Source organism: Megamonas hypermegale, from assembly GCF_900187035.1.
Taxonomy (GTDB): Bacteria; Bacillota; Negativicutes; order Selenomonadales; family Selenomonadaceae; genus Megamonas; species Megamonas hypermegale.
In genome coordinates this window covers 865,070-922,740 of record NZ_LT906446.1, presented here as the reverse complement: position 1 = coordinate 922,740, position 57,671 = coordinate 865,070, and the positions used below count along the sequence as shown (strand labels likewise).

At 35.6% G+C, this 57,671-nt stretch carries 51 protein-coding genes and 1 pseudogene (2 of these 52 running past the window's edge); 30 read left to right on the top strand and 22 right to left on the bottom strand.

Annotated features, from left to right (window positions below; translation table 11 throughout):
- Nucleotides 1-976, bottom strand: partial view of a type I glutamate--ammonia ligase gene (locus tag CKV65_RS04315; RefSeq protein ID WP_027890732.1) — the 5' portion only. The gene continues 911 nt to the left of window position 1, outside the view; only the first 976 of its 1,887 coding nucleotides appear in the window; its start codon is at nucleotides 974-976; the stop codon falls past the left edge of the window.
- Between the two features lie 301 nt (nucleotides 977-1,277).
- A complete protein-coding gene (locus CKV65_RS04310) occupies nucleotides 1,278-2,363 on the bottom strand; it encodes an iron-containing alcohol dehydrogenase family protein (protein ID WP_027890731.1) in 1,086 nt (361 codons plus the stop codon).
- A gap of 243 nt (nucleotides 2,364-2,606) precedes the next feature.
- Between CKV65_RS04310 and CKV65_RS04305 the strand changes: the two genes are divergently transcribed.
- Nucleotides 2,607-3,410: a 2-thiouracil desulfurase family protein gene (locus CKV65_RS04305; protein WP_036254959.1), complete on the top strand. Its 804-nt coding sequence runs from the start codon at nucleotides 2,607-2,609 to the stop codon at nucleotides 3,408-3,410.
- Nucleotides 3,411-3,564: 154 nt separating this feature from the next.
- Here CKV65_RS04305 and CKV65_RS04300 read toward each other — a convergent pair whose 3' ends face one another.
- From CKV65_RS04300 to CKV65_RS04280, 5 genes are all read right to left on the bottom strand, one after another.
- Nucleotides 3,565-5,184 carry a nucleoside kinase gene (locus CKV65_RS04300; RefSeq protein ID WP_027890730.1) on the bottom strand — a complete coding sequence of 540 codons (1,620 nt, stop codon included), beginning with the start codon at nucleotides 5,182-5,184 and terminating at the stop codon, nucleotides 3,565-3,567.
- 121 nt (nucleotides 5,185-5,305) lie between these two features.
- Nucleotides 5,306-6,307 carry an inorganic phosphate transporter gene (locus CKV65_RS04295; protein WP_027890729.1) on the bottom strand — a complete coding sequence of 334 codons (1,002 nt, stop codon included), beginning with the start codon at nucleotides 6,305-6,307 and terminating at the stop codon, nucleotides 5,306-5,308.
- Complete coding sequence (locus CKV65_RS04290) at nucleotides 6,300-6,929, bottom strand: DUF47 domain-containing protein (RefSeq protein WP_027890728.1); 630 nt, start codon at nucleotides 6,927-6,929, stop codon at nucleotides 6,300-6,302. Before CKV65_RS04290 ends, CKV65_RS04295 begins: the two co-directional genes overlap by 8 nt.
- 545 nt (nucleotides 6,930-7,474) lie before the next feature.
- Nucleotides 7,475-8,965, bottom strand: a complete 1,491-nt coding sequence (thrC, locus tag CKV65_RS04285; RefSeq protein ID WP_027890727.1) for a threonine synthase — start codon at nucleotides 8,963-8,965, stop codon at nucleotides 7,475-7,477.
- A gap of 141 nt (nucleotides 8,966-9,106) precedes the next feature.
- A complete protein-coding gene (locus CKV65_RS04280) occupies nucleotides 9,107-10,333 on the bottom strand; it encodes an aspartate kinase (protein WP_027890726.1) in 1,227 nt (408 codons plus the stop codon).
- Between the two features lie 324 nt (nucleotides 10,334-10,657).
- On the opposite strand from CKV65_RS04280, the gene purE reads away from it, so the two are divergent.
- From purE to purD, 7 genes are all read left to right on the top strand, one after another.
- Nucleotides 10,658-11,149 carry a 5-(carboxyamino)imidazole ribonucleotide mutase gene (purE, locus tag CKV65_RS04275; RefSeq protein ID WP_027890725.1) on the top strand — a complete coding sequence of 164 codons (492 nt, stop codon included), beginning with the start codon at nucleotides 10,658-10,660 and terminating at the stop codon, nucleotides 11,147-11,149.
- A 61-nt stretch (nucleotides 11,150-11,210) separates the two neighbouring features.
- A complete protein-coding gene (gene purC, locus CKV65_RS04270) occupies nucleotides 11,211-11,924 on the top strand; it encodes a phosphoribosylaminoimidazolesuccinocarboxamide synthase (RefSeq protein WP_027890724.1) in 714 nt (237 codons plus the stop codon).
- A gap of 60 nt (nucleotides 11,925-11,984) precedes the next feature.
- A complete protein-coding gene (gene purF / locus CKV65_RS04265) occupies nucleotides 11,985-13,418 on the top strand; it encodes an amidophosphoribosyltransferase (RefSeq protein ID WP_027890723.1) in 1,434 nt (477 codons plus the stop codon).
- A gap of 34 nt (nucleotides 13,419-13,452) precedes the next feature.
- Complete coding sequence (gene purM / locus CKV65_RS04260) at nucleotides 13,453-14,520, top strand: phosphoribosylformylglycinamidine cyclo-ligase (RefSeq protein ID WP_027890722.1); 1,068 nt, start codon at nucleotides 13,453-13,455, stop codon at nucleotides 14,518-14,520.
- Nucleotides 14,513-15,124: a phosphoribosylglycinamide formyltransferase gene (gene purN, locus CKV65_RS04255; protein ID WP_027890721.1), complete on the top strand. Its 612-nt coding sequence runs from the start codon at nucleotides 14,513-14,515 to the stop codon at nucleotides 15,122-15,124. Before purM ends, purN begins: the two co-directional genes overlap by 8 nt.
- Nucleotides 15,125-15,148: 24 nt before the next feature.
- A complete protein-coding gene (locus CKV65_RS04250) occupies nucleotides 15,149-15,742 on the top strand; it encodes a hypothetical protein (protein ID WP_027890720.1) in 594 nt (197 codons plus the stop codon).
- A gap of 85 nt (nucleotides 15,743-15,827) precedes the next feature.
- Nucleotides 15,828-17,099 carry a phosphoribosylamine--glycine ligase gene (purD, locus tag CKV65_RS04245; protein WP_027890719.1) on the top strand — a complete coding sequence of 424 codons (1,272 nt, stop codon included), beginning with the start codon at nucleotides 15,828-15,830 and terminating at the stop codon, nucleotides 17,097-17,099.
- Between the two features lie 81 nt (nucleotides 17,100-17,180).
- On the opposite strand, the gene CKV65_RS04240 is transcribed toward purD, so the two are convergent.
- Complete coding sequence (locus CKV65_RS04240) at nucleotides 17,181-20,024, bottom strand: DEAD/DEAH box helicase (RefSeq protein ID WP_095197685.1); 2,844 nt, start codon at nucleotides 20,022-20,024, stop codon at nucleotides 17,181-17,183.
- A 213-nt stretch (nucleotides 20,025-20,237) separates the two neighbouring features.
- Between CKV65_RS04240 and CKV65_RS04235 the strand changes: the two genes are divergently transcribed.
- A complete protein-coding gene (locus CKV65_RS04235) occupies nucleotides 20,238-20,462 on the top strand; it encodes a FeoA family protein (protein WP_027890717.1) in 225 nt (74 codons plus the stop codon).
- A 24-nt stretch (nucleotides 20,463-20,486) separates the two neighbouring features.
- Nucleotides 20,487-22,382, top strand: a complete 1,896-nt coding sequence (gene feoB, locus CKV65_RS04230) for a ferrous iron transport protein B (RefSeq protein WP_027890716.1) — start codon at nucleotides 20,487-20,489, stop codon at nucleotides 22,380-22,382.
- A gap of 73 nt (nucleotides 22,383-22,455) precedes the next feature.
- On the opposite strand, the gene CKV65_RS10855 is transcribed toward feoB, so the two are convergent.
- Nucleotides 22,456-22,704: a hypothetical protein gene (locus tag CKV65_RS10855; protein WP_155909600.1), complete on the bottom strand. Its 249-nt coding sequence runs from the start codon at nucleotides 22,702-22,704 to the stop codon at nucleotides 22,456-22,458.
- A gap of 56 nt (nucleotides 22,705-22,760) precedes the next feature.
- Between CKV65_RS10855 and CKV65_RS04220 the strand changes: the two genes are divergently transcribed.
- The 4 genes from CKV65_RS04220 to CKV65_RS04205 all read left to right on the top strand — a co-directional run bounded on the left by CKV65_RS04220 (nucleotide 22,761) and on the right by CKV65_RS04205 (nucleotide 26,295).
- The gene (locus CKV65_RS04220) at nucleotides 22,761-22,967 is read left to right on the top strand and encodes a hypothetical protein (RefSeq protein ID WP_027890714.1); all 207 of its coding nucleotides are present in this window, start codon (nucleotides 22,761-22,763) and stop codon (nucleotides 22,965-22,967) included.
- Between the two features lie 77 nt (nucleotides 22,968-23,044).
- A complete protein-coding gene (locus CKV65_RS04215; RefSeq protein WP_081654878.1) occupies nucleotides 23,045-23,524 on the top strand; it encodes an HMA2 domain-containing protein in 480 nt (159 codons plus the stop codon).
- 12 nt (nucleotides 23,525-23,536) lie between these two features.
- Nucleotides 23,537-24,172, top strand: coding sequence for an HMA2 domain-containing protein (locus tag CKV65_RS04210; protein ID WP_051177650.1), 636 nt, complete (start codon nucleotides 23,537-23,539; stop codon nucleotides 24,170-24,172).
- Nucleotides 24,172-26,295 (top strand): heavy metal translocating P-type ATPase, encoded by a 2,124-nt coding sequence (locus CKV65_RS04205; protein ID WP_027890712.1) that lies wholly within the window; start codon nucleotides 24,172-24,174, stop codon nucleotides 26,293-26,295. Before CKV65_RS04210 ends, CKV65_RS04205 begins: the two co-directional genes overlap by 1 nt.
- Nucleotides 26,296-26,355: 60 nt before the next feature.
- Here the strand turns inward: CKV65_RS04205 and gpmA are convergent, their stop codons facing one another.
- Nucleotides 26,356-27,120 (bottom strand): 2,3-diphosphoglycerate-dependent phosphoglycerate mutase, encoded by a 765-nt coding sequence (gene gpmA / locus CKV65_RS04200; protein ID WP_331715173.1) that lies wholly within the window; start codon nucleotides 27,118-27,120, stop codon nucleotides 26,356-26,358.
- A gap of 771 nt (nucleotides 27,121-27,891) precedes the next feature.
- Here gpmA and CKV65_RS04195 point away from each other — a divergent pair.
- Nucleotides 27,892-28,620 (top strand): Bax inhibitor-1/YccA family protein, encoded by a 729-nt coding sequence (locus tag CKV65_RS04195; RefSeq protein WP_027890710.1) that lies wholly within the window; start codon nucleotides 27,892-27,894, stop codon nucleotides 28,618-28,620.
- Between the two features lie 156 nt (nucleotides 28,621-28,776).
- Here the strand turns inward: CKV65_RS04195 and CKV65_RS04190 are convergent, their stop codons facing one another.
- The 5 genes from CKV65_RS04190 to CKV65_RS04170 form a co-directional block, all read right to left on the bottom strand.
- Nucleotides 28,777-29,793: a Na/Pi cotransporter family protein gene (locus CKV65_RS04190; protein WP_027890709.1), complete on the bottom strand. Its 1,017-nt coding sequence runs from the start codon at nucleotides 29,791-29,793 to the stop codon at nucleotides 28,777-28,779.
- Nucleotides 29,794-30,051: 258 nt separating this feature from the next.
- Nucleotides 30,052-30,543 (bottom strand): HD domain-containing protein, encoded by a 492-nt coding sequence (locus CKV65_RS04185; protein WP_027890708.1) that lies wholly within the window; start codon nucleotides 30,541-30,543, stop codon nucleotides 30,052-30,054.
- 21 nt (nucleotides 30,544-30,564) lie between these two features.
- Nucleotides 30,565-31,854, bottom strand: a complete 1,290-nt coding sequence (locus tag CKV65_RS04180; RefSeq protein WP_027890707.1) for an aspartate aminotransferase family protein — start codon at nucleotides 31,852-31,854, stop codon at nucleotides 30,565-30,567.
- Nucleotides 31,855-31,990: 136 nt separating this feature from the next.
- Nucleotides 31,991-33,919, bottom strand: a complete 1,929-nt coding sequence (locus tag CKV65_RS04175; protein WP_027890706.1) for a peptidase U32 family protein — start codon at nucleotides 33,917-33,919, stop codon at nucleotides 31,991-31,993.
- An 85-nt stretch (nucleotides 33,920-34,004) separates the two neighbouring features.
- Nucleotides 34,005-34,334, bottom strand: coding sequence for a DUF5713 family protein (locus CKV65_RS04170; protein WP_027890705.1), 330 nt, complete (start codon nucleotides 34,332-34,334; stop codon nucleotides 34,005-34,007).
- Nucleotides 34,335-34,535: 201 nt separating this feature from the next.
- On the opposite strand from CKV65_RS04170, the gene CKV65_RS04165 reads away from it, so the two are divergent.
- The 5 genes from CKV65_RS04165 (at nucleotide 34,536) to trmD (ending at nucleotide 41,532) form a co-directional block, all read left to right on the top strand.
- The gene (locus tag CKV65_RS04165) at nucleotides 34,536-37,976 is read left to right on the top strand and encodes a DNA polymerase III subunit alpha (RefSeq protein WP_422730537.1); all 3,441 of its coding nucleotides are present in this window, start codon (nucleotides 34,536-34,538) and stop codon (nucleotides 37,974-37,976) included.
- Between the two features lie 190 nt (nucleotides 37,977-38,166).
- Nucleotides 38,167-39,780, top strand: a complete 1,614-nt coding sequence (locus CKV65_RS04160; RefSeq protein ID WP_027890703.1) for an MBL fold metallo-hydrolase — start codon at nucleotides 38,167-38,169, stop codon at nucleotides 39,778-39,780.
- Nucleotides 39,781-39,886: 106 nt separating this feature from the next.
- Nucleotides 39,887-40,294 (top strand): YlqD family protein, encoded by a 408-nt coding sequence (locus tag CKV65_RS04155; protein WP_027890702.1) that lies wholly within the window; start codon nucleotides 39,887-39,889, stop codon nucleotides 40,292-40,294.
- Nucleotides 40,278-40,787: a ribosome maturation factor RimM gene (gene rimM, locus CKV65_RS04150; protein ID WP_027890701.1), complete on the top strand. Its 510-nt coding sequence runs from the start codon at nucleotides 40,278-40,280 to the stop codon at nucleotides 40,785-40,787. Before CKV65_RS04155 ends, rimM begins: the two co-directional genes overlap by 17 nt.
- Nucleotides 40,788-40,794: 7 nt before the next feature.
- Nucleotides 40,795-41,532 carry a tRNA (guanosine(37)-N1)-methyltransferase TrmD gene (gene trmD / locus CKV65_RS04145; protein ID WP_027890700.1) on the top strand — a complete coding sequence of 246 codons (738 nt, stop codon included), beginning with the start codon at nucleotides 40,795-40,797 and terminating at the stop codon, nucleotides 41,530-41,532.
- Between the two features lie 45 nt (nucleotides 41,533-41,577).
- On the opposite strand, the gene CKV65_RS10910 is transcribed toward trmD, so the two are convergent.
- The 3 genes from CKV65_RS10910 to CKV65_RS04135 all read right to left on the bottom strand — a co-directional run bounded on the left by CKV65_RS10910 (nucleotide 41,578) and on the right by CKV65_RS04135 (nucleotide 44,817).
- Complete coding sequence (locus CKV65_RS10910) at nucleotides 41,578-42,201, bottom strand: SLC5/6 family protein (protein ID WP_231922714.1); 624 nt, start codon at nucleotides 42,199-42,201, stop codon at nucleotides 41,578-41,580.
- A 111-nt stretch (nucleotides 42,202-42,312) separates the two neighbouring features.
- Nucleotides 42,313-42,792, bottom strand: a complete 480-nt coding sequence (locus tag CKV65_RS10905) for a cytosine permease (RefSeq protein WP_231922713.1) — start codon at nucleotides 42,790-42,792, stop codon at nucleotides 42,313-42,315.
- A 117-nt stretch (nucleotides 42,793-42,909) separates the two neighbouring features.
- The gene (locus tag CKV65_RS04135) at nucleotides 42,910-44,817 is read right to left on the bottom strand and encodes an ABC-F family ATP-binding cassette domain-containing protein (RefSeq protein WP_027890699.1); all 1,908 of its coding nucleotides are present in this window, start codon (nucleotides 44,815-44,817) and stop codon (nucleotides 42,910-42,912) included.
- 169 nt (nucleotides 44,818-44,986) lie between these two features.
- Between CKV65_RS04135 and CKV65_RS04130 the strand changes: the two genes are divergently transcribed.
- Both CKV65_RS04130 and CKV65_RS04125 read left to right on the top strand, forming a co-directional pair.
- Entirely contained in the window at nucleotides 44,987-45,475 is a 489-nt protein-coding gene (locus tag CKV65_RS04130; RefSeq protein WP_027890698.1) for a prolyl-tRNA synthetase associated domain-containing protein, read from the top strand.
- A gap of 18 nt (nucleotides 45,476-45,493) precedes the next feature.
- The gene (locus tag CKV65_RS04125; protein ID WP_027890697.1) at nucleotides 45,494-46,003 is read left to right on the top strand and encodes a DNA-deoxyinosine glycosylase; all 510 of its coding nucleotides are present in this window, start codon (nucleotides 45,494-45,496) and stop codon (nucleotides 46,001-46,003) included.
- A gap of 213 nt (nucleotides 46,004-46,216) precedes the next feature.
- Here the strand turns inward: CKV65_RS04125 and rlmB are convergent, their stop codons facing one another.
- From rlmB to CKV65_RS04105, 4 genes are all read right to left on the bottom strand, one after another.
- Entirely contained in the window at nucleotides 46,217-46,966 is a 750-nt protein-coding gene (rlmB, locus tag CKV65_RS04120) for a 23S rRNA (guanosine(2251)-2'-O)-methyltransferase RlmB (RefSeq protein WP_027890696.1), read from the bottom strand.
- 192 nt (nucleotides 46,967-47,158) lie between these two features.
- Nucleotides 47,159-47,584 carry a rhodanese-like domain-containing protein gene (locus CKV65_RS04115; protein ID WP_027890695.1) on the bottom strand — a complete coding sequence of 142 codons (426 nt, stop codon included), beginning with the start codon at nucleotides 47,582-47,584 and terminating at the stop codon, nucleotides 47,159-47,161.
- A gap of 102 nt (nucleotides 47,585-47,686) precedes the next feature.
- Nucleotides 47,687-48,373: an FAD-dependent thymidylate synthase gene (thyX, locus tag CKV65_RS04110; RefSeq protein ID WP_027890694.1), complete on the bottom strand. Its 687-nt coding sequence runs from the start codon at nucleotides 48,371-48,373 to the stop codon at nucleotides 47,687-47,689.
- A gap of 103 nt (nucleotides 48,374-48,476) precedes the next feature.
- Entirely contained in the window at nucleotides 48,477-49,391 is a 915-nt protein-coding gene (locus CKV65_RS04105; RefSeq protein ID WP_027890693.1) for an NAD(P)/FAD-dependent oxidoreductase, read from the bottom strand.
- A gap of 684 nt (nucleotides 49,392-50,075) precedes the next feature.
- On the opposite strand from CKV65_RS04105, the gene CKV65_RS04095 reads away from it, so the two are divergent.
- From CKV65_RS04095 to folK, 8 genes and pseudogenes are all read left to right on the top strand, one after another.
- Nucleotides 50,076-50,423 carry a DUF1778 domain-containing protein gene (locus CKV65_RS04095; RefSeq protein ID WP_027890445.1) on the top strand — a complete coding sequence of 116 codons (348 nt, stop codon included), beginning with the start codon at nucleotides 50,076-50,078 and terminating at the stop codon, nucleotides 50,421-50,423.
- A complete protein-coding gene (locus tag CKV65_RS04090; RefSeq protein WP_027890446.1) occupies nucleotides 50,375-51,490 on the top strand; it encodes a relaxase/mobilization nuclease domain-containing protein in 1,116 nt (371 codons plus the stop codon). Before CKV65_RS04095 ends, CKV65_RS04090 begins: the two co-directional genes overlap by 49 nt.
- A 17-nt stretch (nucleotides 51,491-51,507) precedes the next feature.
- Entirely contained in the window at nucleotides 51,508-52,374 is an 867-nt protein-coding gene (locus tag CKV65_RS04085; RefSeq protein ID WP_036254836.1) for a DMT family transporter, read from the top strand.
- Nucleotides 52,375-52,507: 133 nt separating this feature from the next.
- Nucleotides 52,508-53,596 carry a tryptophan--tRNA ligase gene (gene trpS / locus CKV65_RS04080; protein ID WP_027890448.1) on the top strand — a complete coding sequence of 363 codons (1,089 nt, stop codon included), beginning with the start codon at nucleotides 52,508-52,510 and terminating at the stop codon, nucleotides 53,594-53,596.
- Nucleotides 53,597-53,912: 316 nt separating this feature from the next.
- Nucleotides 53,913-55,954 (top strand): annotated as a pseudogene (locus CKV65_RS04075) (OPT family oligopeptide transporter).
- Between the two features lie 121 nt (nucleotides 55,955-56,075).
- On the top strand, nucleotides 56,076-56,564 hold the full coding sequence (locus CKV65_RS04070; RefSeq protein WP_027890449.1) for an HD domain-containing protein: 489 nt from the start codon (nucleotides 56,076-56,078) through the stop codon (nucleotides 56,562-56,564).
- Between the two features lie 10 nt (nucleotides 56,565-56,574).
- Nucleotides 56,575-57,393, top strand: a complete 819-nt coding sequence (folP, locus tag CKV65_RS04065; protein ID WP_027890450.1) for a dihydropteroate synthase — start codon at nucleotides 56,575-56,577, stop codon at nucleotides 57,391-57,393.
- A protein-coding gene (folK, locus tag CKV65_RS04060; protein ID WP_036254831.1) for a 2-amino-4-hydroxy-6-hydroxymethyldihydropteridine diphosphokinase crosses the window boundary here: on the top strand, nucleotides 57,390-57,671 show its 5' portion. Its footprint extends 540 nt past the window's final position; 282 of the gene's 822 nt are visible here — the first part of the coding sequence; its start codon is at nucleotides 57,390-57,392; its stop codon lies off the right edge, out of view. Before folP ends, folK begins: the two co-directional genes overlap by 4 nt.

Sequence of the window (57,671 nt, the reverse complement as noted above, 5' to 3'; positions counted from 1 at the left end):
TTGGAGCAAAGAGGTTTACGAAAGAACCATCTTTCATGATAGCGCCCATACCAATATGAGTATGTTCACCGTTACCAGCAAGACCGATCATTGGTTTTGCTTTGAAGATAACTTCAAGACCATTTTCACGGAAGATTTCTTTTACGAGAATACGAACAGCGAGTTCATTATCTGCAGCTTGTAAAGCATCAGCGAATTTCCAGTCAATTTCAATCTGTTCGCAAACATGGCTCATGTTACCATCGCTGTCCATATGACCTTTCATACCACCAACTTCTTTATGGCCCATTTCAGGGGAAAGACCATAAGCTTCAAGAGCTAATACGCACTGTTCAAGTGCAGTACGTACGGAACCACGAGTACGTTGCCAATATTGTTCTTGCATAACCTGAGAAGCGGACATTTCAGGAATATCTGCATCACTGAGTGGAGTTTTAACCCAGAATTCAAGTTCTGTAGCAGAAGTAAATACGATATCTTTAACATCTGCACCATTTATATGTTCAAGACCGGAGATTGTAGGATATTCTTTAAATAAGTTTAATAAACCTTTTTTTACATAATTTAATGTTTCAGCTAATACAGAACGGGAGTCAACTGCTTTACCTTCATGAATAAGAGCAGCAGGGATACGAAGTGTACCGATTGGTTTTTCCAATTCTTCGTCATAGCTTTCCATGTTATAATCAACAAACCAGTTAACAGTCGGGTCAATAGGCATATCTACTTTTGCATTGTTTAATGTAGCGATACCTGTCAAAACAACGGAAGAACCGTCAGTTTGAACAGCAGAACCGTTATAAAATGCGTCTATATCTTCCAAGAAAATTCGCATAGGAATTTTTTCATCCGTATCGTTACCAGCTAAGTCAATACCAACTAAGGATACGAATTTGATTTCCGGATGTTGTTTTAATGTAGCAATAATATCTTCCTTTGTGGAATTTGCGGGAATAACGTATAATAAATCGTTCATTAAAAAACCCTACCTTTACTAAATCATAATTTTTAAATAGGTTATAGAAAATAAAAAAAGCCATATGAAAACGCCCTGTAAAAATACCAATATACTATACCCCCTACATATATAAAATATATAAAAAGACTAAATATAATATAATTGATATACAGATTTTTCATAAGGCCCCATTGCCTAAAATCTATAATGTTGACGCTTTTAATAGTATCATAAGTATTTATTTTTGTCTAGTGGTTTATTTTGTATTTTTTTGTATTTTTTATTTTTATTGTTAAAATGAAATAAAAAATATATTTTTTTATTTATGTTCTTTATTATATTGTTCAAGCTGCATTATAGCATCATAAATCATTTCACGTGTTATTTTATATGGAACGTGTACGATATCATTTGTTGTCATAGTTTTATCTAATACAGTATTTAAATCTGCTTCAGTGTTTATATCGATATCTTTTAAACATGTTGGCAAATTAACTGATTTATTGAAGTTAAATACTTTTTTAAATTCTTCTTCTTGTTTATCCATGAGCAATAAAATTAATACACCATAACTTACGAGTTCACCGTGTAAATGTTTTTCTTCGCAAACTTTGAGCATTGTGCAACCGTAATAGATGGAATGAGCAAGACAACTGTTATAGTCATTCATTACAAGTACGGATACAAGACCAGTGCTGACAATTATTATAGACACGACTTGTTCAAGTGCATGATTTGGTTTATGATTTTTAACTGCATTTAAAGCATCAAAACCGTATTTTATCAATTGAGTTGAGCAATTTTTACTGATTTGTACGCCGAGACCATTTGTATGGTCGAGTTCATCGCCACGAGAAGAGAAACCTGCTTCATATTGTTTAGATAAAGCATCGCCAATACCAGCCCAAATGAAATTATATGGAGCTTCAGAGATGATTTGTGTATTGATAAAACAATGAATAGGGCTTTTTTTCGGAAAGTATAATTCTTTAAAAGCATGTGTTTCGTCATCATAAATTACGCAGACTGCTGTAACAGGAGAGCAGTTAGATGCAATGGTTGGAAAAGAAAACACAGGTTTATTTTTCATATCGCAAAGAGTTTTGCAAGTATCAATTGCACGACCGCCACCTACGGCAAATACCATATCTGCTTCTTGGAATTTTGGATTTTCAGCTAATGCATTGATATTAGCATAAGTGGAGTCTCCACCATACCAAACAAAATCAATAATTTCTAAATCAGTATTTTGAATTGCATCAACTAAAGCTTGTTTTGCTTTAGAAATTGCTGTTTTACCACCGATAACGACAGCTTTTTTACCATAAGGAGTACAAATCTTATTTATTTCTTTATAAGCATCTCCACCTATAGTATAGCTTGGTAAAAATACAGTATTCGCCATAAAATAAGACCACCTTTATTTTTTTGATTAAGTATAATTATTTTTTTACATATATTTTTAACAGCGTGATTTTTAGTCTATAACGATTTTTTATAAATGTCAAGTTGTAAACTTTGTATTTGTTGTTATTTTATAAAAATCTTTATGGTAGAATAAGTATGGTATATTATTAATTGTAATTAGTATTTGTGAATAAATACCATAAAATTGTATATAAAATAAATGACAGGAAAGTGAATATTTATGAAAAAAATCCATGTAGTAGCAGCAATAATACGAGATAAAGATAAGATTTTAACGGCAAAGAGAAATTACGGCAATCTTAAAGGTTTTTGGGAATTTCCTGGTGGAAAAGTAAACATAGATGAACAGCCAGAAATTGCTTTACAAAGAGAATTAAGAGAAGAATTAAATGCTGAAATAAAAATATCAGAATATTTTACTTCAATAGAATATGATTATCCTGATTTTCATATGAAAATGGATTGTTATATTTGTACAACAGAAAAATTTGAACTGAATGAGGCAATTCATAGTAAATTTAAATGGTTGACTTTGTCTGATTTAGATAGTGTAAATTGGTTAGAAGCTGATAAAATTGTTGTCAATCGGTTAAAAATTTATTTGAGTAAAAATATTTTAGTGAGTGCTTGTTTACTTGGTGATAATTGTAAATATAATGGTGGAAATAATTATAATCAAAATGTAGTAGATTTAGTCAAAAACAAAAATGTTATTAAAGTTTGCCCAGAAATTTTAGCAAATTTGCCATTGCCACGTAAGCCTGTTGAAATATCAAACGATAAGATTATCACAAAAGATAAAGTGGATATGACAGAGCTGTATATGAATAGTGCTAAAAAAGCTATGCAAGATATTGCGGATAAAGAAATTGATTTAGCTATTTTAAAAGCTAATAGTCCAACATGTGGCAGTAAATACATTTATGATGGAACATTTTCCCATAAATTGATTGAAGGCAATGGTATTTTTGCTCAAATGATAAAAGATAAAGGTATTTTAGTGATAAGTGAACGCGATATATAAAAATTAAATGATGTTTACGTTATTATAAAAAAAGACTCTAAATATATATTTAGAGTCCAAAACAAATTGATTTTGAAGTTGTAAATGATAAATAGTAATAAAATATAAATGTGATTTATACAGATTTTGTATTTTTATTGTATTATAAGATTACTTAGAAAAAGCAAGATTTGCCGATAAATTCCCGAAGTATGGAGTTATTTGGAATATCATCTTCGTTGTAAATATCATCAAAATAATCAAGGAAATCTATCAATCGCTTAGAGACATTGTATTCAGGTAAGTTAGCATCTATTTTCATCAAAAGTGGTCGAGCGTATTTTTTTAATACACCAAGTTCATAAATGAGGGCAGAATTAAACATTACATCTGCATTTTCTTGATAAGGAAAGATATTTTTATTTTCTCCATTGCGTACTTCACTCCATTGACGAATTGTTTTAAGTGGATGTGCCCCACGAAATTGATTGTCACGGACAATGCGGCGAATAATGCGTGCTACTGTTGTCGGTATGCGATTGTGCCCATCGATAGCTAATTGAGTTAAAGCACTGATGTATATTTTGTATTTCATATTATTGGGTATAGCTTTTGTCAGCTCATCATTTAAGCCATGAATACCTTCGATGATTATAGGTTGATTTTTTTCTACTTGTACAATATGATTTTTCCATTCGCGGTATCCTGTAGCAAAATTATATACAGGTATTTCTACAGCCTCACCATTTAATAGTGCTAACATATGTTTATTGAATAAGTCTAAGTCCAAGGCATAGAGTGATTCAAAATCGTATTCACCATGTTCATTTTTTGGCGTTAATTCTCTATCGAGAAAATAATCATCAAGGGAAATAGATGTAGGATTAAGTCCGTTTACAAGGAGTTGAATTCTAAGTCTTTGCGCAAATGTTGTTTTGCCTGATGAAGAAGGCCCTGCAATTAAGATTAAACGTAAATGTTCTGTATCTTCAACGATATGGTCAGCAATTTGAGCTATCTTTTTTTCATGTAAAGCTTCCGAAATGCGAATGATATCGCCACTTCTATTTTCTTTGATGTAATTATTTAAATTCGTCACATAATTGCACTTCAATATATCTGCCCAGCGGTCAGCTTCAGATAAAATCATCGAGAGTTTACGCTGTTTCATCATTGGAGGAACTTCATCAGGATTATCTTTTAGTGGTGTACGTAAAATTAATCCTGGATTGTAAAAATCAAGTGCAAATTTATCTAATAAGGAGGTATTATATAACATTGGGCCATAAAGATAGTCATAATAACCAGAACAATAGTATAAGCTGACTACATCTTGTTTTAAAGTTTCAATTAATTTTGATTTTTCTATTTGTTGTGATTCACGAAATAATGCGATAACATCTTCACGTGGTAGAGATACTTTGTAAATATCTTTTTTCTTTTCAATAAATTCACGCATTTTAGCTTCAATATTTGCTACTTTTTCAGCTGTTAAATCGCCTTTAGGCAAAAGTTCACAATAAACGCCATTGTTTACTGAATGTTCGACAACGACTTCTTTATCAGGATATAAAAGATTGACAGAAGCTATCATGATGAATAAAACACTGCGCTGATAAGCTAAAACACCATCTTCTTGAGTCATATCGATGAATTCTATTTGCGAATTTGGTGTTATATCTGTTTGTAAATCGCGTAATACATTGTCGATTTTTACAGCTGTTATTAAAGCTTTGTGTTCTTTTTGTTTTTGTTTTGCAATTTCTACTAGTGGATATTTTTTGGGAAGAAGCATATAAATCCCTCCTTGAATATTGATTACTGTATAAAATTTTTATGTAAATATATCATTAATCTTATTATAACAAAAAATAAAAGCCAAATGAAATACATCATTTGGCTTATTTTATATTTATTTATAGTCCAAATACAAAGCACATTAAATAATAAACAAGTGCACCGACAATAGCTGTACATGGAATTGTAAGCACCCATGCCATGAGCATTTGTTGTGCTGTGCCCCATCGTACTGCGCCAACGCGTTTAGCACTACCTACACCCATGATAGAACCAGAAACAACATGTGTTGTACTTACTGGCAAGGATAATAAAGTCGCTGAAAAAATAACGATGGAAGAGTTTAAATCAGCTGCGAAACCTGTAACTGGTTGAAGTTTAAAGATTTTACCACCGACTGTTTTGATGATTTTCCAACCACCAATAGCAGTACCACAAGCCATTGCAGTTGCCGCTAAGATTTTTACATAGTAAGGAACTTCAAATACATCAATATATCCACCACTTAAAAGGGCTAAAGTAATGATACCCATTGATTTTTGCGCATCATTTGAACCGTGAGAAAATGCCATTGTGGCAGCAGTTATGATTTGCAAACGTTTAAATTTATTGTTAAGTGATGACGGTCGATATTTACCGAATAGCAGGAAAAATATATTCATGACAATAAAACCGAATATTATTGCTATTACTGGTGATAAAATCAAAGAAAGAACGATTTTACCAATTCCCCAAAAGTTAAGACCAATAGCTCCGGTAGAAACGAGAACAGCACCGATAATACCACCTACTAAAGCATGGGAAGAACTACTTGGCATCGCAATCCACCAAGTGAATAAATTCCAAACAATAGCACCAATTAAAGCTGCTACAATGATGTGTTCATCAATGTGATTGGCTGATTTTACGATATCGCCACCGATGGTTTTAGCAACGCCTGTACTGTACATAGCACCGATAAAATTCAAAAAAGCTGCCATGATAATGGCTGTTCTAGGTCTTAAGGCTCTAGTTGATACAGAGGTAGCTATAGCATTTGCTGTATCATGGAAGCCGTTTATAAAGTCAAATAATAAAGCAAGTACAATGACTGCTATAATGAGAAACTGTAACTCATGCATACTTCATTACCACGCCTCTCAATAAGTCAGACAATTTTTCGCAATGGTCTAAGGTATCTTCTATATAATCTAAAACATCTTTCCATTTTATGAGTTCAATAGGGTCTTTGATGTTTTCAAATAAATAAGCAATTTCATTGCGATAAATGCGGTCCCCTTCGCTTTCGAATTTGCTAATTTTATAAGTACATTCTAAAATTTCGTGTTCATGTTTAGTAACTTCATGTAACATAGAAAAAGCATTTACAATTTCTGTTGTAGATTTAATAAGTAATTGGGACAAGGAAATCGCTGCATCACTCGTTTCTTTAAGATGATACATCATAGCACGTTGTAAAGTGCCTTGAAGAAAATCTACACCGTCATCTAATCCATTTGCTAAAGCATAAATATCTTCGCGGTCAATTGGAGTAATGAATGTTTTGTTTAATTTGTCGATGATTTTGTCATTGATAGCATCAGCATTGTGCTCGATTTCTGTAATATCTAAGAAGCCAGCATCAGCACCATTATCTCCTGACATAACTTTGTTAATTAAAAGAGCGCTTTCATGAAAATAATTTGCACTTGTCAAAAACAAATCATAAAATTCCGTATCCTTTTTTTTGAAAAAACTGAACATGCGTTTGCGTTACTGTCATAGTTTTTTATTATATAATATATTTTTTTATACTTAAATACATATGTAATAGTAAACTATATTCTCAGTTCATCGTATCCATTAAGATTATTAATGTTTGATGCAATACTCCCCAAGCTTAAAATCCCGGCTTTTCCGGTACATATTACTACGAAAGTAATACCAGTAACTAATCCTTTCTATAATATTCATCAAAATAACGGCACTGTTGACTTCTCATCATATGAAATTAACGTAAATATCAAGTAAAGTTAATTTTTACAATCAAATATAAAAATATACACAAAAATATACAGCTGATAAGTCGTCAGTGCAGCTGCTGAATACTATTATAGCATAATAAAAAAGAATAGGCGATATATTATCACCTATTAATGTTGTTAAATAAATGTTAAGCTTTTGTAAAATTTATGTAAAAAATATGTGTATGTATAGATAGAAAAATTTTATTGATTTACCTTGTAAAACAAAAAACTAGAGCTATTGATATATTATTTTTTTATACATCAATAGCTCTAATTTTTATATTAAATATTTAAAAATTCACTTACACTATTTATCATATGTTGTTTTTCACAAACTTTGTTATGCAAAATAGGTGCTGTTTTTAATTTAGCAAGTCCTTGTGGAATTGGGTCTTTGTTTATTTGTGCTAATTTATCTAAGAGCGCAAATTCATCTTTATCAGCAATATCTTCACCTAAAGCGGTTAAAACACTATCATTGAATTTATATGGGCTGGCAGTTGATAAGATGACCATTGGAATGGTTTCATTTGTTTTTGCTGTATAATCTTGTGCAACTTGCCAAGCAACTGCTGTATGAGTATCAGCAACGTATTTATCTTTTGCATATACAGATTTAATGCAATCCATGGTATCTGTATCATTTAAATAGCCAGCGCAGAAAGTTTCTTGAATAGCTTTTAATGTAGCATCATCTACAGTATATTTTCCATCTTGTTGAAGTTGTTGCATCCATTTTTTTACTTTTTCAGTATCTTTTGTCATGTGGTAGAGCAATCTTTCTAAGTTGCTGGAAATTAAAATATCCATAGATGGAGAAATTGTTTTAAAGAATTCACGATTTTTGTCGTAAGTACCTGTTGTTAAAAAGTCGGTTAAAACATTGTTAGCATTAGAAGCACAGATTAAACGATTTACAGGCAGTCCCATACATTTTGCGTAAAAACCAGCGAGAATATCACCAAAATTACCAGTTGGTACAGTGAAATTGACTTTATCGCCCAATTTTATTTTGCCCATGTTTATTAAATCAGCATAAGAACTGAAATAGTATACGATTTGTGGAAGTAAACGACCCCAGTTAATGGAATTAGCGGAAGAAAGCTGGAAGCCTTTTTGTGCTAACAATTCATTATAAGAAGTATCATTAAAAATCTGTTTTACACCGCTTTGAGCGTCATCAAAATTACCTTGTACAGCTACAACAGCAACGTTGTTACCTTCTTGAGTGAGCATTTGTAAGCGCTGAATTTTGCTGACGCCTTCTTGTGGATAAAATACGATGATTTTTGTCTGAGGCACATCTTTAAAGCCATCAAGAGCAGCTTTTCCAGTATCGCCAGAAGTGGCAACGAGGATTACGAGTTCATTTTTATCGCCGAGTTTTTTTAATGAAGTAGAGATAAATTGTGGCAAAAGTTGAAGTGCCATATCTTTAAAAGCACTCGTTGGGCCATGCCATAATTCTAATAAATAATTGTTGTCTTCTACTTGAACTGTAGGAACGACTTTATCTGTATCAAATTTATTATTGCCATAAGCATTTTCAACGCAGTCGTTTATTTCTTGATTAGTAAAATCTGTTAAATATAATGAAAGAACTTTTTTAGCGCGTTCTTGATAAGATAAATTAAGTAAGGATTGTATGAAATCTTTATCGATAGATGGAATTGTTTGTGGAACGAAAAGACCACCATCTGTAGCTAAGCCTTTTATGATTGCGCGTGCTGCACTTACAGCGTTGCCACCGCCTCTTGTACTGATATAATCCATGAAGTTACTCCCTTCTAAATTGAATTATTTATTATACTTTATAATAAAATAGTTTGTATTGAAGAGGTGAGATACCATCAAGCGAATACAAACTATTTTACGATTTATTTAGAACTAAATATTTATTATGAAGTGCAAATATTAATCTTTGAAGAATTCGTTATGAATAGCGTTTACAGCTTCTTTGATTTTTTCAGCTTTGATTAAGCATGAAATGCTGATTTCAGAAGTGCTGATAACATCAATATTGATGCCGTTTTCAGATAAAGCTTTAAACATTCTAGATGCGATACCAGGGTTGCCGAGCATGCCAGCACCAACGATGGATACTTTAGCAACATCAGTTTCAATCAATACTGCAACAGCATTTAATTGGTCTGCTACTTTATCGATGATTTGTTTTGCATTGTTGAGGTCATCAAGTGTTGTAGTGAATACCATATCTGTAACATTTTTTTCTACGTTGCGGATGCTTTGAACAATCATATCAACGTCGATATTATTTTCAGCAAGTTTGGAGAAGATAGAGTAAGCGATACCAGGAGTATTTGGAATACCCAGTACAGCGATTTTTGCTACATTAGTATCATCTGCAACTCCTCTGATAATAAACTCTTTTTCTTCCATTGTATATTCCTCCCTAATAATTGTACCTGGTTTGTTTGTGAATGTGGATCTTACATGAATTGGTATATTGTACATCTGGCCAGTTTCAACGGAACGTGGCTGCATAACGCCAGCACCGAGACGTGCCATTTCCAACATTTCATAATAAGTAATTTCTTTCATTTTACGAGCATTTTTTACAACACGTGGGTCAGCGGAATAAACGCCATCAACGTCTGTATAAATTTCGCATACATCAGCTTTCATTGCACCAGCAAGGGCAACAGCAGAAGTATCAGAACCACCACGGCCGAGTGTTACAGGGTCGCCGAGTTCATTGCAGCCTTGGAAACCAGCAACGATGACGATATTGCCTTTATCCAGTTCATCGAAAATACGTTTAGGCTGGATATCTTTGATTTTTCCTTTAGTGTGTACGGAATTAGTTTTTACACCAGCAAGAGAACCTGTAAGAGATACAGCTTTTTGTCCTAAAGCTTTAAAAGCCATAGTTAAAAGAGAAATTGAAACCTGTTCGCCAGTAGTAAGCAACATATCCATTTCACGAGTATATTGATATGGGTCTTTTGTAATACCTTTAGCCAATTTAATTAAATCGTCAGTAGTATCACCCATAGCAGAAACGACAACAACAATTTTGTCGCCGGGTTGTTTTTCATCTAAAATACGTTGAGCAACAGCTTTTATTTTTTCAGTGCTACCAACAGAGCTGCCACCAAATTTTTTTACAATTAATGCCATTGTTATCCTCCTAAAGTATTTATGTATTTATATAGTGTATAAAATCATAATTGTTTTTACATTTGTATATGATTAGGCTAACTCTATATAATGACTTTAATTATAACAGTTAATATTAATTGTGTCTATCAATATTTATAGCTAAAATTTATAAAGTTAAGATATCTTTTATTTTAAATAGTGGATGAAAAATGTAAACTTGCATACATATTGTAAAAATAATGTTAAATTTTACTAGTGACATAATTGAAGTTTTAAACTTATTCTGTTATAGTTAATATGTAACCCTTAATATTTAAACTACTCAGGAGGTTGATGATTTAAATGAAAGTAGCTGTAGTAATGGGCAGTGATTCTGATTTTCCCATTTTAAAACCGGCTGTTGATTTATTACATCAGTTCAATGTTGAAACAGAAGTAATCGTAGCTTCTGCGCACCGTACCCCTGGCAAAGTCCGTGACCTAGTTTCTTCTGCTGAAGAAAGAGGCGTTGGCGCATTTATTTCTGCCGCTGGTGCTGCTGCACATTTAGGTGGAGTTATTGCATCTTATACCACATTGCCTGTAATTGGAGTACCGATTAATGCAACACCACTTAATGGTATGGATGCTCTTTTAAGCACAGTACAGATGCCATCCGGTATTCCGGTAGCAACAATGGCAATTAATGGAGCAAAAAATGCTGCTATTTTTGCTGTAGAAATGTTTGCTATTAGTGATGATAATTTGAAAAAAGCACTTAAAGAATATCGTGCTAAGATGGTTGAAGAAGTAGAAGCAAAAGCTGCAAAAGTGGCAGCTCAATTAGAAAAATAAAAAGTAAACGTTAAACTTTATAGATTAGATTTTAATAATGACTTTTGGAGGTTTCAACAACATGGAAAATAAATTATTATATGAAGGCAAAGCTAAAAAAATATTCGCAACTGAAAATCCTGATGAATTATTAGTTTATTATAAAGATGATGCTACTGCTGGTAATGGTGCAAAAAAAGGCACAATTGCTGATAAAGGTATTTTAAATAACAAAATTACTAATTTCTTCTTTGATTTATTAGGCAAAGCAGGCATTAAACATCATCTCATTAAAGTTTTAAATGACCGTGAAATTCTCGTTAAAAAATTAGATATCGTTCCTCTCGAAGTTATCATTCGTAACGTTGCAGCTGGTAGCCTTGCAAAACGTCTTGGTCTTGAAGAAGGCGTAAAAATGTCTCGTCCAGTTATTGAATTCTGCTACAAATGCGATGACCTTGGTGACCCAATGGTAAACCGTTATCATATCTTAGCTATGGGCTGGGCTACTGAAGAAGAACTCAAACAGATTGAAGAAATGTCTTTAAAAATCAATGACATTATGACTAAATATCTCGTAACTAAAAACATTGACCTTATCGATTTCAAACTTGAATTTGGTAGATATAATGGTGAAATCCTTCTTGGTGATGAATTATCTCCAGATAACTGCCGTTTCTGGGATAGCACAACTCATGAAAAACTCGACAAAGATAGATTCCGTCGTGACCTTGGTAATGTCGAAGATGCTTATAAAGAAGTTTTACATCGCTTAACTGGTGAAGTAGTTAAATAATATATCCGTTTGTAACTTATTTTATTTGTATTTAATATTAGTATAGGAGAAAAAGAACTAATGGTTGACATTACGTCAAATAAATGGAAAGAAGAATGTGGCGTTTTCGGTGTATTTTCCCGTACAGAGGACGTATCTATGCTTACTTATCTTGGCTTATATGCTCTTCAACATCGTGGACAAGAAAGCGCAGGTATTGCAATAACTGATGGCGCATGGATGGATGTAAATCGCGGTATGGGACTTGTTAATGAAGTTTTCCGTCATCAACTTCCTCATATGGAAAATCAATATATTGCAATTGGTCATGTACGCTATTCCACTACGGGGTCTAGCTTATTGGCTAATACTCAGCCACTTATCGCTAATTATTGTGGTGGAAAAATCAGTTTAGCACATAATGGTAATTTAACTAATGCTGCTGAAATCCGCCGTAGTTTAGAAGAACAGGGAACAATCTTCCAAACTTCTATTGATACAGAAGTTATTGTTAATCTTATTGCTCGTTCTCGTAAATCTACTATTGAAGAAAAAATAATAGAAAGTGTAGCACAGATAAAAGGTGCTTATTGCTTAACTATTATGACAGAAAATAAACTTATTGCACTTAGAGACCCACAAGGTTTCCGTCCATTGTGTATTGGTAAAACAGAAGAAGGCTCTTGGGTTGTATCTTCTGAATCTTGCGCTTTAGACGTTGTAGGTGCTGAGTTCATTAGAGATGTTAAACCAGGTGAAATGGTTGTAATGGATGATGATGGACTTAAGTCTTATGAATGTGTAAAACCACAAAAAAGAGCTTCTTGTATTTTTGAATATATTTATTTTGCTCGTCCAGACAGTACAATTGATGGTCAAAGCGTACATGCTGCTCGTTTTATGATGGGTAGAATGCTTGCTCGTGAAAGTAAATTCAAAGGCGATATAGTTATTTCTGTACCTGACTCTGGTAATACTGCTGCATCTGGATTTGCTTATGAATCAGGCATTCCATACTGTGAAGGTTTAATAAAAAATCGTTATATCGGACGTACATTTATTCAACCAACACAGAAAAAACGTGATACAGCTGTTCGCTTGAAACTCAATGCAATTAAAGAAGCTGTTAAAGGCAAATCTGTAATCATGGTTGATGACTCTATTGTACGCGGTACAACTAGTGGTAAAATCGTAAAAATGTTGCGTAAAGCAGGCGCTAAAGAAGTTCATATGTGCGTAAGTTCTCCACCAATCGGCTATCCTTGCTATTATGGAATTGATACTTCCGTACGTAAAGAACTTATTGCTGCAACGAAAACAGTAGAAGAAATTCGTGAATATATCGGGGCAGACTCTTTACATTTCTTATCTCTGGAAGGTCTTAGAGCTTCACTCACTACAGCTAATCCAGATGATATGTGTTATGCATGCTTTAACAATGCATATCCTATTGAAATGTCAAAAGAAACGGTAACTGGTGCTGATAAATACGTATTTGAACAGCGCCATAAGTAATATATTTTGGAAATGATATATTTTGGAGGTCAAAATGGCTGAAAATAAACAGACAAATCTTACCTATCGTGATTCTGGCGTAGATATTGATGCAGGAAATTATTCTGTAAAACTCATTAAAGATAGCGTAAAAGCAACATATCGTCCAGAAGTTTTAGGAGATTTAGGCGGCTTTGGCGGTTTATTTGCTTTAAATAGCGGTAAATATAAAGAACCTGTACTCGTATCTGGTACAGACGGCGTTGGTACAAAACTTCGTTTAGCATTCATGCTTGACAAACATGATACTATCGGTCAAGATGCTGTTGCTATGTGCGTAAACGATATTCTTGTACAAGGCGCAGAACCATTATTCTTCTTAGATTATTTAGCTGTTGGTAAATTAGACCCACAGCAGGTGGCAACTGTAGTAAAAGGCGTAGCTAATGCTTGTAAAGAATCTGGCTGTGCATTAATCGGCGGCGAAACAGCTGAAATGTCTGGCTTCTATTCCGATGGTGAATACGATATCGCTGGCTTTGCAGTTGGTGCAGTTGATAAATCCAAAATCATCACTGGTGATAAAATTAAAGCTGGCGATGTTCTTGTAGGTATTCCATCTAGCGGTGTTCATTCCAATGGTTATTCCTTAGTTCGTAAAATTTGCTTTGAAGTTAAAGGCTTTGATGGCAGTGAAAAATTTGATGAACTCGGTGGTAAAACATTAGGCGAAGAACTCTTGACACCTACTCGTTTATATCCTTCCGTATGTCTTCCATTAATCGAAAAATACGATATCCATGGTATGGTACATGTAACAGGTGGCGGTTTCTATGAAAATATTTCCCGCATATTACCTGAAGGCACAGGCGTAAGCGTTAATGCTGATGCTTGGGAAATGCCAGCAATCTTTAAACTCTTACAACAGTGGGGCAATGTAGATTGGCATGAAATGTATCGCGTATTCAACATGGGTATTGGTATGATTTTACTCGTATCTAGTGAAGATGCAAAATCCATTCAAGCTGATTTAGCTGCTAAAGGCGAAAAATCCTATATCATTGGTGAAGTTGTCGAAGGCAATCAAACTGTTGAAGTTAAAGGCGGCGTTTTCAATGAATAATGCTGTACTTGGCGTATTAGCTTCCGGTCGTGGCAGCGATTTGCAATCAATAATCGATGCTGTAGAAGCAGGACAGATTAAAGCAAAAATCGGCGTGGTTTTAACTGATAAACCAAACGTAATGGCACTTCAGCGTGCTGAAAAAGCTGGTATTCCAGCAATTTGCGTTGACCGCAAAAAATATGATGATAGAGATGCATTTGAACGTGAATTAGTAAAACAGTTAAAAGAACATGGTGTAACACTCGTTATTTTAGCTGGTTTTATGCGCATTTTAAGTCCATACTTTGTAAATGAATTTAAAAATTGCATCATGAATATTCATCCTTCACTTTTGCCATCATTTGGTGGTGCTCATGCTCATCGCGATGTATTGGCTTACGGCGTAAAAGTATCTGGTTGCACAGTGCATTTTGTCGATGAAGGCATGGACAGCGGTCCCATCATTATGCAAAAAGCTGTTCCAGTACTTGATGATGATACAGAAGAAACATTATCCGCTCGAGTATTAGAACAAGAACATATTATTTATCCTAAAGTTATAGAATTATATCTCGCAGGAAAAATTCATGTAAATGGTCGCCATGTAACAATTGACGATTAATAGATTAAAAGAGGAGGCTTTATTATGCCAATAAAAAGAGCCTTATTGAGTGTATCTGATAAAACAGGTATTGTTGAATTTGCTCGTAAATTGCATGAAGCTGGTGTAGAAATCATTTCCACTGGCGGAACAATGCACGCTATCGATGCAGCAGGTATTCCTGTTACTTATGTTAGCGATGTAACAAAATTTCCAGAAATTATGGATGGTCGTGTAAAAACTTTAAATCCATACATTCATGGCGGAATTTTAGCAGTACGTGACAACCAAAGTCATCAAGCACAGATGCAGAAATTCCACATTCAGCCAATTGATTTAGTTGTAGTAAATTTGTATCCATTCCGTGAAACAATTGCTAAACCAGATGTAACTTTGGCTGAAGCAGTAGAAAACATTGATATCGGCGGACCTGCAATGATTCGTGCTGCTGCTAAAAATTTTAAATTCGTTACAGTTGTAGTAAATCCAGCTCATTATGATGAAGTTGCTGAAATGGTAGCTAAAGATGGTTGCACTACAGGTAAATTCCGTATGCAACTCGCTCAAGAAGCTTTTAATCATACAGCTCATTATGATGAATGTATTCAAGAATATCTTGCTCAGCAGTTAAATAAATAATAATAAATCGGCGCACTTATATCTGCTATAAAGAAGCACTAATTAAGTGCGCCTTCTTTTCTTTAAAGATAAGGGAGGATTTTTTGTGAATATTTTAGTTATCGGCGGTGGCGGTCGTGAACATACACTTGCATGGAAATTAGCACAGAGCAAAATTGCAGATAAAATCTATGCAGTACCAGGCAATCCAGGTATGGCAGATGTAGCTGAATGTATACCAGGTTCAGTGGAAGACAATGATTTCCTCGTTAAATTAGCGCAGGAAAAAAACATCGGCTTAGTAGTTGTTGGCCCAGAAGTTCCGCTTACAAATGGTATTGTAGATGATATGGCAAAAGTCAATATCCCAGCATTTGGCCCACAAAAAGCAGCTGCACAGCTTGAAGGTTCAAAATCATTTTCTAAAGCGATTATGAAAAAATACAACATTCCTACAGCAAAATATGAAGTATTTATTGATGCAGATAAAGCTAAAGAATACATTAAACAAGAAGGCGCGCCAATCGTAATCAAAGCTGATGGCTTAGCTGCTGGTAAAGGTGTAATTGTTGCAGAAACACTTCAGCAAGCTCTTGATGCTATCGATGAAATCATGTGCGATAAAGCATTCGGTAGTGCAGGTAACAGCGTTGTTATTGAAGAATTTATGGAAGGCGAAGAAGCTTCTGTATTGGCATTCACTGATGGCAAAACTATCGTACCTATGATACCATCACAAGACCATAAACGTGCACTTGATGGCGACAAAGGACCAAATACTGGCGGTATGGGCACATATGCACCAGCACCAGTTGTAACACCTGAAATAATGCAGCGCGTACAAAAAGAAATTCTTGAACCTGTAATAAATGCAATGCAAGCAGAAGGACATGAATACAAAGGCTGTTTGTATGCAGGACTCATGATTACAAGTGAAGGACCAAAAGTAGTTGAATTCAACGCTCGTTTTGGTGACCCTGAAACACAAGTTGTGCTTCCTTTATTGGAAAGCGATTTAGGTGAAATCATGCTCGCTTGTGTAAATGGCACTTTAGCTGATATGCAGATAAAATGGAGCGATAAAGCTGCTGTTTGCGTTGTAATGAGTGCTGGCGGATATCCTGCAAAATACAATAAAGGCGATGAAATTACAGGACTTGATAAAGCAAAAGACGCTGGACTTCTCGTATTCCATGCAGGAACGGCTAAAAAAGATGATAAAATCGTGACAAATGGCGGTCGTGTACTCGGCGTTGTAGATATCGGTGATGATATTAAATCTGCTGTGGATAAAGTTTACCAAAACATTGATTTAATAAAATTTGACAATGTATACTACAGAAAAGATATAGCACATCGCGCTTTTAATCGTAAATAAGTATAAAAAATAATATAGCTTCTGTTTATTTAGTTTCGATAAGACTTTATAAACAGAAGCTTTTTTTATATTAAATATAATTTAATGGGAAAAATAGTCAAAAATATCTTCGCGAACTGGCGTATGCAGTTTGTAAATTACCTTAAATCCATTGTATTTTTCAGCGTATTCTGGCTCACCGATAGCTGAAATTTCACCGAGAAAATAAAATTCTTTGGCTTCTTTATCTTCGTTTGGCTTGCGAACGAATAAATACAGCTTATTTTGTTCTTTTTTTGCATTATAGATATGTTGAGCGTCAGTAGAATTGAGTTTGCGATTTGCTTTAGAAAAAGCAGTAATCATATCATTGCTCAAAAATTCATTGGCGTAATCGACGCGTTTTTTATTTGGAGCAATGTAATTAATGAATACAGGCATGGTATGAGTCGTTTTTTCATAAAAATAACCTGCCATGGCGTTCGGATTGATTTTGCCGGGCCAGTTCAGCAGATAGCACACTTCTTCATAGGTGTATTTTTCATATAAAACGAGATTTGTTTCACGATAATGATTGACATAATGTTGTTTATACTGCTGCCGTGCAAAGGCGAGAGTTTCCTGCAGCAGATGTTTAAAATCGGCCGACTGTAAATGCTGTGCAAAATTGGCGGCAATGACAAAATCGTTATTTTGCGGCTCAATAAATACGCAGTGGCGGTATTTTTCCCGCTCGTTGGCAATCGTGAATTCATTAGTCAAATTATTGATAACGGAGATTGTTTCGTTTTCTGTTAAAGCGTGATGATAATCCGCCAGCAGGGTGTTTTGCAGTTCGGCTAAAAATTTGTGCGGCGTATCGAGCAGTATTTGCAGTGCCAGTATCTCGAAAATGCGTTTGCCTTTGGCAAAACGGCGGCAGACAAAAGCAAAGATTTCTTCCTGTTCGGCCGTCAGCTGGATAGTATAATCCTTATCGTATTTTTGCAGGAAATGATGATAGGAGCCGAATTTGTCAAAGAATTTTATAATACTGATACTGCCGAATTTGGCGAAATCGTCAAGGCGCGGGATACGGCCGAGTTTCTGCTTCAGATTTAGATATTCGTTTTTCAGCAGTAGCGCATCACTGAGACGGGCGCTGTCGATGGCGTTATAAATTTTCTGGCGGGAAATTTCGTCGAAATTTATCGTGGAACAGCCGGGCAAAAGGCGGCTGCCTTCCGCGACGCAGCGGCGTATTGTATCTTTATTGTAGGAAGTGTCGCCGAACAGTGCAATCGGTATCAGAAAATTGTTCTGATAATTGCCGATGAAATCGAGAATTACGACGTAATCCTTATGCAGATATTTGCGCAGTCCCCGGCCCATCTGCTGTACGAAGATGATGGAGGATTTCGTCGGGCGCAGCATGATTACCTGATTTACGGCAGGAATGTCGATGCCTTCATTCATGATATCCACCGTAAAAATATAATCGAGCCCGCCGCGCCGCTTGTCTTGCTCCAGGCGGGAAATAGCCGTCTCGCGCGTTTCCTGTCTGTCCTCGCCGCACAGTGCGGCAGTGAAAAATCCCTTATCATTGAATTTTTGCGATAAAAGGCGCGCTTCTTCGATATTGCGGCAGAATACAAGTCCTTTGACGCGCTCGCCGCACCAGCCGTAAAACTGCGCTTTGCCGATAATATGTTCGATGCGAGCATCGGCCGTCAGTTCAGTAAATGCGGAGACGTCATCAATTTCCCTGCCGCCAATCGTGATATCCGTTATGCCGAAATAGTGGAAAGGGCAGAGCATATCTTCCTGCATGGCTTCTTTCAGATGAATTTCATAAGCGATATTGTAGTCGAAAAGTTTATAAATATCGAAGCCGTCGCTGCGGCTCGGTGTAGCCGTCATGCCCAGTAAAAACTGCGGCCGGAAATAGTCGAGGATTTTGCGGTAGCTTGCCGCGCCGGCGCGATGTGTTTCGTCGATAATGATATAGTCAAAATACGTCGGCGCGAATTGCGTCATAATTTCTTCTTTCGTCAGCATGGAAACGGTGGAAAAAAGATACGATGCGGCAAAATCTTTATGCGTTCCCGATAAAAAACAGATATTGATATCGCCGAGAACATGCCGGAAAGTCTGCGCAGCCTGCTTTAAAATCTGCTCGCGGTGTACGAGAAATAAAACTCGGCGCGGCGCGGCTTCCTGTACGGCGAAGGCGGCAAGGTAGGTTTTGCCCGTGCCGGTGGCGGAGATGAGCAACGCTTTCGTCTGTCCCGATTGGCGCAGTTTTTCCAGTGAAGCGAGTGCTTCCGTCTGCATTTTATTCGGTGCAAATTTAGCGGGAAACGGCTGCTTTACAGGAAAACTTTTTTGCTTTTGCCGGTAATGCTCCCCATAGCCGCGCAGCCACTCGTCTGTCAGCGGCACAGCATTTTCCAACATGCGCCGAAATTCCTGCAATGTATCCCGGCAGAATGCTTCTTGCTCTGTTGAACTGACTTTTAAATTCCATTCCTTATTGGCTTTAAGCGCACCCTGCGTTAGATTGCTGCTGCCGATAATCAGTGAATAATAATCGGCGTGGCGGAAAATATATCCTTTTGTATGAAAATTGCCTTGCGTATAGATGCGTATTTCCAGATTGGCAAACTGCTGTAGTTCGCGCAACGCTTTCGGCTCGGTGAAACACAGATAATCCGTAGTCAGAATACAGCCTTTGATGTTTTTTTTATTTAAGTGGGCCAGAACTTCTTTTAGGCAGATAAGGCCGCTCTGCGTGATAAAAGCCACGGAGAAATAAAACTCTTCACAGCTTATAAGTTCCTTTTGCAGCTCAGTCAGAAGATTAAAGCCGCTGTTATAATCGTTGAAAATAAATTTAGGTTGCAAAACACTGCTGTTGATATTGCCGCCAGCTGTATTTTGCATGAATTCGTCGGATGATTTATTCATAAAGAACCTCGTTTTTAGAATTATTATACCAATATAATATACTGAACAGAACTTTCCTGCAATTTTTATGAAAATATTTATCATTATTATTGACATGTATTATCATTTGCTATATAATGCAGTTATCAATAGAAGTAATAATTATTATCGATATAGTGATTATTATTATGTTGTATGAATGATAATTATTTTGAGATAGGAGGCTGACTTCTAATGACTTTGAAAGATGCTAAACCAGGAATGGTTGTTAAAGTGGAAGCGATTGAAGCTTCAGAACTGAAGGAACGTCTTATGAGCATGGGTATGGTGAAGGGAACAAAAGTAAAAGTTCTGCGTTCTGCGCCGCTCGGCGACCCGCTCGCTGTATCCGTGCGTTCTTTTAATATGTCTATTCGTTTATCTGATGCAGCTAAAATAACAGTTACTCAGATTGCATAATGAATTGAATGGAGGAATGAATAAATGGCAACTTTATCTGTAGCTTTGACAGGTAATCCTAATACGGGTAAATCGACGATTTTTAATGAGTTGACCGGTATTAGACAGAAAATCGGTAACTGGCCGGGTGTTACCGTAGATAAAAAGGTAGGCTATACTAGACATAACGACAGAGCAATCTCTGTAATGGATTTGCCTGGTACATACAGCATAAACGGCCGTTCACCGGAAGAACGAATTGTAGAAAGTTATTTGGCAGGAGAAAAACCGGATATTGTGGTTGACGTTATCGATTCATCGAATATCGAACGCAATCTGTTTTTATGCCTGCAGCTTCTGGAACGCCGTATTCCTGTACTGATTGACCTCAATATGATTGATGAATCCACACGTAAAGGTATTAAAATTTCCACAAGTAAATTGGAAAAAGCTCTTGGAATGCCTGTTGTGGAAACGAACGGTCGCAGCAAAAAATCCACGAAGAAATTATTGGATGTATTTACTTCCACTGTAATGAGTCAGTACAAAAATTCCGACCAAGTGGAAGAACATATTAAAAATATCGAACAGCTGCGTGCAACTATTCATAATGCCGACCAGCTGGAAGAAGCGATTATTGAAGCACGTTATGCATTTATCGATAAAATCGTGGCTCAGACCGTTACCCGTGAAAATGTCGGCAGCGGCATAACGGAAAAAATTGATAAGGTTTTAGCCAACGGTATTATCGCTTTGCCGATTTTAGTATTGGCACTGTATCTCGTATTTGAAATTACATTTACTTGGATTGGCCAGCCGATTGCTGATGAACTTGATGTACTTATAAATGAAGATTTTTACGGCTGGGCTGATGAGGCTCTTACAAGTCTCGGGGTTGCCGACTGGCTGCATTCTCTTGTATGCGACGGTATCATTGCCGGTGTCGGCGGCGTGCTTACATTCGTACCGCTTATTTTTACATTGTTCTTCTGTTTGAGTTTTCTCGACGGTACGGGATATATGGCGCGTGTCGCTTTCGTTATGGACCCGATTATGCGAAAGGCAGGCCTCAGCGGTAAAGCATTAATGCCGATTATCTGCGGTTTCGGCTGTGCCGTTCCGGGTATTATGGGTGCGAGAGCACTTGACAGTGAAAAAGACCGTATGATTACGATTTTAGTAACTCCGTTTATGACTTGCGGTGCAAAACTTCCTGTAATGGCGCTTTTCGGTGCTATCTTCTTCGGTGCAAATGCTGATGACGTTGTATTTGCCATGTATCTTGTAGGTATCGTCGTTGCAATCATTGCTTCCAGTATTTTGAGCAGAACCATATTCGGTAAAGACGATACGAGTTTCGTTCTGGAACTTCCGCCGTACCGCATTCCTGATATGAAGACCGTTCTTCTGGAAACTTGGGATAAAGGTAAAGGCTATCTCGTTAAAGCCGGTACAATCATCTTTGCAATGTCCGTACTTATCTGGTTCCTGAGCAGCTACAATTTCAGCGGTATGGTGGACGATATGTCCCAGTCCTTCCTCGCAACGCTCGGCGGCTGGATGTCCACGCTGTTCGTGTTCCACGGCTTCGGCGATTGGGAAGCGGGCTCTGCCGTTTTAACCGGTATCATGGCAAAAGAAGCCGTTATTTCCACAATGGGTATTTTGTACGGCTTGCCTGATTTAAGCCCGGATACTGAAGCGGTTGATGCAATCGGCATGGTAGCAGGCAGCGGTTTCCAGGCTGCATTCACTACAATGTCGGCACTTGCCTTCATGGTATTTTCCCAGCTGTACACTCCGTGCATGACGGCTCTCGGCACAATTAAGAAGGAAGCGGGTGGCTGGAAATGGTTCTTCGTTTCCGCAATCGGCAACTTCGTACTGGCTTGGATTGTATCGCTCATTGTTTATCAGGTAGGCACCCTTTTAGGATTTTAATTAAATAATAATAGTAATTCATTGTGATTACTATGGATTATATGATAGAATATAGGGGAGCCGTAGTGTTCCCTTATATTTGCATTTTGAGGAGGCTTTTATTATGACGACAGGTGATATCGCTACTTGGGTAATATTTGCCATTATTGTTGTGCTTTTCTGTTTCGGTATAAGACGCGTTTACCGCAATTTTTCCAGCGGCAAGTGCGACAGTTGCGGAACCGGCGACAGCTGCGGCTGTTCTAGCGGCTGCCACTGCTGCGACAGCATGGACAAGAAAACCGATACGAAAAAGAATGCCTGATATTTCTGTAATATCCAATCTGGAAATAATGCTTTTAAAGCGTTATTAATATATATTATAAAGGAGTCTTTCATATGTTTACGAAAACTGATTTTTGGATAGGATTAGCTGTTGGCGTTGTAGCCGGTGCATTTGGTTACAAATTCATACAAAGCCGCGCTCAGCAGGCACAGCCGGCAATCGCCGAAGGACAGGCGGATGTTTCCATGGCTGAACTTGTACGCCAGAAAGAAGAATTAGAAGACATGATTGCAGCTCAGCAGGCTCAAGCAGCTAAATAATTTTTACGGCGGAAAAGGAGTGTTTTTATTAACACTCCTTTTTTTAGAATGTATGTATTGAAAGGAGAGGAAAGCTTGTGAAAAATCTCAGATTGGGAATTCCGCTGGCTGTCGGCATGGCGGGAACTGTAGCTTCGCTGTTTGTCGGCGGCAAAAGACTGCATACGGCTTTCGGCGTGGCGTGGACGGCACTGTCTTTGGTTCATGCTTATCAATACCGCAAAAATATGAAAAACAATGCAAAGAAAGGTTTGGAAAAAGTGAATATATTAAAAGCAGTGGGCATACCGACCACGAGAATGGAATGGTTTTTGAAATCCGTGGAAGTGGCATCTTATATACCGGGGCGTATCCGCATATACAGCAGGGCATTAATCAATAATCCGCAATTAAAGTTGAAAGTGGAACAGTCTTTGGCTAAATATCCGGAACTGGATAAATTTACCATTAATATTATTTCAGGTTCCGTGCTCATTGAATACCGTCCGGAAAATATAAAAAATAATAAAGATTTATGTGAAATGGAAATATACGTAAAAACTCATGTAAAAAGATAAGAGGTGCAGAATATGTCTTATGCTTCGGGAATGGCCATCGGGCTTACGATAGGTCAGCAGTTGCTTAAATTTTTTGCTCAGGGCAATCAGGGGAAAAATAATAATTCCTCCGGTTTTAATTTTGAACAGCTGGGCAAGGAGATAAATTATATTAATAAGGAAATCGAGGAGCAGTCGGTGCGTCTGGCTCATGCGATAAAGGGGCGTCGCCGTTATTATATCAACGCGCTGAAAAACAATGAAAAACTGGCAAAACTGATAACCGTCAAATTAAATGAACTGCCGTTTATAAAGCAGGTAACAGCGAATGTAAACACGGGAAGCCTGCTTATTTTATACAGCTGCGCTGAAAATGTCATGGACGATATTTTCACTCAGCTTAAACAGCGTGTATTCAATATCGGCAATAAACTTATGGCAATGGGCGGCAATGCCACGACTCAAATCGGCTGTATACTTTTAAATCTGATACGGGAAATAAATTTGTGGATTAAGACGAAAACGGGCAATTTGATGGATTTGCGCGTAGCCGTGGCAGGCTTTTTCATCATCAGAGGTCTTCGAAAAGTCATGACGATGGGGCAGCGACCGAACGGACCGCAGATGCTCTGGTGGGCATTTTCCATTTTGAGAGGACTTGGTAAATAATGGATAAAGTAACATTGAATTTCTATCAGTTTCCTTTGGCTAACCGCTTGAATTTAGTGCAGAGAAACAGTTTGAAACTGAAAATGCACGGCGTGAAAAATGTCGTACTGCTTAGATTTTATCCGAATGCCGTACAGGTTTTTTATAAGGGTGATGTCGATAAAACGGCAATTTGCAGAATTATGGGCTATAATATAAATCTTCCTGCCGATAACGCGAAAGTGCCGGCACAGAAAAATATCAGCGAGGAGTTGCAGGCGTATAAGCGGGACGCCATTATATCGCTCGTCGGTTTTGTTGGGCTGCAGGCTTTGAAGAAATTCGCGCCGCAGGCGTATATCAGTCTCAGAATTGTACGAAGCCTGTTCGTGCTCGGCATTGCGCGCAATGTGATAAAAAGCGGCATTGAAGGGCTGATAAAGGACGGTCAGCCGAATGCCGATACGCTTACATCTACAGCCGTCATAGCTTCCGTCCTTGCCGGCAAGCCGGAGTCTAGCCTCAGTCTTATGACGCTTTCCAATGTGGCGGAAATGCTTACCATTTATGCGGCCGAACGTGCCAGAAAGCATATTTCCAGTCTGCTCAAGCTTGACCAGCAGTTTGTATGGCGCGTGGCGGATGACGGTCATGAAGAAAAAGTGCCGATTGAACAGGTGAAAGTAAATGATGTGATTGCCGTGCATACGGGTGAAAAAATCTGTGTCGACGGTACGGTATTAAGCGGCAATGCGGCGATTGACCAGGCTTCGATTACGGGTGAGTCCAACCCTGCCATGAAGGGCGAAAAAGACCCCGTTTATGCCGGCTCAGTCGTACAGGGAGGGCAGCTTACGGTTCTGGTACAGAAAGTCGGCGACGATACGTCGCTTGCCCGCATCGTTCATCTCGTAGAAGATGCTCAGACCCGCCGTGCACCGGTGCAGAATTTTGCTGACAGAATGGCGAATATGCTCGTGCCGATTTCATTTATCGGAGCGGCAATCGTCTACGGCGCAACGCGCGACTGGCAGAGAGTGCTCAATCTGCTGTTCATCGATTTTTCCTGCGGTCTTAAGTTATCCACGGCGACGGCGATTTCGGCGGCTGTGGCTACGGCGGCAAAACAGGGTATACTGATTAAAGGCGGCAACTATATTGAAGCGCTTGCCGATATTGATACGGTCGTAATGGACAAAACGGGTACAATCACTATCGGTGTACCGAAAATCTCCGCAGTGCACACGGTCGACAGCGTATGTGAAAAAGAAATGATACTTTTGGCGGCTTCGGCGGAAATCCATTCCGTTCATCCGCTCGCCGTAGCCATTCAGAATTATGTAGAGGAAAAAGGCTGGCAGGTGCCGGACCATATAAACTCCGATACGGTTGTAGCGCACGGCATGGAAGCAAATGTAGCGGATTTTGAAGGTTTTAAGGGCGGCAATATTATCGTAGGCAGCCGTCATTTCATGACAGACCGCAATGTAAGCGGATTGGACAGTTTCGAGGACAGAAAAATACCGGCAGGCTACAATATTTTATACGTAGCGCGCGACAATAAATTAATGGGCGTCATCGTCATCAATGACCCAATCCGTCCGCAGATGAAAAAGACATTCAATCAGATGCGCCGCCACGGTATTGACGAAATCGTCATGCTGACGGGCGACAGCAAGGACGTTGCGGCAACCGTTGCGCAGAAAATGGGCATTGACAGCTATTTTGCCGAAATACTGCCGGAAGACAAGGCGAATATCGTCAACTTCCTGCAGAAAAACGGCCATGTGTTGATGGTGGGCGACGGTATCAACGATGCACCGGCACTTGCTTTTGCCGATGTAGGGGTGGCACTCGGCGGCCGCCGTACCGATATTGCCGTAGAGTCCTCCGATATCACGATAAATTCGGATAATCCGACGAAACTGATGGATGCGCTGGAACTCGGTCAGAATACCATGCGTCTAATCCGCCAGAATTTCACGGCGACGATTACGATTAATTCAGCGGCCATGCTGCTCGGTGCGCTCGGCAAGATAAATCCGCTTGTGGCGGCTATTATTCATAATACGGCGACACTTGCAGTCGTATTGAACAGTGCGAGAATTTTAATGCCGAAACGCGGCTTTCTTATGAATAAATAAAAATAAAATGCAGTTATCCTTAAAACGGATAGCTGCATTTTTTTGCTGTTAAACGTATTTTTATCTATTATTTAATTTTTTACCTTGATTTGCCACTTTCTGCATTTTTGCCGCAATAACAACTGCATCGCCGATAAACTGCTTATCCAGAATTTTAAAATCGTCATCCAGATGGTAAACAAGCGGCACACCTGTAGGCAGATTGAGATTTACAATATCTTTTTCGGAAATATTTTCCAGATACATAACTAAAGCCCGCAGTGAATTGCCGTGCGCCGCAATGAGTACTTTTTTATCATTGTCGAGCTGCGGTTTTATATTTTCCAGAAAATATGGTACGACACGTGCAATCGTATCCTTTAAACTTTCCGCCAGCGGCAGTTTATTTTTATCTACGTTTTTATAGGCTTTTTGCCAGACTGGATTGCGTTCGTCATCTTTATCCAGCAGCGGCGGTTTCACATCAAAAGAACGGCGCCATATTTTTACCTGCTGTTCACCGTATTTAGCGGCGGTATCTGCCTTATTCAGGCCTTGCAGTGCCCCGTAGTGGCGTTCATTGAGTTCCCATACTTTTATTACCGGAAGCCATTCCATGTCAAGCTGTTCAAGCACATTATTCAAAGTGTGAATAGCTCTTTTCAAATATGAAGTATAGCAGATATCAAATTCATAGTGCAGTTTTTTTAGCTGCATGCCCGCTTCTCTAGCTTCATTCACGCCGTTTGCCGACAAATCGACATCCGTCCAGCCCGTGAACAGATTTTCTTTGTTCCAGATACTTTCTCCATGTCTAATCAGTACCAGAGTTTTCGTACTCATCATAATCATCTCCGTTGTTTATTAATAGAAAACTTTTCCTTAAACAGCTTCTAATATAAACACACATGAAAAATAATATCTTCACAAAATGATTTTGACACATATTCTCAATTATGTCAATAAAAATCCTGATTTATTGACATTTTTAGCTTGACTATAGTTTTACACCATAGTTTAAAATGAGTATAGAAACTGAAAATCCTTAGTTTTAGTGCTGATTTTAGAAAAGGAAGTGAATAATATGGTTAAAACAACTGCTTAGTACATGCTTTTTTTGGCAGTTGCTTTTGAAATAACAGGAACTTCCGTAATGAATTTTTTCATCACGTAGGAATGTATGGAAAATTATATTTTTATGCTTTTGCTTATTGTTCTGAGAAGGGCTGTTGTCAAAATTCCTATAAGCATAGCCTGTTTCCTGTTCAGTGCGTTCGGATTACTGCTTACGGCTTTTATAGATACGACATTTTTTAATCTGAAAATAAAATCTTTGGAAAGTGCGGGTATAATAATGATGATTTTCGGCATAATATTATAAAAATGATTTAGCAAGAACAGCATATATAAACGTCTGTTTTTTATTGTGAATACAGTTAAAACCACTAGTTTATCTGATGTTTTAACTAATAAACTGGTATATAATTAAAATATATTGATTTTTAATCAAAATTTAATATGAAAAAGACGGTTATTACCTATATTTTAATAGCGATATATGGTATAATAGTCAATAAGTCAAATAATAATTTTATATTTTTAAGGAGTGACTTTTATATGGCAAATCCTGCTATGAAAATAATCAGCAGACCGACTGCCGAATATGTTGACTCTCCGGCTACCATGAAGGGAACATTTACAAAAGCTTTCGGTCTTACACTCGTAACTATCATTTCTGCCGTTCTTTCTGGTATGTATCTTGCTGGTTCACCAGCAGCGTATGGTATATTGGTTTTAGGCATGATTGTGGGCGTAGTACTTACAATAGTGACTTGCTTTAAACCACAAATAGCTGCTATGACTACACCAGGCTATGCAGTGTTTGAAGGTGCTGTACTCGGTATAATCTCAGCGCAATTTGAAAGAATGTATTTTGGCATTTCTGCAATCGCTGTAGGTATCACTTTAGCAACTATGTTCTTGATGTTATTTTTATGGAGAGCACAAATCATAAAGGTAACTAACCAAGTTCGTTCTGTTATAATCAGCATGACGGGTGCTGTAGCAATTTTCTATTTTATTAATATCATTGCTTCATTGTTTGGTTTCCATTTAATGCCAACAAGTGGTATTTTTGGCATAGCTATCAGCTTTATCATCGCTGGTGTTGCAGCTTTTAATTTCTTGTTAGACTTTGACAATATAGAACAAGCTGTAAGTTATGGCGCACCTAAATACATGGAATATTTCTGTGCATTTGGTTTACTCTTAACTCTTGTATGGCTTTACATTGAAATCTTGAGACTTATTCAGATGATACTTGCTATGTTTGGCGGAGATGAATAATCTAATAGAATATTAATTTAATTAGATTACTGATTGGGGCTTAGTTCTTATATGGGACTAAGTCCTTTTTAATTTATTATTTTGGATTATAAAAAAATGCACCCCAAAAGTTTTTATAGTTAACTTTTAGAGTGCATTTTATGTTATTTATTTATTTTAAGCGATTTCTGATTCAACCTGTTTTGTAGATAAACCTGGTTTTTTATCAGGAACAATGAAACAAACTATTTTAACCATTAATGGAATAAGTGGCAACCATAATAATGTATTGATTAAATTAAATGAAGTATGAGCATTGGCAATCTGACGAGAGATTACAGCAGTTTCTGGACCAGCTGGAGAAATATACATTACAAATTGAGCAAACAACGGTAATATACATAAGAATAAAATACTACCTGTGATATTGAATACGCTATGAGCTACAGCTGTGCGTTTTGCATTTTTAGATTGACCGATAGATGCTAATAATGCTGTGATTGTTGTACCGATATTATCTCCTAATAAGATTGGCAATGCACCTTGAAGACCAATTATACTATTGCCATCTACACCTGCTTGAGAAGCGAAATTTTGTAATACTGCGATTGTAGCACTAGAGCTTTGTACGATAACAGTCATAACTGTTCCTAATAATAAACCTAAAATTGGGTTATCATGAACATTTGCTATAAGCTCCGTAAAAATTGGCGCATTTACAAGAGGTTTCATAGTGGAACCCATGATTTCAATACCGACAAATAACAAACCAAAGAAAAATACTGTTTGACCGATATTTTTTAATTTTTCTGTTTTAGCAAAGAAATAAACTACAAAACCAATGAATACTATTGGCCAAATATAGTCACTTAATTTAAAAGCGATTAACTGTGCTGTCATTGTCGTACCGATATTAGCACCGAAAATAATGGAAATTGCTTGTGGCAGTTTCATTAAACCTGCACTGACAAAACCGATAGCCATTACAGTTGTTGCACTAGAGCTTTGTAATACACATGTAACTAATGCACCAGCTAATACACCTACAACTGGATTTTTAGTCAATACGCTGAGTACATAGCGCATTTTTTCTCCAGCCATATTTTGTAAACCTTGGCTCATCATATTCATACTGTAGATAAATAATGCTAAACCACCTAATAATTCAAAAGCAATTTTCAAACCCTCACCCATTGAGTTATTCCTCCAAATTAATTTTTTTACCCATAAATTCAAAACGAAATTTACTTAATTGCTACTTAAATTATATAAATAAGTGAGTATAGCTTTCTAGTAGAAATAAGTAAAATAAATGTAAAAACTATGTAAAATATTTTTTCATAATATCCATATAGAGATTTTATTTTTATTCAAATAAGGTATTTATTAAAAAAAAAAACTGCACCTTTAAAGTCGTTTTATTTCTAACTTTTAGGTGCAGTTTTTTAGATTTTAGATATCAAACATTGTTTTACATAAAGATATACCAGTTTCTGTTTTAAAAATGCGTTGTAGTGCTGTTTCTACAGATTTTTTTGGCAAATTATCTTCATATAAATTTACAAGGAAATCGGCTTCAACGAGAATTTGATAGTCGATGCCATCGATATTTGTATAAGTGTGATGATGTGCTATAAGATAGCATACGCGGTCGATTACATCTTGTTCAAAGCCTAATTCTGTCAGCATTTCTTTAGCTGGAGCAGGGCCTTCTTGTTCTTGGAATTTTCCGTTAGTGCTGTTGAATTTTGATTCAGCTAATTTTATGCCGATATCATGTGTCAGTGCAGCAGTTTCTAATGTGAATAATGTTTTTTCATCAAGTTTTTCGCCAATGCCGATTAATTGGGCGAAGCTGTGTACTTTGATGAAATGTTGAATTCGTTTTGGGTCGCCCTGATAATATTTTATCATTGCCAATGTAAGTTCATGTAATAAGTCCATAACTTCACCTTCGTGTAATTTTTATTTAACAAGAGCTAAAACATCGCCGAGATTGTTGAGTAAGTCATTGATGTTTTCTTCTGTAATGATGAGTGGTGGCTGGAATGCGAGAACATTTCTAGCGATACCATTTTTGCCGATGAGGAAGCCGCGGTCTTTCATTGTTTCTACAACGAAATCAACTTTGTCTGGGGCTGGGGATTTATCTGTATTTATAAGTTCAGCACCAGTCATTAAGCCTAAGCCACGAACATCGCCGATGATTGGATATTTTTTCTGCAATTCGCGCAAGCCTTGGCGGAGTTGTTCACCGCGAGCTTTAGCATTTTCCATGAGGTTGTGTTTTTCGATGTATTCGAGAACTGCGATACCTGCTGTTGTGGATACTGGGTTGCCACCGAGTGTAGAAGCACCTGGGCGAGTATATTTATCAGCGATTTCAGGACGAGAGATGAAGCAACTGATAGGTGCGCCGTTACCGAGTGCTTTTGCCATAGTCATGATATCTGGTTCAACATCGAAATTTTCAATAGCGAACATCTTACCTGTACGGGCAAAACCTGTTTGAACTTCATCGATGATGAGCAAAATATCGTGTTTTTCAAGGATTTCTTTCAAGCGTTTGAAATATCCTTTTGGAGGAACTACGATACCAGCATTGCCCTGAATAGCTTCACAAATCATGGCAGAAACTTGACCAGATGTTGCATAACTAATTATGTCTTCTACTGCATTAGCACAAGCATAATCGCATTCTGGGAATTTTTTACCAAGTGGGCAACGGTAGCAATATGGATTTGGTGCAAAGTGAATGCCACCGATAGGATTTGGGTCAGTTCTCCACATGCCGATACCAGTTACGTCCATAGTGAGTTTTGTTCTGCCGTGTAAACCATTTCTGAGTGCTAAGATTTCGCTTTTACCATTGTAGATATTAGCTAATAATAAAGCACCTTCATTGGCTTCTGTACCAGTGGAACAGAAGAAGGATTTTTGTAAACGACCTGGTGTAACTTGAGCTAATTTTTCAGCGAGATTATAGATATTTTCAGTTAAATAAATATTGCAAACGTGCTGAAGTGTTTGCACTTGTTTTACTACTTTATCAGTTATTTCTGGATTGCAGTGACCGCAGTTGATAACGGATACGCCAGCAAAGCAATCCAAATATTTTTTACCAGTATGGTCATAAAGGTATTGCATAGAACCTTTTACAAATTGAGGTGGATTGGCAAAGAAATGACCAAGACAAGGAATGATGTATTTTTTCTTTTTTTCTAGACATTTTTCAGGGCCAATATATTCAGCCATAAACAAAACTTCCTTTCATTTGATAAATATATTATGTATTATGCCAGTAGATTTTATAAAGCCATAAAATAACGTGTAGTTAATAAAAACTACGGCTATTTTATGGCTGTGATTATACTAGCACAATAATGCTATATTAATAAGATTTTTTATGACGATAAACGCCGATGCCAAGTGGACGAGGGCTTTCTTTTTGAATTTTAGAGAGAGCTTCATTTTTGTCAGCTAAAGTTCCATCGATTACTTGGCGATAGATATTTGTCAATAAACCAGTCAATTCTGGTGTATAATCTTGAGCTTCAATGCGCCATGCAGCAGCTCCCATTAATTTATCGATATACGGTAAGAGGCATAAATCATGTGTGAATAAGATATGCAAGCGGTTGAGTTGGTCCATGCGCATGGAGTGTTTACCACCGATTGTATCGACTAAAGCGAAATGTTTATCATTTAAATCAGGGTTTTCAAGAGGATTATAATGCAAGTTCATAGCAGGAATGTTATTATCGCTAATCATAGCTTCTACATTACCATGAACTGTTATAGCGATTGGCATAGCGCTGTTTTCTATGAGTGTGCGCACTTGTGGATATGGCATTTCATAAGAAGCTGTAGCGCCAACGATACCATTTTCCTGTAAAAATTGTGTAGCTACGTGATTGAATAAGTTAAAGCTGTGGTCAGCAAAAACAGGAATAGCTGTGCAATCATAAATTATGCTAGCTGCGCCTAAATTTCCTGCCATGATGCCATCAGGCTGAATTTCATTTAAATCACGGCATAATTGCTGAAGTTCACTACATTGGTCTTTTAATGTAGTGCGTGGTGTATTAACGATTACTTTGACATTTTTTTCATGGGCTTCATCGAGAATTGTTTCGATTTCAGCTAAAGTCCATGGTTTGTTTGGACGATATACTTCACCGCCAACGATGAGGATGTCTGCACCATTTTGTAATGCTTGGCGAGCGTGTGCAAGTGTTGCGGCTTTTACAATGAGTTTAGGTTTTTTATCGTCTTTTGCTTTGATAGGTGCTTCATCTTTGAGCCAATCACATTCTAAATCGGCTTCTTTAGCAGCATAGCTGAAAAAGCGTGGTTCACGTTTACCGCTGTAACCGATAGCTTCACTGCCAGGTTTATTCATAGCAAAGCATGTGGAATAATCACGCACACGATTTTCATAGAGATTTTTCCAATCATCTTCGTTTATCTGATAACCCATTGGGTCAGCTACATAACTGTCAATAGCGCGGCGATAAATGCTTACGATATTAGAAACGAAGTCAGCACTGCGCATGCGTCCTTCAATTTTGAAAGAGTATACACCTGCTTGGATTAAATCAGGAATGTTGCGGAACATGCACATATCTTTTAAAGCTAATACGTAATCACCATCATTTTTTGTCGGTAAGATTTCGCCTGTAGCTTCGTCCATGATTTTGTACGGCCAGCGACAAGCTTTCATGCAACGACCGCGATTACTGCTGTTAGCGAAAAGCACACCGGAATGAATGCATTGACCGCTTTCGCAGATACACATATCACCGTGTACAAAATATTCTAATTCAAAGTCTCTATCAGCAGCTTTAAGTTCACTGAGTTCTTTTAATGACATTTCACGACTGACAACAACACGGCGAATGCCATATTCTTTTAATTTACTGATAGCAGCGTTATTATGTGAATTCATCATGATAGATGCATGCATAGTGAGTTTGAGTCCAAGATTTTTAACGAGTTGAGCTATAGCTAAATCTTGGATTAAGATTGCATCTACTTGAATTTCATTTAAATATTTAAGATATTCTTCAAGTTCTGGTAATTCATCATCGCTGATAAGATTATTGATTGTTACATATAATAAAGCATCATGAGCATGAGCGTATTCAACGGCTTTTTTCAGCGTTTCATTATCAAAATTAGCGTCTGATTTGAGCATGCGCATATTGAAGTGCTTACCGCCCAAATAAACAGCATCGGCTCCAGCATCAATAGCAGCAACAAAAGTTTCCCAATTGCCAGCTGGAGCGAGTAGTTCTACAGACTTTTTAGTTAATAACATTAAACAATCCTCCAATTTAAATTACTAATGCAGATTATAGTATATCATAAATAAAATTGATTTTAAATTTTAAACAGGTATGGATTTAATCCCATTCACGTGTGGAGCGAACTTTTTCTACATCGATTGGGAAGTGAAACCAATGTAAGATATATTCTAAATCGCGCAATAAGCATTCACGTGCTAAATTATCAAATTCGCTATCATTATCGAGAAACTCATATTGAAAATTATTGACATTCATGATTAATTCATAGATTTTGTCTTCAACTTCTGCTTGATTTTTTGGATTTGTTTCAAGATAATTGATGAAATCCTCCAAGAGATATTTTAATTTATCCACAAGAAAATCGGGATAGAAACTGTCTTCGTACAACTGCTCCAATAACATGTATTGGTCATCAAATTTGTCCATTTAAGAAATAAATTATCCTCCATTTATAAATATTATAATGATATAAACACTAATCGTTATTATACCATTAATTATTCTTTAAGTAAAAATATTCACTAAAATTTGTTTTAGTGATAAAAATGGGAAACAAAATGACAAAGGCGATATAAATTTGATAAAATAAATCTATATATATTTGAATTTAAAGGAAGTGAGGTCATAATGGGTAGTTTAGAAAATTTAGATATAATGGATATAGATAATAAAGATGTAGTCGATTTTGTACATTTGCATGTGCATACAGAATATAGCTTGCTCGATGGTGCAAGCCGTGTAAAAAAATTAGTGAGTTATGCTAAAGAATTGGGCATGAAATCGTTGGCTATAACAGACCACGGCACTATGTACGGAACAATTGCTTTTTATAAGGAAGCGAAAAAACAAGGCATAAAGCCAATTATTGGTTGTGAAGTTTATTTAGCACCGAAATCGCGTTTTGATAATTTTGAAGTAGAACACACGCGATATTACCATTTGATTTTGTTGGCGGAAAATAACGAAGGCTATCAAAATTTAATAAAGCTTGTATCGCTGGCTAATATAGAAGGTATGTATTATAAACCGCGCATAGATAAAGAACTTTTGCGACAATATCACAAGGGGATTATCTGTCTTAGTAGTTGTATAGCAGGAGAAATACCGCAGGCAATTATTCGCGATAATATGGAACGGGCAGAAAAATTAGTACAGGAATACGCGGATATTTTTGGCAAGGATAATTTCTTTTTAGAAATTCAAAATCATCAAATTCCAGAAGAAGCAAAATCGAATGCTGGCCTCATAAAATTAGCACAAAAATACGGTATTAAATTAGTGGCGACGAACGATATTCACTATATAAAAAGAGAGGACAGCACATTTCATGATGTGCTTTTATGTATTCAGACGGGTAGAACACTCGATGATAAAGAACGCATGAAGTTCAACAATGATGATTTTTATTTGAAATCTGGTAAGGAAATGCTGGATTTATTCAAAGATGTACCGCAGGCAATAACGAACACATTAGAGATTGCAGAGCGTTGTAATGTTGAATTTGAATTTGGTCATCTTCATTTGCCGAATTTTCCATTACCTGAGGGCATGACTGATGAACAGTATTTGCGCAAATTATGTAAAGAAAAAATCAGTAATCGCTATGATAATATCACAGAAGAAATAAAGAAACGCTTAGAATATGAATTGTCAATTATCCATCGCATGGGATATGACAGTTACTTTTTGATTGTATGGGATTTTATAAATTTTGCACGCAGTCAAAATATTGCTGTAGGACCGGGGCGTGGTTCAGCAGCAGGCAGTATTGTAGCGTATATTTTAGGGATTACTGACATTGACCCGCTCAAATATAATTTGCTTTTTGAACGTTTTTTAAATCCAGAACGCGTGACAATGCCAGATATCGATATCGATTTTTGCTATATTAGGCGCGATGAAGTCATTGAGTACGTTAAAAGACGTTATGGTGATGACCACGTTGCGCAGATTATAACATTTGGTACGATGGCGGCAAAAGGTGCTATTCGCGATGTAGGGCGCGTCATGAATATACCGTATGGCGAAGTGGATAAAATCGCTAAATTAGTACCGCAAGAACTCGGCATAACACTCGATAAAGCACTACAAGAGTCATCAGAACTGCGCCAAATTTATCAGGAAAATTTGCAGGTGCGCCAATTAATAGATTATGCGCGCGATATTGAAGGCATGCCACGCCATTCATCAACTCATGCAGCGGGTGTCGTTATCTCTAAAGAACCTGTGACCGATTATGTGCCGATACAGATTTCTGAAGGTACATTCGTCACGCAATACGACAAAGATTGCGTTGAAGAATTAGGTCTGTTAAAAATGGACTTTCTCGGTCTTAGAACGTTAACAGTTATCGCAGATACTTTGGAAAATATCAAAAATAATCGCGGTATAACCGTTGATTTAGATAAGATACCACTTGAAGATGAAAAGACTGCTAATATGCTTTGCCGTGGCGAAACGGGTGCAGTATTTCAGATGGAATCAGCTGGCATGACTACACTTGTTAAGGATTTGCAACCGCATAATTTTGCTGATTTAATTCCTGTTATGGCACTTTATCGTCCTGGCCCGCTCGGTAGTGGCATGGTTACAGATTTCATCAATGGGCGTCATGGCAGAAAAAAAGTCACATATATGCATCCAGCATTAGAGCCTATCTTAAAAGAAACTTTCGGCGTTATCTTATATCAAGAACAAGTAATGCAGATTGTACAGGTATTGGCAGGATTTACCCTTGGTCAAGCTGATATCTTGCGCCGTGCCATGGGTAAGAAAAAACACGATGTACTGATGTCGCAAAAAGAAAATTTCTTAAAAGGTACAAAGGAAAATGGCATTGATGAAAAATTAGCTGAAACAATTTTTGATTTATTGTTGAACTTCGCCGATTATGGTTTTAATAAATCACACAGTGCTGCTTATGCACTCGTATCATGGCGTACAGCGTATCTAAAAGCGCATTATCCGCAAGAATTTATGGCGGCTATTTTGACAAGCCTTATGACGAGTACGAAGATTGGTGAGTATATCGAACTTTGCAAGCATATGGGAATACAAGTTTTACCACCGGATATAAATGCTAGTAGAGATAGTTTCACTGTAGATAAAAACAGTATTCGCTTTGGTATGGCTGCCGTGAAGAGTGTTGGTGAAAATGCACTGAAGACAATCGTAAAAATACGTGAAACTGATGGGCCTTTTAAATCTTTAGAAGATTTTTGTGCAAGAGTGAGCAGTAGATGCATAAATAAGCGCTCGTTAGAAAATTTGATAAAATGCGGTGCATTTGATTCACTAGGGTATAATCGTGCGCAGTATTTGGCGATTTTAGACCAAGCAATGGATTTAGGTATGCGCCATCAAAAAGACCTAGCCAGTGGACAGATGGATTTATTCGGCGATTTTTCGGAAGAAGAAAATTTTATCGATAAGATAGATGTACCGAAAATCGATGAATTCCCTAAGATGGAACTTTTAAATATGGAAAAAGAAATAACTGGCTTTTATATCACCGGTCATCCATTAGAGGAATATAGAGAAAAAATTGAACATCTGTATAAAATTGACCAATTATCTGGCTTAAAAGAAAATAAATTCGTTTCATTTGCTGGAATTATTCGCAAGGCAAAACGAGTTACGACAAAAAAAGGCGATATGATGTGCTTTTTAGAAGTCGAAGATTTTGCAGGTGTTATAGAAGCTACAGTTTTCCCGAAATCCTTCTATGAAAATATAAATAATCTCATTCCCGATATGCCTGTTGTCGTGCGCGGCAGAATAAATCATATTGATGATGAAACGAAGATAATTGTCGATAAAGTAATCAGCATGGAAGAATATGTACCAGAGTATTGCATAATTTTAAAACCAGAACAAGAAACGCAGAAAAATTTCTTAATGCTTAAAGAAACATTACATGAATATGCAGGAAATTGTCCTGTATATATGTATTTTCTCAGTACAAAGAAAATGATAAAAGGTAATTGTGAATTTTGGATAAATGGTACAGATAAAGCGTTTAAAGAATTGCAAAAGCTACTCGGTAAAAATGCTGTAAAACAACGCTAAAATACTATATAAATGGTAATATACAAGTACTTAGTACAATATGAATTTATATTTATAATTTTATTGTACTAGGTACTTTTTTATAAAGAATTTTCTGTTAAAGAAAAGGAATTTATCTGCTATTTTTCGAATATATATAATATAGAATAAAATGAATGAAATAGTTTTTATATAGTAGGGAGGGATTTTTATGAATTTGCAATTTTTAGGTGCAGCACATACAGTTACTGGTTCATGTTATTTATTGGAAACTAATGACCATAAAATATTGATTGACTGTGGAATGTTTCAAGGTGGAAGGACTTTACGTGATTTGAATTATAATGATTTTAGATTTGTTCCGTCGGATATTGATTGCGTATTGTTGACACATGCCCATGTTGACCATTGCGGACTTATACCAAAGCTTTGTAAACAAGGCTTTAAAGGTAGTATTTACGCCACGAAAGCAACGTGTGATTTAGTAAATATCATGTTACCAGATAGTGCGCACATCCAAGAATCTGATGCTCAGATTACAAATCGTAAAGGACAGCGTATGGGCAAGACGCCGATTGCTCCGCTGTATACGATCGATGATGCCATGGCTTCGTTAAAACAGTTCGTAGCTATTAATTATGATGAAGAGATTGAACCAGTTAATGGGATTAGAGCGGTTTATCGTGATGCTGGTCATATTTTAGGTTCATCGATTATTGAATTATATGTTACAGAAAATGGTGAAGAAACAAAATTAGTATTTACTGGCGATTTAGGACAACCCGATCAACCAATTATAAAAGACCCAACTTATATAAAAGATGCAGATTACTTAATAATAGAGTCTACTTATGGTGATAGAAAGCATGAAATATATGATAAAGAGACTTCATTGGCGGAAATAATCAATGATACTATGGATAGAGGCGGAAACTTGATTATTCCTTCGTTTGCAGTGGGACGTACGCAAACTATGTTGTATTATTTATTTAAACTTTGGAAAGCAGGGCGTATTGATGATACTGCTATTGTAGTGGATAGTCCGCTAGCAGTAGAGGCAACACGAATTTTTGCTAAGAATGTACATTATTTTGATGAAGAAGCCATTGATTACTTAAAAAAACATAATAAATTGCCAGAAATGCCACAACTTAGAATGTGTGAAAGTGCAGAAGAATCTAAGGCGTTAAATAGTGATGTTGGTTCAAAAATAATTTTATCAGCAAGTGGTATGGCGGATGCAGGCCGTGTATTACATCATTTAAAACATAATCTATGGCGACCAGAGTCTACTATTTTATTTGTTGGTTATCAAGCAGAAGGAAGTTTAGGTCGTAGACTTTTGGATGGTGCTAAACAAGTGAAGGTAATGGGCGAAGAAATCAGTGTAAAAGCTCGTATTGTCAATATGGATGGATTTTCTGCTCATGCTGATTATCTGCAAATTGAAGAATGGCTTCAACATTTAACTATGAATAATGCACAGCAAGTATTCGTTGTACATGGTGAAGCAACTGCTGCTAAAGCGATAAAAGAAATGGTATTAGATGAATTTGGCTGGAATGCGTATATTCCGTATTATGCAGATAGAGCCATTATGACGAAGACGACTTGTGAAATCAAAGAAGCAAACATTCCACAAGTGGCTGTACAAAAAGATATGGAAGATTTCTTCATGGATATCGATTCGTCTTATCGTCAATTCCGTCGCCGTATCATCAATATGGTTGTTAAAAATCCAGAACTCATGCCAGCAGCAATTCGCACTACAGAAAAAGGCTGGCGTTATGTAAAACGCTTGTTCAAAGATTTTGGTATCAGTTAATTAAATACATTGTAAAATTAATAAATAAAGCTCCTCAGATTGATTTCTGGGGAGTTTTTGAGTACAATAGAATAAAATATAAATACAAAGGGGTTATTGCATTATTATGGAAAGTATTTCTTTACAATGTCCAGTAACTATTAAAGTTAAAGTTACAGAAAAATTTAGAAACAAAATGCTTGAAAAAATGAATAGAGAACTCGAAGAAGTTAATTTAAAATTATCTAAAATCGATATTCAGAGAAAAAAATTCATTGAAGAACATGAACAGGATAATCCTCAGCAAGTAGCTGCTGTTGTACAGCGCATGGAAGTTGATAAAGCAAAAGGCTTAAAAGTCAGAGATAAATTAACACAAGATATCGCTGATATGAAACATTTAGGTTTAGGTGCAGAAATCATCCAAGGTACAATGCATCATATCCTCAATGTAAAAGTTGGCGATAAAATGCCAGAAGTCATGAATAGTGAAATTGTAATAGAGGACGGAAAAATCATTGAAATCCGTAACTGATAAAAAAATAATCATCGGCAAATTCGGTGCTACACACGGCATACGCGGCGATATAAAAGTTTATCCATTGACTGATTTTCCAGAACGTTTTAATACGATAAAAACAGCTTATGTCGATGATAAAGAAATTGAAATCACTAAAACACGTTATCAGAAAAATTTTGTAGTGATGAAGATAAAAAGCGTTGATAATCGTGAAGATGCAATGCGTTTCACAAATAAATTGCTAAAAATCAATCGTGCCGATGCTGCTAGTTTAAATGAAGGCGAATATTACGCATTTGATATCGTAGGGCTTGAAGTCATCAATCAAGATGATGTCGTGCTCGGTGAAATCACAGATATTTTAAAAACAGGTAGCAATGATGTCTATATCACTAAAGCAAAAGACGGCAGACAGATATTAATTCCAGCACTTAAAAAAGTAGTTACTGAAATCAATATACAAGATGGCTATATGAAAGTTATCTGGGACGAAAATCAGGAAGTATGATAGCGATATGAGAATAGATATTTTATCCTTATTTCCTGAAATGTTTGGCGGAGTATTCGGTGCTAGTATAACTAAGCGAGCAATTGAAAAAAATATTTTAGATATTGCTATCACTAATCCGCGTGATTTTGCGTTTAACAAACACAACCAAGTAGATGATACGCCATATGGTGGCGGTGCAGGTATGGTCATGAAACCAGAACCTATTTTCCGCGCTATAAAATCTGTAAAGGAAAAGACACAGATTGAAAATAGCAGAGTTGTCATCATGTGCCCTACTGGTAAGACTTTTAATCAGCAAAAAGCAATTGAACTTGCAAAGTATGACCAGCTCATATTCATTTGTGGTCATTATGAAGGCTATGATAATCGAATTGTGCAAAATTTAGCTGATGAAATAATTTCTATTGGTGATTATGTTTTGACTGGCGGTGAATTGGCTTGCATGGTGGTTGTTGATGCTGTTTCCAGAATGCTTCCAGGTGTATTAGGAAGTGGAGAATCAGCGCCGACGGATTCTTTTTATAATGGTATTTTAGAATATCCGCAATATACAAAACCGCGTGAATATCATGGATTAAAAGTGCCAGAAGTACTTTTATCTGGCGACCATGCTAAAATCGCTAAATGGCGCAGACAAGAAGCGTTGCGCACAACGTTTAACAATCGACCTGATTTATTAAAGACGGCTGATTTATCTAAAGAAGATAAGATTTTTTTAGCTAGTTTAAATGATGAGAAATAAAAAGACTGCACTTTGATTGTACAGATTAAAGTGCAGTCTTTCATTTTATGATTTCTTTAAAGAAAAGGCTGTTTGATTTAAGATATAGCTTATTATTATATTACATATGGCAATGCCTAACATGACAGGAAAAGTGATGCCGATAAACGTCGTGCAATCGATTAAATTTTCATAGATTATAAATCCTACCAGCCATAATAAATTATTTTTTATGATGATTTTATCGGAATGAATTTTTGTGTTATGGAATATGAAAAATTCAGAGAATGAAATGGCGAATAATGGTGCAAAAATTGCGCCGATGAAGTATAAAAAGTTTTCATATTGTTGCATGGAAACAAAATAAGCTAGAAAAATGGAGAATAGGCAAATACAAATGAAAGTGATTTTAAAATTAAAGCGGTGAAATAAATTAGTGAAGCAAAGTGTAGCGGAATTTATGGCTATAAAATTTGTAGTAATCGTTGATAATAAAATTACAAGCAGTGCGATAATACCTAAACCAGATAAAGCAAAAATGTCGCAGATATCAGTTGTATTAAAGTGAATGGCGGATGAAAGTCCAATGATGTACATCAAACAGCTACCGAAACAATAAGCAAATACAGCGTATAAAGTGCCTTTTGTATGTTTTGTTAATTTACAAGTATAATCAGAAATTACAGGCATCCAAGATATGCACATAGCAACATTTAATTCAACGGCTAATCCAAAAGATATATTATTACTTATTGCAGAAGGAATAATGGGATTTTCTGTGAATACACTATTAAAAGCTAATCATAAAGATACGAGAAATAAACAAAGGATTATTAATCGATTAAAATGATGAATAAATTTTTCCCTACAAAATATCCAAATACACGGTACAAGTCCTAATACGATTATCCATAAGAAATCATGTGGTAATAATTGCCAAAGCATGTCTGTAAAATGATTGATAGCTTCATTACTGATAATCAGCATAATGGTTATCCAACCGATTAATTGAATGATATTTAATATAGAAAATGCTGTAGCTCCTAAACGACCAAAAAATGAATTGATGATTTCAAAAGAAGAAAGTCTGCATTTTGCGCCGATGAAACCTGTTAAAAATAAAATTATTCCACCGATAAGATGCCCTAGCAAAATAGCACAAAAACCATAAGTCATACCCAGTGGTGCTAGTAGTGTACCAGTCATGATTTCAGCAATGGAGATAGCTGTGCCAAACCATAGCAGAGAAATGTTAAATGGAGAAATTGTTGATGTAAACATGAAATCACCTTCAATACTAATATATTATAAAAAAAATAATTGACTAAGATTATAGATTTTAATCTAATCCTAGTCAATTAAATTTGGTAATTTCTTTAAATTGTATTGATACAATTTTTATTGCATTTGTTCAACTATCTCTTCTAAATAAGCCCAACGTTCCATCAAATAATCTAGTTTTTCTTGTAGACGAGTTTCTTCTTTAGTTAATTCATTGAGTTTGCCATAATCAGAAGCGTTTTGTGTCATTTGCAGTTGAACTACTTTCAATTCGCCTTCTGTTTCAGCTATGATGGCTTCTATTTCATCATATTCGCGTTGTTCTTTAAAAGAAAGTTTTTTCGGTGCATTAGCTTTTTCGCGTGTTTTAGCTGGTTTAACTTCTTTTTTAGGCATGGATTGCTGTGTTTGTACTTGTAAGGCTTGCTGTTCTTGTTCTTCAATGCCTTTATAATAAGAATAGCCACCTGGATATTGACGCAAACTGCCGTCTTTTTGGTATACGAATACCTTATCAGCTAAGCGGTCAATGAAAAAGCGGTCATGCGATACGAAAATGATAGCACCATTGAAATTATCAATGAATTCTTCCAAAATGGACATGGTTTCTAAATCTAAATCGTTAGTGGGTTCATCGAGTAAAAGCACATTTGGCGCACTCATCAAGATGCGCAGTAAATACAAGCGGCGTTTTTCGCCACCAGATAATTTAGCGATTGGCGTCCATTGCAATGTACCAGGGAAAAGAAATCTTTCCATGAGTTGTGAAGCACTTAATTTTGTGCCATCAGCTAGGGTTAAATAATTGGCTTCTTCTTTTATATATTCAATAGGGCGCAATCTTTCATCCATAGCGATATTTTTTTGTGTGAAATAGCCGATTTTCACGGTTTGACCGATTGTGACAGTGCCGGAAGTTGGCGCAAGTTTGCCGGCAATTATATTTAATAATGTTGTTTTGCCTGAGCCGTTCGGTCCTAAAATGCCGATGCGGTCATTGCGTAATACGGTATAAGTGAAATCTTTGACGATGGTTTTATCATCTACAGCATAATTTACATTTTCCAGTTCAATGACTGTACGTCCTAAACGAGATGTAGCCATGCCGATTTCTATTTTACTATGGTCGATATTCACCTTTTGGTTTTTTACTTCCTCAAAGCGCTGAATACGAGCACGTTGTTTTGTAGAACGAGCCTGTGCACCACGTCTAATCCATTTTAATTCATTGCGCAAAAAGTTTTGTCGTTTCTGTTCAGAAGCTTCTTCGCGTTCTAAACGCTGATTTTTTAATTCGAGAAATTGCGTATAATTGCCCGTGTAAATATATGAATTACCTTTATCGAGTTCTAAAATCTTTGTAGCTACTGAATCGAGAAAATAGCGGTCATGTGTGACCATGATTAAAGCCGTTTTCAATTTGCGTAGATATTCTTCCAGCCAAGCAATCGTTTCACTATCTAAATGGTTTGTCGGTTCGTCTAAGAGGAGTAAATCACATGGTTGTATTAATGCTGTAGCGAGTGCCAATCTTTTTTGTTGTCCGCCGGAAAGCGTCTTTGTCTTGGCACTAAAATCCATTATACCGAGTTTTGTCAAAATAGTTTTAGCATCGCTTTCCAGTTGCCAGCCGTTTAATTCATCGATTTTACTGCTCAAAGTGATTATCTTTTTTTGTAAATCTATATCTTGAGGATTTTTTTGACTGGCTTGCAGTGCAAGTTCATAATCATAAAGAGCGCGCATTAATGGCTGAGTACCTTTAAATACTTCCATTAAAACGGTATGTTCTGGCTCAAATACTTTATCTTGTTCAAGATAAGATATTTTTGTATTTTTGCCAGTCGTTATAGTGCCACTGTCTTTTGGTACAATGCCAGCAATGACCTTAATAAAAGTGGATTTACCTGTGCCGTTAACACCTACAATCCCAACTTTATCGCCGTCTGATAAGCTGAAATTTACATTATTGAATAAAACTTTTTCTCCATACGTTTTACAGAGATTTTCTATAGTTAAAATCATTAAAAACACACCTTTAAATAATATAAAAATACAATTATATTATTATATCATAAAAATATATAACGCAGAATATCTTGCATTAGCAGAATAGTAAACTGATTGAGAGATTGAATAAAAGATTAATTAATTTGGTATAATATTTTAAATGAGATTAGAAAGGGGCATTTTTATGAATGAACAAATTCAAGCTATTATCGATTTATTGCAAGCAAAAAATATTGATTATTCTATGATAGAACACATTCCTGTATACACGATTGATGAGATATTAGCACTTGATTTACCAGAAGCGAATTTAATTGCTAAAAATTTATTTATACGCGATGATAAAAAGAAAAATTATTATATTATTGTTGTAGCACAGGATAAAAAAGTTAATTTAAAAGCGTTGAAAGAAAAAATAAATTCAAGACCGCTCGGCTTTGTTTCCGAAAAAGATATGTGGAATATCTTAAAGTTGACAAAAGGAGCAGTAACACCGTTTGGCATTTTGAATGATGAAAATTGTATCGTAAAAGTCGTGATAGATAAGGTTTTTGAAAATACGAATATAGCTGTTCATCCAAATAGTAATACAGCGTCTGTTTGGCTTAAAACAACAGATTTAGTATCAATCATAAAGGAACATGGCAATTTGGTTGAATTCATGGATATATAATTAATTTGAGGTGATTTTATGGAAAGATGTGTAGGTTTTGCACCTTCCGTTGATGAAAATTGTACAACTTTGATATTGGGTTCTATGCCGAGTGTGAAATCGTTAGAACAAAATCAATATTACGCTCATCCGCAAAATAGATTTTGGAAGCTAATGGCAATTTTTTTCAATGATGGTGTTATACCTTCGATATATGAACGGCGCTTGCAAATGCTCAGAGAAAATCATATTGCACTTTGGGATTCCATTGATTCATGTGTGCGTGAAGGCAGTTTGGACAGTGCTATTTGTGATGAAGTAGCAAATGATTTCACTGCTTTTTTAGAAAAATATCCGAATATCGTGCGAATTTGTTTTAATGGCGGTAAATCATTTCAGTGTTTTAAAAAGTACAATAAAGAAGTATTGAAAAATCCTAAGATACAATTTTTTAAATTGCCATCTACGAGTCCTGCAAATGCACGCTTTCGCTTAGCAGATTTACAAGAAAAATGGCAAGAAGCATTGCAAGAACATATTGCTAAATAAAAATAAAAAATAGCCATAAACTGAAATAGTAGCAGTTATGGATATTTTTATATTGTAAGTTAAATTTTTATTGGTAATATAAAATTTGATTTTTTATATTATAGACTTTTGATGGTGTAAAATTAATGAAGTTTATGCAAATAATACGTTAAATTTATATAAAATGATGATAGTAAATAAAAGGCAATAGAATTATATCTATTGCCTTAAAAATTATTTTTGTAAAGTGCGTTGTTTTAATATTTCATAAGCTAAAATAGCTGCTGCATTAGAAGCGTTTAGAGAATTTACTTTGCCGCGCATTGGGATATTTACGATGAAATCGCAAGCTTCTTTTGTAAGACGGCTTATGCCTCTGCCTTCGCTACCGATGACGAGAACGATAGGACCAGTCAAATTAGCTTCGTAATAAGTTTCTTTGCCGTCCATATCAGCACCAGCAACCCAAAGTCCTTGTTTTTTTAATTCATCTAAAGTCTGTACTACATTGCCGATACGAGCAACAGGAACGTATTCCAATGCACCAGCAGAAGTTTTTGCAACAACAGAAGATAATGGGCAACTGCGATGTTTAGGAATTAAAATACCATGAGCGCCAACAGCATCAGCCGTACGCAAAATAGCGCCAAGATTATGTGGGTCTTCTAATTCATCTAATAAGATGATGAATGGGTCTTCGTTGCGGTCTTTAGCTAAATTTAAAATATCTTCAAGTTCTACATAATCAACAGGAGCAGCATATGCCACAATACCTTGATGGCGTTGACCTGCGCAAAGGGCATCTAATTTATCGCTAGAAATGCTTTGTAAAATCAAATGGCGTTCTTTAGCTAAGTTGATGATTTCTGAAATTGAACCACCATGAGAACCTTCAGCAATCAAAATGCGATTGATGGAACGACCGCTCTTAATAGCTTCGCGCACAGCATTTCTACCTAATAAGATATCTTCACTTAATTCCATTTTTTTAGGTCTTACCGGTTTATTTACAGGTGCTTTTCGAGTTGAACGAGTTTTAGTAGACATTTTATTTTTAGGTTTATTTTTTGTAGGACGCATTTAATTTCTCCTTTTAAATTATTTATTGATACTGATAAAAGAAAACTACATCACATAAATTTGCATTTTATGCAATGTAGCAATATAATTTTCGAGTTATTTTACAACTTCATATGGCCAATTCATAATACCGCCGATATCACAAATATTAGTATATCCAAGAGCTACTAATTTATCAGAAGCTTGTTTACTGCGTTTACCGCTGCGGCAATAAACTAAAATAGTTTGGTCTTTGTCAGGTAAAATAGCAGTTACTTGAGGATTATCAGATGTGATTGTTTCATTTGGCAATGATACAGCATTTGGTATATGACCGCTATTGTATTCATCTAATGAACGAACATCAATGATGATACAGTTGGAAGTTTCATCATCCATAATAGCTTTAGCTTGTTCTGGTGTGATTTTTGTATAAGCTGAATGATTTTCCACACTGATTGGATTATCAGTAGCTTCAACCATAGGATTAGCATAAAAGCCTAAAAAGCCCAACATAACGAATACAGCCAAGATAATTTTCATGAAAATTCCTCCTTTAGCATTTAACTATCACGTTGATGCAAATACATTTCTTATTCTATATTATATAACAAACAATTAAATACCTGCTAGAGGATTGAAAAATTATTTTTCGCGTAATTTAAGCATTTCTTGAAGTTTTCCACAAGTCATAGCGCCTTCTGGGCAACGACCAGTGCGAACGCAAGAAGCACCAGCATTTTTAAATAATAATGGTGCAACTTTTTTCACTTCAGCTAACATTAAATAAGCCATTTCGCGAATTTCCCATTGAGCGCGATTGCAGCAGCGAAGTGAAAAGAAATTCAATAAAGAACGAGCATTAAACGTTGCTAAAATTTTTGTTTCAGTAGCATTAGCCAGAACGTAACGAGCATCTTCTTTAGGAATGTTCATATTTGCAAGTTCATCATAAGTCTTGCGGATTGTATCCATTAAAGAAGTAAATTTCTCCTTAGCTTGAGGATTTTGAGCAATAGAAGGAGGTAAAATATATTCAAAATCATGTTCACTGACATAACGTTGGGATTGTTGAGAATATGATGCAATACGATGACGTACTAATTGATGACTGAGTACGCGAGAAATACCTTCAATAGCAAAAGTAAAAGTAACATGTTCCATCGTAGAAGCATGACCCATACTGATGATTTTTTGAACGAGTTTTTCAACCTGTTCATCAGTCATCTTTTCCTCGAGTTCTTCTGCTCCACAAGGAGAATAACAGAGACGCGCAGCCATTGCTACCGTTTTTTCTGGTTGTTCAGTATGCTTTATAAGTTTAACTTTAATCAAGAAACTCTCTCCCTATAATATTAATCTTAACTAAATCTATATTATACCAAAAGATATAAAAAGTGCATAGAATAAAATCCATGCACTCAATAATAGTAAATTATTCATTTAAATAATCTGTAACAGATTTTACCGCATTAGCACCATCAGAAGCAGCCGTTATTACTTGGCGCAAGCCCTTAGTGCGCAAGTCACCAGCTACGAAAAATCCAGGAGCATTAGTAATGCCCGTTTCATCCGCAATGACATAACCTGCTTCATCTTTAGCTACAAAATCTGGCACTAATTGATTATTTGGTATCGTACCTACTGCCACAAAAATTCCATCAACAGGAATGTCTTTAGTAGTATTTGTCGCCTTAAATTCAATTTCTAAAGATGTAACTTTTTTATCGCCTTTAATAGTCTTAGGAACAGCTGATTTTATAAATTCTACATTAGGCAAAGCGAAAATCTTTTCTTGCGATTTTTTATCACCACGAAGTTCATCTCTGCGATGAATTAAATAAACCTTTTGGCAGATTTTCGCTAAAAATAATACATCTTCTAAAGCTGTATTACCACCACCGATAACAGCAGTTGTTTTATTGCGATAAAATGCACCATCACAAGTTGCACAATAGTACACGCCACGGCTTAAAAATTGCGCTTCACCAGGAATATTTAAAGTACGAGGATTAGCACCAGTTGCCAGTATTACTGTTTTAGTAAGAATATCATCTTGTTCATCAATTTTGATAGTAAAAGACATATCATCATTTTTTTCAATAGCAGTAACAGTAGCTTCCTTTATAGTTGCTCCGAGTTTTTCCGCATGTTCTTGTAATGCCATAGAAAATGAAGCTCCATCAATATTTGGAATACCAGGATAATTATCTAAATCATTTGTAGTAACAATTTGACCGCCACTATAACCAGCTTTTTCCAAAACTACATAATCAAGAGCCGCACGAGAAGCATAAATAGCAGCAGCCAGTCCAGCAGGACCACTACCAATAATAACAGTATCTAACATAAAATCACCTCGAATATATATTATAAATTAATAATCATTCTTTATTACTTAAATTATATCCCACCAAAAACAAAAAGTCCACAAAAAAACTTTCCCATCAAACATAGTAAAAAAACATTGAACAAACAAAAATAATCCCGTATCATATAAATAAAAAGAAAAAATTTCTTTGGATATATACAAGATAGCAAGATAGCAAGATAGCAAGATAGCAAGATAGCAAGATAGCAAGATAGCAAGATAGCAAGATAGCAAGATAGCAAGATAGCAAGATAGCAAGATAGCAAGATAGCAAGATAGCAAGATAGCAAGATAGCAAGATAGCAAGATAGCAAGATAGCAAGATAGCAAGATAGCATAGCAAGATAGCAAGATAGCAAGATAGCAAGATAGCAAGATAGCAAGATAGCAAGATAGCAAGATAGCAAGATAGCAAGATAGCAAGATAGCAAGATAGCAAGATAGCAAGATAGCAAGATAGCAAGATAGCAAGATAGCAAGATAGCAAGATAGCAAGATAGCAAGATAGCAAGATAGCAAGATAGCAAGATAGCAAGATAGCAAGATAGCAAGATAGCAAGATAGCAAGATAGCAAGCTTAGCTAATGTCTAGAAAATGAAATTAAAATGATAAAAAATTAATAGTGAGAAAAAAGAATCTAATAACAAGGAGAGAACAACAAAATGAAAACAGAACAAGAAAAAAATAAAAAAACCAAAAGACTTCAACTAAATATACGCCTAACACCACAGCAAAATGAATATATAAATAAACGCCTAAAAGAAACACAAAAAAATAAAACACAATTTGTCCTAGATTGTATAAACGAAAATCCAATATATATACTGCCCCATCTAGAACAAACCATCTCACAAATAAAATATTTAGGAAACAAAACAAATGAACTTTCACAAAGACTAGACCAGTCAAACGAAGAAAATAAAAAATTAATCCAAGAACTACAAAAAGGATGTGATGAATTTTGGCGATTATTAAAATTACTAAAGCAGGAAAAACCAAAGCAAGTCTAAAAACAGCACTATATTATATCAGCGAACCCCAGAAAATAACATTATCAAATGGTGAGGTATTGTTATCGACATTAAATTGTTGGGGCACCATACAAAACATCTATGAAACAATGATATCCACAAAAGAAATGTACAGAAAAGCAACAGATAATAAAAATAGTGAAATGTACAAACATTTTCAACAATCATTTAAACCAAACGAATTAACTCCCCAACTAGCACATAAAATAGGAATAAAATGGGCAGACCAAAACTTCGGTAAACAAGGCTTTGAAATATGTATCTGTACGCACATAGATAAAGAACACATTCACAATCATTTTATTATAAATTCAGTAAATCCCATAACAGGTAAAACCATAGTCATAAATGCAAACAAAACATTAGAGCAATTAAAATTCAGTTCAGATGAAATATGTCGCGAATATGGATTATCAGTAATTGATAGAAATTACTATGTACCAGAAAAAACACAAGCTATTTACAGTATGAAGAAAAAATACAGTATAGAAAGAGAAACCTTTAAAACGAATAGCTGGCAAAATGAAATCCATGAAATCATAAAAGAAGCAATCATAAAATCCCAAGGAAAAAACTTTGAATTTTTTTGCCAATATTTAAAACAGAAGAAAATCATAGTTGACTATAAGCGGTTAAATAATGATTTAATCTTTCAAGATGAAACAACAGGCTATAAAACAAGTGATAAAACCTTAGAAAAAACATTTCCAACACAAGGATATTTTCTACGCTTGAATATAGAAAAATTAGTGGGTAAAATACCAGATTATCAATTAGAAATTGCAGAAATTTTATCACCACAAAAACAAGGATTTTATAAATTAATAGAGAATTTATTAGAAGTTATAGATAGCAATCGCTTTATTGAAACGAAAGAAGATTTTTATAAAGCAATGGAAAAAGATGGTTGGGAGATTTTAAATACATTAACAGGAAAATGTTTTTGTCATAAAAATACAGGCCGTTTATTTTACGATAGCACTATTTATAAAATCACGAAAAAGCATGAATATTGCTTAAATTATTTAGAGCAAAATTTGAACTAAGAGAGGATGTTTATGAAGTGAATACAGCAATAAAAGGACATTTATTAGCAATATTTACTGTTATTTGTTGGGGAACAACATTTATATCTACTAAAATTTTATTGACAGATTTTTCGCCGATTGAAATTTTAGTGACTAGATTTGTCATAGGTCTTACCATATTATATATAATACGCCCACACGTTTTGAAGTTAAGACATGAAGAACATCGCTTATATTTGTTTATAGCAGCACTTTCAGGTATCACACTTTATTATTTAATGGAAAATATAGCACTTACGTATACGTATGCTTCTAATGTAGGAATTATAACATCAACAGCACCGTTTTTTGCTGCAATTTTAGCTAGATTTACGATAAAAAACAGTCATTTATCAGGACCATTCTTCGTTGGTTTTATATTATCTATGATAGGTGTTTTCTTGATAAGTGTAGAAGATGGCGGATTTAATTTCAATTTAAAAGGTGATTTATTAGCACTCGGCGCAGCTGTTTTATGGGCTGTTTATGCTGTAGTTTTAAAGAAAATATGTACATTTGGATATGATTTAATCACGGTTACACGCGAAATTTTTCTTTACGGCATAGTTTTGATGATACCTCCGATAATTTTCATGGGGTTTGACATTGACTTAATCAATTTAACTAAACCAATAAATTTAATAAATATGCTATATTTGGGAATTGGTGCTTCTGCATTATGCTTTTTGACTTGGAATTTTGCAACGAAATTCTTAGGCATAGTAAAAACTACAGTTTACATTTATGTTATTCCTGTAATTACAGTGATTACAGCATATTTTATTTTAAGTGAACCAATAACATTGCCAAAATTATTCGGCATTGTCTTTGCTATAGCAGGACTAGTGATTTCACAGAAATAATTTGCATTAAGTCTATGGGTTTTGACATTTGCTATGGGATTTGAGAAAATAGTATTGTTTGATAATAAATATCTATTGGCAAATAGTCTTGTCATAATGATAGAGTTTTATAAATTTGGAGGTATATATTTTTATGGGTAAAATCATTTTAACAGGCGATAGACCAACTGGTCGTTTACATATCGGGCATTATGTTGGTTCTTTAAAAGGTCGTGTAGAATTGCAAAATTCTGGTGAATTTGAAAAAGTATTCATCATGATAGCAGATGCACAGGCACTTACAGATAATGCAGATAATCCAGAAAAAGTCCGTCAGAATGTATTAGAAGTTGCACTTGATTATTTGGCATGTGGTCTTGACCCGAAGAAATCGACAATTTTTGTTCAATCACAGATACCACAGCTTTGTGAATTGACTTGCTATTATATGAACCTCGTTACTGTATCAAGATTACAACGCAATCCTACAGTAAAATCAGAAATTCAACAGCGTAATTTTGAAGCTAGTATTCCAGTTGGATTTTTTGCTTATCCAATCAGTCAGGCTTCTGATATCACAGCATTTAAAGCAACTACTGTTCCTGTAGGTGAAGACCAAGAACCAATGCTTGAACAAACTCGTGAAATCGTGCGCCGTTTTAATATGATTTACAATACAGATACTTTAGTTGAGCCAGAAATTCTCTTGCCTAAAAATAAAGCATGCTTGCGTTTACCTGGTACTGATGGCAAAGCTAAGATGAGTAAATCTTTAGGAAACTGCATTTATTTATCTGATGAACCAGATGTTATTAAACAGAAAATAATGAACATGTATACAGACCCTAACCATATAAAAGTATCTGACCCAGGTCAAATTGAAGGAAATACAGTATTTACGTATTTAGATGCTTTCTGCAAAGATGAAGATTTTACTAAATATTTGCCTGACTATGCTAATTTAGATGAATTAAAAGCACATTATCAGCGCGGTGGCTTGGGTGATGTAAAAGTTAAGAAATTTCTCAACGCTATATTACAGGAAGAATTAGAACCTATTAGAAATCGTCGTAAAGAATATCAAAAAGATATTGCTTCTGTATATAAGATGCTTAAAGATGGTTGCGATGTAGCAAGAGAAACAGCAGCTAAAACTTTGCATGAAGTAAAAGATGCTATGAAAATAAATTATTTTGATGATGTAGAATTATTAAATCAACAAATTAATAAATATAAAGATTAAGATGAGAGGCTTTACATGTATATGCTAATGTAAAGCCTTTTATATTTTGAATTTTAATAGCATGAAAATTAAAATAATTTACAATGAAGGTATATTTTTTAATGTACAATGAATAAATATATGTTTTTTGATAATGGATTTTTTTGTAAAATCTGTATTATATATTTTATTGTTAAAGATTAATATTGTGCAAGATAACAATATTTATGCAATATATGTTTAATTAATTATGTATTTATTGTGTATTTAGTCTTGCACTTTGTGCAATAGTATTATACAATTAGGTTTGAATTTATTTGTAAAGGAGATTTCATTGATGAAAGAGCATGATTTCATGAGTCATGAATTGAAGCTGCCTGAACTTACTATACGTGGTATGATTTTAGGTTTACTTATAACAATCGTATTCACAGCTTCAAATGTGTATCTGGGATTGAAAGTTGGTCTTACATTTTCATCTGCTATTCCAGCTGCAATAATTTCCATGGCAATTTTGCGTATGTTCAAAGATTCCAATATTTTGGAAAATAACCTCGTACAGACGCAAGCTTCAGCAGCTGGTACTTTATCTGCTGTAATTTTCATTATTCCTGGTCTTTTAATGATTGGTTATTGGCAAGGATTTCAATTTTGGCAAACTTTAATGATTTGTGCTTGCGGTGGTTGCTTGGGTGTACTTTTCACTATTCCACTTCGTCGTGCTATGGTAGTTAATACAGATTTACCATATCCAGAAGGTCGTGCAGCTGCTGAAATTTTAAAAGTTGGCAGTGCAACTTCTAACGGAAAATCTGGTGTTAGCGGTATTAGAGACATCTTAAGTGGTGGTATTATTGCTGCACTTATCAATTTATTTTCCAGTGGATTTGGTTATCTTTCTGGTTCAATGCTTACTTATTTTAGTGTTGGTAAACAAGCTGTTACACTTTTACCTCTCGGTTTTTCTCCAGCACTTTTAGGAGCAGGATATTTAATCGGTCTTGCAAGTGGTATTGCAATGCTTGTCGGCATGATTGCTGCTTGGTGTGGTTTTGTTCCTTATTTAATGTCTATAGCTAATATTCCAGTAGGTACTGAACTTTCTGATGCAGCTCAGAGTATTTGGTCTGCAAAAGTTCGTTTTATGGGTGCTGGCACAATGGGTATTGCAGCTATATGGACTTTACTTACTTTGATGAGACCAATTATAGATGGTATTAAAATGTCTATTAAAGCCGTATCCGATGGTGGTAAAGTAAATGACAATTTACATCGTATGGATACAGATATGACACCAAAAAGTATTGGTATCGTATTCTTATTGGTTATCATCGGTTTAGTAACAGTATTTTACTCTTTCTTATCTGATGGTCATTTATCTACTGGTACTATGTGGTTATATATCATCGTTGGTATTTTATAGCTGTTGCTATGGGCTTCTTTGTAGCGGCTGCTTGTGGTTATATGGCAGGTCTTATCGGTACATCTTCTAGCCCTATTTCTGGTATCGGTATTTTAGGTATTATTGTTTCTTCTATTGTAGTTCTTGCACTTGGTGATTATGCTAATTTGTTTGCAACTTCTGAAGGAACTTTATTTGCTACAGCATTTGCTATTTTTATCACTAGTGTTATTACTAGTATTGCAGCAATTTCTAATGATAATTTACAGGATTTAAAAACTGGTTTACTCGTTGGCGCAACTCCTTGGAAACAACAGGTTGCTCTTTTAATCGGTTGTATCGCTGGTGCTGTTGCTATTGCTCCAGTATTAAACCTTCTTTTTGAAGCATATGGTTTCCCTGGTGCATTCCCTCGTGAAGGCATGGATGAAAGCCAGGCTTTATCTGCTCCTCAGGCAACACTTATGACTACTATTGCTAGAGGTATTTTCAGCAGTAATATGGATTGGTCATTTATTTTCTATGGTGTTATTTTTGGTGTTATCATCATTATTATTGATGTTCTCTTAAAGAAAAATACAAAGAAATACAGTTTACCACCTCTTGCTGTTGGTATGGGTATTTATCTTCCACCAGAACTTGAAATGCCACTCGTTTTTGGTGCAGTAATCGCTTATTTAATTCATGCATATTTGAAAAAACGTGCAGCTGTTCGCAGCCCACAGGATATTGAAGGCGATGTAGAAAATTGCAATCGCCATGGCGTATTATTCGCTTCTGGTTTGATTGTTGGTGAGTCCTTAATGGGCGTTATCATGGCAGCTATTATCGTTATTTCTGTAACATCTGGCGGGGATGAATCACCACTTCGCATGGTTGATGCAAGTTTTGGTGGTACAGCTGAATGGCTTGGCTTAGTAGTAAATATCTTACTTATGATAGAATTTGCACGCCGTGTTATAACAGCTAAAAAATAATAAATAAGATAAATAATATAAAAAACGGTTCTTGTTTGTTGGCAAGAGCCGTTTTTTTATTGTGTAGATAACGCTTTTCTTTTATAATTTATGATATAGATTTTTGAAAGGCTTTAAGCGTATGAAAAAAGATTACAGGAATAAAATTTTACATCATGAAGTTTTTAAAAGATGTTGTGAAGAGATAGAGAAAGAAGAGCGCAATAGGATTTTTTGCAAACATGATATAAATCATTTATTAGATGTAGCGCGATTAATGATGATTTTAAATGTTAAGGAAGATTTAAATATAGATGAAGAGATAATTTATGCGACGGCATTACTTCATGATACGGGTAGGCATTTACAATATCGATTTGGTATTGGGCATGAGATATCAAGCTTTTTTATAGCAACAGAAATTTTGCGAGACTTTAATTTTAATAAGAAGGAAAAGTGCAAGATTTTAAATGCTATTTTAAATCATAGAGATAAAAGGGTAAGCAAAGAAAAGAATTTAAATGGTTTATTATATAGGGCTGATAAGATGAGTAGGGCTTGTTTTTGTTGTAAGGCAGAAAAATTGTGTAATTGGCCAGATAATAAAAAGAATTTATCTATGAAATATTGAGGAGGCTAAAATGCAGATTGGTAAAAAATTTTTTGATGTAAAAAATCGTACTTATATTATGGGAATTTTGAATGTAACACCTGATTCATTTTCTGATGGTGGAAGATTTAATTCTTTAGATAAAGCTTTATTTCATGCTGAAGAAATGGTAAATGAAGGCGTTGATATTATTGATGTTGGCGGGGAGTCGACTCGCCCTGGTTATACGCTTTTGAGCGATGAAGAAGAAATAAATCGCGTTTCAACAGTTATTGAAACGCTAAAACAAAATTTTGATGTGCCGATATCACTTGATACGTATAAAAGTAAAGTTGTTAAGGCGGGGATAAAAGCAGGTGCAGATTTAATCAACGATATTTGGGGTTTAAAATATGATGAAGCTTTGGCAAGTGTCATCGCAGAAAATAATGTCAGTTGTTGCTTAATGCACAATCGTAATGGTACAGAGTATAAAGATTTTTTAAATAATGTAGTCGATGAAATGAAAGAAAGTTTAAATATAGCTAAAAATGCTGGTATTAAAGATGAAAAAATAATCTTAGACCCAGGAATTGGATTTGGTAAGACGTATGAACAAAATTTAATCATGCTAAATAATTTAAGTGCTTTAAATAAACTTGGTTATCCACTTCTTTTAGGCGCGTCACGAAAATCTGTAATAGGAAATACGCTTAATTTGCCGACTGATGAACGATTAGAAGGAACACTTGTAACATCGGTTTTGGCTGTTATGAATAACTATGCTTTTGTGCGAGTGCATGATGTAAAGGCAAATTTACGAGCAGTAAAAATGGCATTGGCGATAAGAAATAGCGGAGGTGAAAAATGATGGACATTATTAGAATTAGTGAATTGGAAATATACGCTTATCATGGCGTTTATGTTGAAGAAAAGGAAAAAGGACAATTCTTCTATGTAAATGCGGATTTATTTGTTGATACACGCAAAGCAGGCATGACAGATGAACTGGATTATTCGACAAATTATGGAACTGTCTGTGAATTTATCGCTGATTTTATGAAAAATAATACGTATAATTTGATTGAAACAGCGGCAGAACAAATGGCGCAGGCAATTTTGTTAAAATTTAAATTAGTCAAGAGTATT

Coding starts and splice junctions, on each gene's coding strand:
- CKV65_RS04310 (WP_027890731.1), bottom strand. CDS start 2,363: ATGGCGAATACTGTATTTTTACCAAGCTATACTATAGGTGGAGATGCT.
- CKV65_RS04305 (WP_036254959.1), top strand. CDS start 2,607: ATGAAAAAAATCCATGTAGTAGCAGCAATAATACGAGATAAAGATAAG.
- CKV65_RS04300 (WP_027890730.1), bottom strand. CDS start 5,184: ATGCTTCTTCCCAAAAAATATCCACTAGTAGAAATTGCAAAACAAAAA.
- CKV65_RS04295 (WP_027890729.1), bottom strand. CDS start 6,307: ATGCATGAGTTACAGTTTCTCATTATAGCAGTCATTGTACTTGCTTTA.
- CKV65_RS04290 (WP_027890728.1), bottom strand. CDS start 6,929: ATGTTCAGTTTTTTCAAAAAAAAGGATACGGAATTTTATGATTTGTTT.
- thrC (WP_027890727.1), bottom strand. CDS start 8,965: ATGGATTATATCAGTACAAGAGGCGGTGGCAACGCTGTAAGTGCAGCA.
- CKV65_RS04280 (WP_027890726.1), bottom strand. CDS start 10,333: ATGGCATTAATTGTAAAAAAATTTGGTGGCAGCTCTGTTGGTAGCACT.
- purE (WP_027890725.1), top strand. CDS start 10,658: ATGAAAGTAGCTGTAGTAATGGGCAGTGATTCTGATTTTCCCATTTTA.
- purC (WP_027890724.1), top strand. CDS start 11,211: ATGGAAAATAAATTATTATATGAAGGCAAAGCTAAAAAAATATTCGCA.
- purF (WP_027890723.1), top strand. CDS start 11,985: ATGGTTGACATTACGTCAAATAAATGGAAAGAAGAATGTGGCGTTTTC.
- purM (WP_027890722.1), top strand. CDS start 13,453: ATGGCTGAAAATAAACAGACAAATCTTACCTATCGTGATTCTGGCGTA.
- purN (WP_027890721.1), top strand. CDS start 14,513: ATGAATAATGCTGTACTTGGCGTATTAGCTTCCGGTCGTGGCAGCGAT.
- CKV65_RS04250 (WP_027890720.1), top strand. CDS start 15,149: ATGCCAATAAAAAGAGCCTTATTGAGTGTATCTGATAAAACAGGTATT.
- CKV65_RS04240 (WP_095197685.1), bottom strand. CDS start 20,024: ATGAATAAATCATCCGACGAATTCATGCAAAATACAGCTGGCGGCAAT.
- CKV65_RS04235 (WP_027890717.1), top strand. CDS start 20,238: ATGACTTTGAAAGATGCTAAACCAGGAATGGTTGTTAAAGTGGAAGCG.
- feoB (WP_027890716.1), top strand. CDS start 20,487: ATGGCAACTTTATCTGTAGCTTTGACAGGTAATCCTAATACGGGTAAA.
- CKV65_RS04220 (WP_027890714.1), top strand. CDS start 22,761: ATGTTTACGAAAACTGATTTTTGGATAGGATTAGCTGTTGGCGTTGTA.
- CKV65_RS04210 (WP_051177650.1), top strand. CDS start 23,537: ATGTCTTATGCTTCGGGAATGGCCATCGGGCTTACGATAGGTCAGCAG.
- CKV65_RS04205 (WP_027890712.1), top strand. CDS start 24,172: ATGGATAAAGTAACATTGAATTTCTATCAGTTTCCTTTGGCTAACCGC.
- gpmA (WP_331715173.1), bottom strand. CDS start 27,120: ATGATGAGTACGAAAACTCTGGTACTGATTAGACATGGAGAAAGTATC.
- CKV65_RS04195 (WP_027890710.1), top strand. CDS start 27,892: ATGGCAAATCCTGCTATGAAAATAATCAGCAGACCGACTGCCGAATAT.
- CKV65_RS04190 (WP_027890709.1), bottom strand. CDS start 29,793: ATGGGTGAGGGTTTGAAAATTGCTTTTGAATTATTAGGTGGTTTAGCA.
- CKV65_RS04185 (WP_027890708.1), bottom strand. CDS start 30,543: ATGGACTTATTACATGAACTTACATTGGCAATGATAAAATATTATCAG.
- CKV65_RS04180 (WP_027890707.1), bottom strand. CDS start 31,854: ATGGCTGAATATATTGGCCCTGAAAAATGTCTAGAAAAAAAGAAAAAA.
- CKV65_RS04175 (WP_027890706.1), bottom strand. CDS start 33,919: ATGTTATTAACTAAAAAGTCTGTAGAACTACTCGCTCCAGCTGGCAAT.
- CKV65_RS04170 (WP_027890705.1), bottom strand. CDS start 34,334: ATGGACAAATTTGATGACCAATACATGTTATTGGAGCAGTTGTACGAA.
- CKV65_RS04165 (WP_422730537.1), top strand. CDS start 34,536: ATGGGTAGTTTAGAAAATTTAGATATAATGGATATAGATAATAAAGAT.
- CKV65_RS04160 (WP_027890703.1), top strand. CDS start 38,167: ATGAATTTGCAATTTTTAGGTGCAGCACATACAGTTACTGGTTCATGT.
- CKV65_RS04155 (WP_027890702.1), top strand. CDS start 39,887: ATGGAAAGTATTTCTTTACAATGTCCAGTAACTATTAAAGTTAAAGTT.
- trmD (WP_027890700.1), top strand. CDS start 40,795: ATGAGAATAGATATTTTATCCTTATTTCCTGAAATGTTTGGCGGAGTA.
- CKV65_RS10910 (WP_231922714.1), bottom strand. CDS start 42,201: ATGCCTGTAATTTCTGATTATACTTGTAAATTAACAAAACATACAAAA.
- CKV65_RS10905 (WP_231922713.1), bottom strand. CDS start 42,792: ATGTTTACATCAACAATTTCTCCATTTAACATTTCTCTGCTATGGTTT.
- CKV65_RS04135 (WP_027890699.1), bottom strand. CDS start 44,817: ATGATTTTAACTATAGAAAATCTCTGTAAAACGTATGGAGAAAAAGTT.
- CKV65_RS04130 (WP_027890698.1), top strand. CDS start 44,987: ATGAATGAACAAATTCAAGCTATTATCGATTTATTGCAAGCAAAAAAT.
- CKV65_RS04125 (WP_027890697.1), top strand. CDS start 45,494: ATGGAAAGATGTGTAGGTTTTGCACCTTCCGTTGATGAAAATTGTACA.
- rlmB (WP_027890696.1), bottom strand. CDS start 46,966: ATGGAATTAAGTGAAGATATCTTATTAGGTAGAAATGCTGTGCGCGAA.
- CKV65_RS04115 (WP_027890695.1), bottom strand. CDS start 47,584: ATGAAAATTATCTTGGCTGTATTCGTTATGTTGGGCTTTTTAGGCTTT.
- CKV65_RS04105 (WP_027890693.1), bottom strand. CDS start 49,391: ATGTTAGATACTGTTATTATTGGTAGTGGTCCTGCTGGACTGGCTGCT.
- CKV65_RS04095 (WP_027890445.1), top strand. CDS start 50,076: ATGAAAACAGAACAAGAAAAAAATAAAAAAACCAAAAGACTTCAACTA.
- trpS (WP_027890448.1), top strand. CDS start 52,508: ATGGGTAAAATCATTTTAACAGGCGATAGACCAACTGGTCGTTTACAT.
- CKV65_RS04070 (WP_027890449.1), top strand. CDS start 56,076: ATGAAAAAAGATTACAGGAATAAAATTTTACATCATGAAGTTTTTAAA.
- folP (WP_027890450.1), top strand. CDS start 56,575: ATGCAGATTGGTAAAAAATTTTTTGATGTAAAAAATCGTACTTATATT.